At 47.2% G+C, this 40,792-nt stretch carries 41 protein-coding genes, 2 tRNA genes and 1 pseudogene (1 of these 44 running past the window's edge); 25 read left to right on the plus strand and 19 right to left on the minus strand.

The genetic code is table 11. The annotated features are described in order from the left end of the window. From AC2YIT_RS30365 to AC2YIT_RS30380, 4 genes are all read left to right on the plus strand, one after another. Positions 1–78, plus strand: the 3' portion of a protein-coding gene (locus tag AC2YIT_RS30365; protein WP_487281686.1) for a CAP domain-containing protein. The gene continues 594 nt to the left of window position 1, outside the view; only the last 78 of its 672 coding nucleotides appear in the window; its start codon lies off the left edge, out of view; the stop codon is at positions 76–78. Positions 79–143: 65 nt separating this feature from the next. Then, a complete protein-coding gene (locus AC2YIT_RS30370) occupies positions 144–707 on the plus strand; it encodes a Crp/Fnr family transcriptional regulator (protein WP_487281687.1) in 564 nt (187 codons plus the stop codon). A 93-nt stretch (positions 708–800) separates the two neighbouring features. Beyond that, on the plus strand, positions 801–1,559 hold the full coding sequence (locus AC2YIT_RS30375) for a type 1 glutamine amidotransferase domain-containing protein (protein ID WP_487281688.1): 759 nt from the start codon (positions 801–803) through the stop codon (positions 1,557–1,559). Between the two features lie 119 nt (positions 1,560–1,678). Further along, positions 1,679–3,166, plus strand: a complete 1,488-nt coding sequence (locus AC2YIT_RS30380; protein WP_487281689.1) for a sulfatase family protein — start codon at positions 1,679–1,681, stop codon at positions 3,164–3,166. Between the two features lie 24 nt (positions 3,167–3,190). Here the strand turns inward: AC2YIT_RS30380 and AC2YIT_RS30385 are convergent, their stop codons facing one another. Next, complete coding sequence (locus AC2YIT_RS30385; protein WP_487281712.1) at positions 3,191–3,820, minus strand: sulfatase/phosphatase domain-containing protein; 630 nt, start codon at positions 3,818–3,820, stop codon at positions 3,191–3,193. Positions 3,821–3,936: 116 nt separating this feature from the next. After that, positions 3,937–4,632: pseudogene (locus AC2YIT_RS30390) on the minus strand (sulfatase-like hydrolase/transferase); the annotation flags it as partial. 131 nt (positions 4,633–4,763) lie between these two features. On the opposite strand from AC2YIT_RS30390, the gene AC2YIT_RS30395 reads away from it, so the two are divergent. The 5 genes from AC2YIT_RS30395 to AC2YIT_RS30415 are packed head-to-tail and all read left to right on the plus strand — an operon-like array spanning position 4,764 to position 7,140. Next, complete coding sequence (locus AC2YIT_RS30395) at positions 4,764–5,087, plus strand: ArsR/SmtB family transcription factor (RefSeq protein WP_430846229.1); 324 nt, start codon at positions 4,764–4,766, stop codon at positions 5,085–5,087. A gap of 6 nt (positions 5,088–5,093) precedes the next feature. After that, a complete protein-coding gene (locus AC2YIT_RS30400) occupies positions 5,094–5,561 on the plus strand; it encodes an SRPBCC domain-containing protein (protein ID WP_430846231.1) in 468 nt (155 codons plus the stop codon). Positions 5,562–5,567: 6 nt separating this feature from the next. Next, positions 5,568–5,951 carry a DoxX family protein gene (locus AC2YIT_RS30405; RefSeq protein WP_430846233.1) on the plus strand — a complete coding sequence of 128 codons (384 nt, stop codon included), beginning with the start codon at positions 5,568–5,570 and terminating at the stop codon, positions 5,949–5,951. A 12-nt stretch (positions 5,952–5,963) separates the two neighbouring features. Next, positions 5,964–6,536, plus strand: a complete 573-nt coding sequence (locus AC2YIT_RS30410; RefSeq protein WP_487281690.1) for a YdeI/OmpD-associated family protein — start codon at positions 5,964–5,966, stop codon at positions 6,534–6,536. Between the two features lie 37 nt (positions 6,537–6,573). Next, entirely contained in the window at positions 6,574–7,140 is a 567-nt protein-coding gene (locus tag AC2YIT_RS30415) for a DUF4256 domain-containing protein (RefSeq protein ID WP_430846237.1), read from the plus strand. Between the two features lie 52 nt (positions 7,141–7,192). On the opposite strand, the gene AC2YIT_RS30420 is transcribed toward AC2YIT_RS30415, so the two are convergent. Next, positions 7,193–8,182: an aldo/keto reductase gene (locus AC2YIT_RS30420; protein WP_487281691.1), complete on the minus strand. Its 990-nt coding sequence runs from the start codon at positions 8,180–8,182 to the stop codon at positions 7,193–7,195. A gap of 356 nt (positions 8,183–8,538) precedes the next feature. Here AC2YIT_RS30420 and AC2YIT_RS30425 point away from each other — a divergent pair, with 356 nt between their 5' ends. Genes AC2YIT_RS30425 through AC2YIT_RS30435 form a run of 3 tightly spaced genes read left to right on the plus strand, consistent with a single transcriptional unit; the run spans position 8,539 to position 10,846 of the window. After that, positions 8,539–8,871: a hypothetical protein gene (locus AC2YIT_RS30425; protein ID WP_487281692.1), complete on the plus strand. Its 333-nt coding sequence runs from the start codon at positions 8,539–8,541 to the stop codon at positions 8,869–8,871. 3 nt (positions 8,872–8,874) lie between these two features. Continuing rightward, on the plus strand, positions 8,875–9,174 hold the full coding sequence (locus tag AC2YIT_RS30430; protein WP_430846243.1) for a hypothetical protein: 300 nt from the start codon (positions 8,875–8,877) through the stop codon (positions 9,172–9,174). After that, positions 9,164–10,846: a PepSY-associated TM helix domain-containing protein gene (locus AC2YIT_RS30435; protein ID WP_487281693.1), complete on the plus strand. Its 1,683-nt coding sequence runs from the start codon at positions 9,164–9,166 to the stop codon at positions 10,844–10,846. Before AC2YIT_RS30430 ends, AC2YIT_RS30435 begins: the two co-directional genes overlap by 11 nt. Here AC2YIT_RS30435 and AC2YIT_RS30440 read toward each other — a convergent pair. Continuing rightward, on the minus strand, positions 10,836–11,198 hold the full coding sequence (locus tag AC2YIT_RS30440) for a winged helix-turn-helix transcriptional regulator (protein WP_487281694.1): 363 nt from the start codon (positions 11,196–11,198) through the stop codon (positions 10,836–10,838). The two genes, AC2YIT_RS30435 and AC2YIT_RS30440, sit on opposite strands and share 11 nt — an antisense overlap. A 188-nt stretch (positions 11,199–11,386) precedes the next feature. On the opposite strand from AC2YIT_RS30440, the gene AC2YIT_RS30445 reads away from it, so the two are divergent. Together AC2YIT_RS30445 and AC2YIT_RS30450 are read left to right on the plus strand one after the other, a co-directional pair. Further along, positions 11,387–12,778: an MFS transporter gene (locus AC2YIT_RS30445; protein WP_487281695.1), complete on the plus strand. Its 1,392-nt coding sequence runs from the start codon at positions 11,387–11,389 to the stop codon at positions 12,776–12,778. 39 nt (positions 12,779–12,817) lie between these two features. Further along, positions 12,818–13,369: a P-loop NTPase family protein gene (locus tag AC2YIT_RS30450; RefSeq protein ID WP_487281696.1), complete on the plus strand. Its 552-nt coding sequence runs from the start codon at positions 12,818–12,820 to the stop codon at positions 13,367–13,369. A gap of 78 nt (positions 13,370–13,447) precedes the next feature. Here the strand turns inward: AC2YIT_RS30450 and AC2YIT_RS30455 are convergent. Both AC2YIT_RS30455 and AC2YIT_RS30460 read right to left on the minus strand, forming a co-directional pair. Beyond that, positions 13,448–13,520, minus strand: a tRNA-Thr gene (locus AC2YIT_RS30455). 111 nt (positions 13,521–13,631) lie between these two features. Next, positions 13,632–15,536 carry a DUF349 domain-containing protein gene (locus AC2YIT_RS30460; protein ID WP_487281697.1) on the minus strand — a complete coding sequence of 635 codons (1,905 nt, stop codon included), beginning with the start codon at positions 15,534–15,536 and terminating at the stop codon, positions 13,632–13,634. 107 nt (positions 15,537–15,643) lie between these two features. Between AC2YIT_RS30460 and pdxH the strand changes: the two genes are divergently transcribed. Beyond that, positions 15,644–16,282, plus strand: coding sequence for a pyridoxamine 5'-phosphate oxidase (pdxH, locus tag AC2YIT_RS30465; protein WP_487281698.1), 639 nt, complete (start codon positions 15,644–15,646; stop codon positions 16,280–16,282). A 107-nt stretch (positions 16,283–16,389) separates the two neighbouring features. Here pdxH and AC2YIT_RS30470 read toward each other — a convergent pair whose 3' ends face one another. The 6 genes from AC2YIT_RS30470 to AC2YIT_RS30495 all read right to left on the minus strand — a co-directional run bounded on the left by AC2YIT_RS30470 (position 16,390) and on the right by AC2YIT_RS30495 (position 22,057). Further along, entirely contained in the window at positions 16,390–17,676 is a 1,287-nt protein-coding gene (locus AC2YIT_RS30470) for a citrate synthase (protein ID WP_430851338.1), read from the minus strand. Between the two features lie 309 nt (positions 17,677–17,985). Then, positions 17,986–18,441, minus strand: a complete 456-nt coding sequence (locus AC2YIT_RS30475; protein ID WP_430851340.1) for a hypothetical protein — start codon at positions 18,439–18,441, stop codon at positions 17,986–17,988. A gap of 26 nt (positions 18,442–18,467) precedes the next feature. Then, entirely contained in the window at positions 18,468–19,436 is a 969-nt protein-coding gene (gene miaA / locus AC2YIT_RS30480) for a tRNA (adenosine(37)-N6)-dimethylallyltransferase MiaA (RefSeq protein ID WP_430851342.1), read from the minus strand. Next, on the minus strand, positions 19,426–20,355 hold the full coding sequence (locus AC2YIT_RS30485; protein WP_487281699.1) for a PDDEXK family nuclease: 930 nt from the start codon (positions 20,353–20,355) through the stop codon (positions 19,426–19,428). Before AC2YIT_RS30485 ends, miaA begins: the two co-directional genes overlap by 11 nt. Before the next feature lie 86 nt (positions 20,356–20,441). Then, positions 20,442–21,047, minus strand: a complete 606-nt coding sequence (locus AC2YIT_RS30490; protein ID WP_430851346.1) for a hypothetical protein — start codon at positions 21,045–21,047, stop codon at positions 20,442–20,444. Positions 21,048–21,181: 134 nt separating this feature from the next. Further along, positions 21,182–22,057: a methylated-DNA--[protein]-cysteine S-methyltransferase gene (locus AC2YIT_RS30495; RefSeq protein WP_430851348.1), complete on the minus strand. Its 876-nt coding sequence runs from the start codon at positions 22,055–22,057 to the stop codon at positions 21,182–21,184. Between the two features lie 167 nt (positions 22,058–22,224). Here AC2YIT_RS30495 and AC2YIT_RS30500 point away from each other — a divergent pair, with 167 nt between their 5' ends. Beyond that, positions 22,225–22,524, plus strand: a complete 300-nt coding sequence (locus AC2YIT_RS30500) for a hypothetical protein (RefSeq protein ID WP_487281700.1) — start codon at positions 22,225–22,227, stop codon at positions 22,522–22,524. A gap of 249 nt (positions 22,525–22,773) precedes the next feature. Here AC2YIT_RS30500 and AC2YIT_RS30505 read toward each other — a convergent pair whose 3' ends face one another. Then, the gene (locus tag AC2YIT_RS30505) at positions 22,774–23,757 is read right to left on the minus strand and encodes a Gfo/Idh/MocA family protein (RefSeq protein WP_487281701.1); all 984 of its coding nucleotides are present in this window, start codon (positions 23,755–23,757) and stop codon (positions 22,774–22,776) included. Between the two features lie 100 nt (positions 23,758–23,857). Here AC2YIT_RS30505 and AC2YIT_RS30510 point away from each other — a divergent pair, with 100 nt between their 5' ends. From AC2YIT_RS30510 to AC2YIT_RS30525, 4 genes are all read left to right on the plus strand, one after another. Beyond that, positions 23,858–24,079, plus strand: coding sequence for a VF530 family protein (locus AC2YIT_RS30510; protein WP_430851354.1), 222 nt, complete (start codon positions 23,858–23,860; stop codon positions 24,077–24,079). A 46-nt stretch (positions 24,080–24,125) separates the two neighbouring features. Then, positions 24,126–25,001, plus strand: a complete 876-nt coding sequence (locus AC2YIT_RS30515) for a DnaJ C-terminal domain-containing protein (protein ID WP_487281702.1) — start codon at positions 24,126–24,128, stop codon at positions 24,999–25,001. Positions 25,002–25,008: 7 nt separating this feature from the next. Further along, positions 25,009–25,308 carry a chaperone modulator CbpM gene (locus AC2YIT_RS30520; RefSeq protein WP_430851358.1) on the plus strand — a complete coding sequence of 100 codons (300 nt, stop codon included), beginning with the start codon at positions 25,009–25,011 and terminating at the stop codon, positions 25,306–25,308. An 89-nt stretch (positions 25,309–25,397) separates the two neighbouring features. Next, complete coding sequence (locus AC2YIT_RS30525) at positions 25,398–26,633, plus strand: DEAD/DEAH box helicase (RefSeq protein ID WP_487281703.1); 1,236 nt, start codon at positions 25,398–25,400, stop codon at positions 26,631–26,633. A 57-nt stretch (positions 26,634–26,690) separates the two neighbouring features. Here AC2YIT_RS30525 and AC2YIT_RS30530 read toward each other — a convergent pair whose 3' ends face one another. After that, on the minus strand, positions 26,691–27,155 hold the full coding sequence (locus AC2YIT_RS30530; RefSeq protein ID WP_430851362.1) for a CHRD domain-containing protein: 465 nt from the start codon (positions 27,153–27,155) through the stop codon (positions 26,691–26,693). Positions 27,156–27,233: 78 nt separating this feature from the next. After that, a complete protein-coding gene (locus AC2YIT_RS30535) occupies positions 27,234–27,968 on the minus strand; it encodes a hypothetical protein (RefSeq protein WP_430851364.1) in 735 nt (244 codons plus the stop codon). Positions 27,969–28,067: 99 nt separating this feature from the next. Between AC2YIT_RS30535 and AC2YIT_RS30540 the strand changes: the two genes are divergently transcribed. Beyond that, positions 28,068–28,140, plus strand: a tRNA-Lys gene (locus AC2YIT_RS30540). A gap of 226 nt (positions 28,141–28,366) precedes the next feature. Next, positions 28,367–29,662, plus strand: coding sequence for a site-specific integrase (locus AC2YIT_RS30545; RefSeq protein WP_487281704.1), 1,296 nt, complete (start codon positions 28,367–28,369; stop codon positions 29,660–29,662). Positions 29,663–29,834: 172 nt separating this feature from the next. Here AC2YIT_RS30545 and AC2YIT_RS30550 read toward each other — a convergent pair whose 3' ends face one another. The 4 genes from AC2YIT_RS30550 to AC2YIT_RS30565 all read right to left on the minus strand — a co-directional run bounded on the left by AC2YIT_RS30550 (position 29,835) and on the right by AC2YIT_RS30565 (position 33,370). Next, the gene (locus AC2YIT_RS30550) at positions 29,835–30,611 is read right to left on the minus strand and encodes a hypothetical protein (protein WP_487281705.1); all 777 of its coding nucleotides are present in this window, start codon (positions 30,609–30,611) and stop codon (positions 29,835–29,837) included. 709 nt (positions 30,612–31,320) lie between these two features. Continuing rightward, complete coding sequence (locus tag AC2YIT_RS30555) at positions 31,321–31,647, minus strand: helix-turn-helix domain-containing protein (RefSeq protein ID WP_487281706.1); 327 nt, start codon at positions 31,645–31,647, stop codon at positions 31,321–31,323. A 188-nt stretch (positions 31,648–31,835) separates the two neighbouring features. Further along, positions 31,836–32,192: a hypothetical protein gene (locus AC2YIT_RS30560; RefSeq protein ID WP_487281707.1), complete on the minus strand. Its 357-nt coding sequence runs from the start codon at positions 32,190–32,192 to the stop codon at positions 31,836–31,838. Between the two features lie 266 nt (positions 32,193–32,458). After that, entirely contained in the window at positions 32,459–33,370 is a 912-nt protein-coding gene (locus tag AC2YIT_RS30565; protein WP_487281708.1) for a hypothetical protein, read from the minus strand. Between the two features lie 137 nt (positions 33,371–33,507). Between AC2YIT_RS30565 and AC2YIT_RS30570 the strand changes: the two genes are divergently transcribed. The 3 genes from AC2YIT_RS30570 to AC2YIT_RS30580 form a co-directional block, all read left to right on the plus strand. After that, entirely contained in the window at positions 33,508–33,936 is a 429-nt protein-coding gene (locus AC2YIT_RS30570) for a helix-turn-helix domain-containing protein (protein WP_487281709.1), read from the plus strand. An 8-nt stretch (positions 33,937–33,944) separates the two neighbouring features. Further along, positions 33,945–34,403: an energy transducer TonB gene (locus AC2YIT_RS30575; RefSeq protein ID WP_487281710.1), complete on the plus strand. Its 459-nt coding sequence runs from the start codon at positions 33,945–33,947 to the stop codon at positions 34,401–34,403. A gap of 1,280 nt (positions 34,404–35,683) precedes the next feature. Beyond that, the coding region (locus tag AC2YIT_RS30580; RefSeq protein ID WP_487281711.1) for a hypothetical protein at positions 35,684–40,792 on the plus strand (5,109 nt) is incomplete at its 3' end.

Below are 40,792 nucleotides of genomic sequence, written 5' to 3' on the forward strand. Positions count from 1 at the left end.
CGGCTGTCACCCGAACCTTATCTTCACAAAAAAGCTCCTTACGGAAGCCTCGTGCAGAACTTCGGCGGGGAACGCTGAATGATTTAATGTATAAATTCGTAGAATTACCCATTAATGACATTTTACGGATTGATCTGCAAGTAATGTTTGAGGAACTCAAAACCCATTTTGACAAGCTGGTATCGCTCACACCAGAAGAGTTTGCCTACGTCAGTTCGCATTTTACGAGCCGTAAATTCAGGAAACACCAATTCGTTGTCCAGCAAGGCTCGCCGGTAAGTCATGACTTTTTTGTGGTGAAAGGCCTGTTGAAATCCTCGTTTATCAACGAGCAGGGGAAAGAGCATATTCTTCAACTGGCGATGGAAGACTGGTGGATCTCCGACTACCAGGCATACTTCAACCAAACCGACGCCACGCTCGATATTACCTGCGTGGAGGATGTGGAAGTGCTTTGCCTGTCGCTGGCGAACCGGGAAAAGCTTTGCAGCGAACTGCACCGGATCGAGCATTTTTTCATGAAAAAGTCGAATGCCGGCTATGTTGCCCTGCAAAGGCGCATTCTGTCATTTATGAACCAAAGTGCCGCGGAGCGCTATCATGAATTGCTGCAAACGTACCCTTCACTGGCACAGCGCCTGCCCAAAACGCTGCTGGCCTCTTACCTGGGCGTGTCGCGCGAGACGCTCAGCCGGCTGTCTGCCTAGCGTGATCTACATCACACCAAAGTTGTGACTTTCTTCCTATCGCTTCCCGGGTGCGGGCAGCAATTTTGTATTGTCAAAATAATTCAGGAAAACATGGCAAATGCTTTGGTAAAACTCGCTCTCGCGGCTTCTGTGATCAGTTCGAACAGTGACGCGATGGCCCAGACGGGACAAAAAATGGAAAAGAAAATTCTCTTCGTGGTAACGAGCCACGATACAAAAGGCAGTACCGGCGAACCTACCGGATATTATCTCAGCGAAGTGTCCCATCCATGGGAAGTGTTGAGTGATGCGGGATATGAGGTTGATTTTGTGAGCCCGAAAGGCGGTAAGGCACCGGTGGACGGTTTCGATCTGACGGACCCAGTCAACAAGAAATTTTGGGACAATGCGCAGGCCCGCCAAAAGGTGGAGAACACCCTCACCCCCGACGCCGTAAAACCGCAGGATTACCAGGCGATTTTCTACGCCGGAGGCCACGGGGCGATGTGGGATTTAGCCGACGACGCGAAAATCGCGGCCATTGCATCTGAGATTTACGCGCAAAATGGCGTGGTGGCGGCTGTTTGCCATGGCCCGGCGGGGCTGGTCAATATCAAACTCGCCGATGGGAGTTATCTCGTCAATGGCAAAAAAATCAATGCATTCACCAATGAGGAAGAGTTGGCGGTAGGAATGGAGAAGGTAGTGCCTTTCGCATTGGAATCGCGGCTGATTGAACGTGGGGCGAAATTCGAGAAATCGGGCAACTGGCAGACGCATGTCGTGACCGATCACCGGGTGATTACCGGGCAAAACCCCCAGTCGGCGAAAGTAGTGGGGCAGGCGATGCTCGAAGTATTGGGGAAATAAGAGACAGGCATTATTGAGCGAGCCGGTACCCGAAGGCAGGAATGGTTTTGGGTGCCGGCTTTTGTATGTAAATTAGCACTTATCTCTGTTCAAGTTCCCACTGTAACACTAAACCTGCATTGAAAAGCTTTACAAGTATGCGCTGGTTGTGGGCCGTTTTGCTGGCCGCGCCATTCTTCCTTCAATCTCTCCCTGAAAAGCAGCCCGCCCCCAGGCCTGCCGCCAAACCCAATATCCTGTTCATTTTCGCCGACGATCAGCGCGCCGACGCGCTGGGGATAGCCGGCAACAGCGTGGTGAAAACGCCGAATATCGACCAGCTGGCGAAATCGGGAACGCGGTTTGCGAATTGCTACGTCATGGGTGGGCATCACGGGGCAATCTGCGCGCCCAGCCGCGCGATGCTCATGAGCGGGAAGAGTCTTTTCCATGTTTACGATATGCTCGACGGCGTTCATACCATGCCCCAGCATTTCGCGGAAAATGGGTATGAAACTTTCGGCACCGGTAAATGGCATAACGGCGGGCAAACCTTCGAAGCCTCGTTTCAGAAGGGTAAGGCAGTCATGCTGGGCGGTATGAGCGACCATTTCCAGGTGCCTGTGCGGGATTTGAACAATGGCAAGCTCGGCGAGCCGGTAGTGAAAGGATTTTCTACCGACATTTTCACCGAAGCAGCGCTTTCTTATATTGATGAATATGCAAAAGGCGAAAAGACTAAGCCGTTCTTCTGCTACATTGCTTATACCGCGCCGCACGATCCGCGTTCGCCGCGAGAAGATTATATCGGTAAATACCCCGAAAAGGACATTCCATTGCCTGGGAATTTCAAGCCGGTGCACCCATTCGACTACGGTGAGGCGCAGGTTCGTGACGAAAACCTGGCGCCCTGGCCGCGTACGCCGGAAATCATCAAAGCCACATTGTCCGACTACTATGGCCTGATCAGTCACCTCGACGCCCGCGTGGGCGACATTGTCCGGTCATTGAAGGAAAAGGGGCTTTACGATAACACGATCATCGTTTATGCCGCTGATAACGGCCTGGCGGTGGGTAGCCACGGATTGCTCGGCAAGCAAAGCCTGTACGAACACAGCATGAAGGTACCTTTCATTATCACAGGACCAGGTATTCCAAAAAGCCGGGTGTCCGATGCGCTCGTGTACCTCTACGATATTTTTCCGACGCTGGCATCGCTGACAGGCCTACCCGAACCTGAGACGGTCGACGGCAAAAGCCTCTCGGAAGTGGTCAGCGGAAAATCCAAAGGCGTGAGGGAAAGCAGTTTTACGGCTTACCGAAACCTGATCAGGGCGGTGCGTGATGAGGAATGGAAGCTTATCCGCTATCCGAACCGCGATTACACCCAGCTTTTCAACCTCAAAAAAGATCCGCTCGAAACGGAAAACTTATCGGGCAAAGCAGAATACCGTCAGAAGGAGGAAAGTTTGAAAAAACTGCTGATCCAGTGGCAGCAGCAAACCGGGGATACCGTGGCCTACACGGCCAAAACGATTCTGCCGATGCAATACGACCCCACGAAGTACGACCGGACCATGGACAAATTCCAGCCGAAGTACACGCAGGATCGGTATTTTAAGAAGTAGGTTTTGAAGTAAACCCGATTGATCTCAAAACGGCCCCTTCCCATTTACACGGTCGGCGTGATTGGCGGCGCCGGGCATTTCGCCACGTTTGTCCTTTGCGGGGAGTGGTTCGCCGGTTTGGCGGTCGTACCAGTCGGGGGTAAGGTGTTCCGGGACGGTGTCGCCGGTGTCGTTCTGCCATTGGGCCAGCACCTTTTTTAGTGCCTTGATTTGCGAGACATAGGCATTGTTTTCCATCAGGTTCTCCGCTTGTGCCGGGTCTTTGAAATTGTCGAAGAACTCTTCCGACGGTCGCGGTACCTTCAATGCATCTTCCTGCAATGGACTTAGCTTGCCGGATTTCCGCGCGGCTTTCAGTGCTTTGGCCGACGGGCTCTGGTTAGCGTCGATCGGGCCGCCGTTGTCTAGTTTGGGCCTTTTATTGATGATGTATAAAAAATCCTTCGTGCGAACGGCGCGCTCGTAAGCTTCATAGTCGTGCCAGTTGTGTTCGGCGAAAACGTATTTTCTGAACTCCTGGGCCGGATTTTTGAATAATTGTGCGAAGCTTCTGCCCTGAAATGTCGGCCCGGCATCGATACCTGCGAGCGCCAGCAATGTGGGGGCAATATCCACCGCGCTGAGCAGGCTCTGGCAAGTCTGGCCGGTCCCAATTCCGCCCGGCCATTTTGCGAGGAAAGGTGCTTTAAGCCGGCATCCGTCAGTCGCGTTTTGCTTCCGGGAAACGGCCGGCCGTTGTCCGCCGTGAAAATGATGAGGGTATTCTCTGAAAGCCCCTGGGTTGCCAGTTCTTTTTCAAGTTCTCCCACATAGTGGTCCAGCCGGGCTATTTCATTGTAATAGGTCACCAGGTCCTCCCGCGTCTCTCGCGTATCCACGAGCGTAGGCGGCACCTCCACGTCGCGTACGGGATCGTGTTGCGGGCCGTTGGTCGAAGCGGACCAGGGCCGGTGCGCATCGTAGGGTGCCAGCCAGAAGAAGAACGGCTTGTTCCGGGGCCTGGATTTCAGGAGATTAATCCATTGTGCTTCACCGCCTTCGCCATTTTGCGCCTGGTTCACCAGCAAGGTATCGTAAGCGCGGCGCGTGTTGGGGCCCTCGTGCCATTTACCGGCCAACGCCGTGTAATATCCTTTCTGTTTCAGGAGTTCAGGGAAGTATTTCAAATGGGCGGGCAACGGTGAATGCAACTCGGCCGCACCGGTATTGTGGGGGTAACGGCCTGTAAGAATGCTCGCACGGCTGGGACTGCAAGAGCTGGCCGTGAGGAACATATTGGTGAACTTGATCCCTTCAAGCGCGAGCTTGTTGAAGTTCGGCGTCTTCACTTTGCCATTGCCATAGGCGCCGATGTCGTCCCAACTGATATCGTCACCGATGATGAATATGATATTGACCGGCTGTGCTGCCTGCGCGACGATGCCCGTCAAAAGCAATACAATCAGAAGAAGATAGCGGCGTGTCATGTTTCTGCATTAGTTTAAAATGCCCAATACACTTACGAAAAGTCATTTAACTATAAATTTTTCAAAAAAATTCACAAAAAATTTGCGTAGCTAAGTGGCTACATATAAATTCGTAGCCAAATAACTACGCAATGAACCTGAGACGAGATGTTTTTCAAGCCATAGCAGACCCTACGAGAAGGGCGATCCTGCTGCTGTTGGCGTCGCAATCCCTGACGGCGGGGGCGATCGCCTCGAACTTCGATACCGCCAGGCCGACGGTTTCCAAGCATTTGCAGATACTGACCGAATGCGAACTGCTGAAACAGGAGCAGACCGGCCGGGAAATTCACTATCACTTAAATCCCAGCAAAATGAAAGAGATTGCCGACTTCATCGAGCCTTTCCGGCAAATGTGGGATGACCGGTTCAACAAGCTGGAATCCATTATGAAAAACTATCAATCCAAAAAGTAGCAGAACATGGAAATGAAAACGAAAATCAATGCTGAGGACGGCCGGCAGGACCTGGTGATCACCCGGGAGTTTGATCTGCCGCTGGACTTGCTCTTTAAAGCGTACGTGGAGCCGGAAATCGTGGAGCAATGGATGGGTACCAAAGTGGTGAAACTCGAATGCAAACCCCACGGAAGCTGGCAGTATGAAACGTCCGACGCGCAGGGTAATGTGGTATTGAGAACGAATGGGGTCATCCATGAGTTTGTACCGGAGCAAAGGATCACGCGTACATTTCAGATGGAGAATACGCCCTTCCCCGTGCAGCTTGAATTTCTCGTGTTCGAAAAACTTGCCGAAAACACCAGCAAGCTTACGATGCAGATTGTGTATAAATCACCGGCCGACCGCGAGGCCATGCTGAAACTGCCATTTGCGAAAGGTATCAATATGGCGCACAACCGGTTGGAACAAGTTATCAAACAATTAATATAAACTACCATGGAAAAGAGAAACAGAATTATTTACTGGATTTTTACCGCCTGGCTCGCCCTGGGAATGACTTCGACCGGCATTGTACAGCTTATGAAAATGAAGGAAGAAGTAGATATGTTCGCACGCCTGGGCTATCCCGAATACCTGCTGACGATCATCGGTGTCTGGAAAATTTTGGGCGTGGTAGCAGTACTTATTCCTAAATTCCCGCTTCTGAAAGAATGGGCGTACGCAGGGTTCTTCTTTTGCATGTCTGGCGCGATTGTCTCTCACATAGCACTCGGCGACCCGATCGGTGAGGTGGCGCCGCCGCTTTTGCTGCTCGTATTGACCATCATATCGTGGTATTTCCGGCCGGCAAGCAGAAGGTTGGTCCCTGTTCAAATTTAAAAGCACTTTATCATGAATAGCAAAGTCGATGCATATGTAGTCCAGGCAGGACAATGGCGGGAAATAATAGAGGAACTGCGAACCATCGCGATAGACTTCGGGCTGACCGAGGAGTTTAAATGGGGCAAACCTTGCTACTCGTTCGAAGGGACTAACATCGTGGTTATTCAGGGTTTCAAGGCCTATTGCGCATTGCTATTCATGAAAGGTTACCTGCTGAGCGACCCTGAGAACATTCTCATCAAAACGGGCGAAAATACGAAGGTCGGACGGCAGATTCGCTTCGCCACGGCGGAGGATGTTGTCGCCCTGGAACCGGTGCTGAAAGCCTACATCCGCGAAGCGGTGCAAGCCGAGCAATCGGGTGTGAAGGTGAGGATCGATAAATCATTACCTACGCCGCCAGAATTGCAGGAAACCTTCGACGAAATACCCGCATTGAAAAGAGCTTTCGATGCATTGACGCCCGGACGGCAGCGGGCATATATTATCTATTTCACTGCCTCAAAACAATCCCAGACCCGCCAGCTCCGCATCGAGAAAAACATCGAGCGGATCCTGAATGGCAAAGGTTTGAACGACTAGCGTTTTTTAGAGACTTTTAATTAAAAGAAAATACATTATGGCCATTGATAAAAAAGAATTGTCGGCGGAAGGCCGCGACGAACTGTTCAAGACCTTAAAAGCACGTTTTGAAAAACATAAAAACCGCCACGAGGGCATTCAATGGGCCGACGTGGAGGCGAGGTTAAATGCTAAAAGCGAAAAGCTGTGGTCGCTTGACCAAATGGAGCTTACAGGCGGCGAACCGGATGTGATCGGTTTCGACAAAAAGACGGGCGAATACATTTTCTGCGACTGCGCACCCGAAAGCCCCAAAGGTCGCCGGAGCCTTTGCTATGATCGCGACGCGTGGAATTTCAGAAAGGAACACAAGCCGGAAAACACCGCATTGGACATAGCCGCCGAAATAGGTATCGAAATCCTCGATGAAGCCGAATACCGCCATTTGCAGACACTCGGAAAATTCGATCTCAAAACATCGAGCTGGGTCAAAACGCCGGCCGATATCCGTAAACTCGGTGGCGCGGTATTCTGCGACCGCCGGTACGACACGGTTTTCTATTATCACAACGGCGCGGAGTCATATTATGCCGCCAGAGGGTTCCGCGGGACGCTGCGCGTGTAACAATGGTAAGCTGTAAGCGTATGGCCTATACCCACAGCTTACAGCTTATAGCCTAAAGCCCAAACCCCAAAACCAATCCATTGATCGCCTGCAGCTCATCACCCGAAAGTGTGATATTCATTGCCTGCGCGTTGGAAACAGCTTGTTCTACATTGCGCGCGCCTGCGAGCACGACGGTAATGCCCTTTTGAAGCGTGGTCCAACGAAGTACCAGCTGGGTGAGCGTCGCATTCTTTTCTTCGGCAATCGGCGAAAGTTTTTCGAGCAGCGCCTGCACTCTGGCGAGGTCGAACTGGCCGAAATAGCCATTCCGATGGTCGTCGCTTTTCAGGGATTCGTTCCGGAAATATTTGCCCGACAGCAGCCCTCTTTCCATAGGGCTGTAAGCGATGATTCCGATATTATTCTCCACCGTGTAAGGGACCAGCTCGGTCTCGATAGCGCGGTTCAGCATGCTGAAAGCCACCTGGTTGGAGGCCGGTACGAATGTCTTGGATGCATCTTTCAGCAATGGCAGGCCATGGTTGGAGACGCCCGCCGCACGGATCTTTCCTTGCTGAATGAGCATTTCCATTGCCTCCATCGTCTCGTCAATAGGCGTGGTAATGTCCGGCCAGTGCTGCTGCAACAAGTCGATATAGTCGGTATTCAGCCTTTTGAGGCTTTCCTCCACTTCTTTAATGATATTCGCTTTCGAGGAGTATTTGTAAACCGAAAGATTTTGGCCATTGTCCTCCATATCAAAGAAATGCATTCCTTTTCCGTGGTTACTGCCATCCCAGACGAGCCCGAATTTGGTCAGGATCTGTACCTTTGTCCGGTCTTTGCCTTTCAGTGCTTCCGCAATCAGCTGTTCACTCAGTCCGAAACCGTAAAATGGAGCGGTGTCCAGCGAAGTAACCCCATGATCGATTGATGCATGAATGGCTTCAATCGAATCTTTCTTCTCATTTCCGCCCCACATCGTGCCGCCGATCGCAAATGCGCCATAGGTAATTGTTGATAGTTCAAGGTCGGTATTTCCTAATTTTCTGTATTCCATTTTGATCAATATGATATTTATGGCTACAAAATTCCCATGAATTGATGTATTCTCAAAATAACATAGATCATAGGTTTCTATAAGTATGGTGATAGATAATTCCCGACACGGCCGACATACTTTGAATAGACAGCCTGCCCGTTGAAGCTAACTGCTAGTTGCCCACCTGGCTTCCCCGCCATGTAACCTCCCGTCTCTTTTTTTTCAAAATCAAGCGATTTTTACAGCTACTTTCCAGGTTTCAATTTATATTTGTGAAATTTATTTAAACTAATTATAAATAATTGATTCCAAATTTCTCATAACCAGTAGCCTGAGACGCGTTTGTTCCCGAATGCGGTCTTTGAATCAATCCTATGTTCAGTACGATCTGTCTACTCTTTCTCCTCGGGTTCATGTTCTGGATGAACACGTCCATGCGCATTTCCTGGACCGATAAAAACGAGGTAATGGCCTTTATGGCCGCTAATCCAGTGTATAGCCGTTCGGCCGCTGGCGCGTTGTTTCTGATTGCCACTGCGCTTTGCGTCAGTTTACTTGGGGTAGGGAGCGGGTTGTTTGCCGCGGTGGTGATCCTGATGATGGCCGGCTCGGTATCCGTGCTGCTTTTTCCGTTCCGCCTCTTCGGCTCGGCAGGAGTTGCGATACTTTACCTGTGTGCATTGACGCTCGAACTTGCTACCAACTGATTTATGCCTGCCAATAAGAAATATCTGACCAAATCACCCTGGCTGCGGCTGAGCAAAATTCTCGCCGGCAGCGTCGGCGGATATGCCGTTATGATGAGCCTGCATTTGTTTTTTGCGGCTTTCCTGCCCAAAGAAAATGTCATTATCACCGCCTGTTTCACGGGCTATCTCCTTTGGGCGTTCCTGTTGCTTTACGCATTCATCGCTACGAACGTATGGCGTGTGTGGGGACTTTACATTCTCCTGACTCTCGTGTTTGCGCTGCCTTATCTACTGAAATTCAACTTCAACCATGGATCCTAGGAAGTATAACATCTATTTTCACACCCACACGATCAGCGGGATCATCATTGCCGCATTGTTGTACGTCATATTTTTCGCCGGGTCTTTTTCCTTTTTCAAAGACGACATTGCTGCCTGGCAAAAGGGGAGGTCGGAAGTAGGGCAGCGATTTGATCCACCCTACAATCACCTGCTCGATTCGCTTTCGCAGCATTATAACCTCAGGGGGCGTAACTTCAATTTTTACTTGCTTCGCCAGGGACAGGGGACATATGTGGATATGACGGCCTCGCAGGATACGACCATCAGCAAACCCAAGCTGAAACCTAAAAAGGAGGGAGGACGAAGGAGAAAAGGGCGGGGGGGCGACGATGACGCGGCTTATTTTCGCTACCATTTTGCCGATAAGAAAGCGGGTGATTATTCCGACAGCTACGACATGGCTGAATTCCTGTACCGTCTGCATTTCCTGGCGCAGCTGAATCAGGTTGGTATCAATATCGGCACACCGTTTGGTTACCTGGTGGCGGGTATCGTCGCATTTCTTTTCCTGTTTGCGCTGATTACGGGTTTGTTACTGCATTGGGACAAGATCAAATCCAATTTCTTCCTGTTCAGGCCGATGAGCAAATGGAAGACCGTCTGGACTGACATGCATACCGCTCTGGGCGTGATCGGTTTCCCGTTCCAGCTGGTATTTGCGGTGACGGGCGTCGTGCTGATCGTGAACTATGTGTTGCTGGCTCCATTTGCCAACCTGCTTTACAACGGCGACTCCGACAAGTTGTATGAAAGCCTGCAATACAACAAGACCATTAAGGTGGATTATACCTACAAGCCTATGAACGGAACGTTCGACATGGACGCATTTGTAGGGAAATGGCAGAAGGAGTGGAAAGACGCCCAAATCTCGCGCATTTACATCCGCAATTACATGGACGAGAGTATGCAGGTAAGTCTCGAAGCAAAGCCGAACGCGGAGACCAACTTCGCCGGATCGGGATTTGCGACGGTCAACATCGCCAGTGGAAAAGTGCTGGAACAAAAGTCGCCTAATACCGACGGCAACTATATCGACGGCGTCAAGAGCCTGGTGTACCATCTGCATTTTGGGGATTTTGGCGGGAGGCCGCTGCGGATCGTGTTCTTCTTGCTGGGACTGATGGGTTGCGCCGTAATTATTTCGGGTATTATGATCTGGCTCGTGGCACGCGACAAGGTCGCTACTGAACTCCGCAAGCGCCGGTTCAATTTTTGGGCGAGCAACTTCTTCCTGGCGGCTTGTCTGAGCATGCTGCCTGTGACGGCATTTACATTTATCATGGTCAAAATGCTTAACCACGTCGATCAGGCCGTGATTTACCGTACCTATTTTTACAGCTGGCTTGTGCTGGGTATTTACCTGATGGTCCTTCGGAGCCTGCCGCGGATGAACCGTCATACCTTGATCCTTTCGACTGTTCTTTGCCTGGGCGTACCCATCGCGAACGGCATTTCCACAGGCCTTTGGATCTGGAACACCTGGCAGCAGGGCGCTTTCGACATTTTCTTTATCGACGCACTGTTCATCGTCCTCGCCGGCTCGTGCGCATATGCATTCACCCGCGTGAATGCGGAGGCGAAGACTTTCAAGGTGCTGAGTTTGCGCAAAGCGCCCGAGAAAGTGTTAAAAGCAACCGTAGTCAGAGAATAACTGCGTCACCGGGTGACTCCTCACCGGGTGACGCCTCACCGGGTGACGCCTCACCGGGCTGGTTTTGCCGTTGGTAATCCTCGCCCCATGCACAAAGCGAATCCATAATGGGGATGAGGCTTTTGCCGAGCTCCGTCAATTTATACTCCACCCGTGGCGGTGACTCTGCATAAGCTTCGCGCAGCAGAATACCGTCCCGTTCCAATTGTTTCAGCTGTGCCGTAAGCGTCGCCTGCGTAATGTGGGGAAGCTTGCGGCGCAGCACACCGAAACGCATCGGGCACTCTTCCCGGATCCTGTTCAGGAGCATCAGCTTCCATTTCCCGCCAATGATGTCGAGCGCAATATTCATCGGATTATTTTTTTCTGAAAAAGATGCAGAATCTGCATTTGTAACCGGTTGATCTACATTAATAGTATCATTCGCCATACCTGGTATCGTCTTATAAACTACTTGATTACGAGCGTTGGTTGCCTGATTTTTGGCTGCAATGAATGCGGACCGACCATTTCGGAACGCCCTGATCATCCAACAACGCAATGAACATACAAATTTCAAAATGGCTTCTGCTGGCCATTATTTCGTCATCGGTATTCCTGTCGGTGATGGACATTTTCATCGTAAATGTGGCGATCCCACATATTAAAACGGGCATTCAGGGCGCGGATAGCGATATCCAGCTCGTGATTGCACTCTATTTGCTGGGCTACGCGAGTTTTCTGGTGACAGGTGGCCGGGCAGGGGATCACTTTGGTAAAAAGAAGGTCTTTATAGTGGCCATGCTGATGTTTGTGGTAACGTCGGCGGTGTGCGGGTTTGCGCAAACGCCCTGGCAACTGAATGCTGCCCGGTTTTTCCAGGGCGTCAGCGCTGCGTGGATGATCCCGCAGGGCATTACCTACATTCAGGAGCTGTTTCCCGCTGGTCGGGAGCGCGTCAAAGCCCTTGGTATTTACGGGACTATCGCTGGAAGCGCCTCGGTGATCGGCCAGTTTCTGGGAGGTATCCTGCCTGAAACGGACACGTTGCTGGAAGGCTGGCGGCTTATTTTTCTTATTAACTTACCCATAGGCCTGCTGGTGGTACCGATGGCGCTGTTTCTTTTGCCTCCCGACCGGCGTGGGCAGCGTAGCCGGTTCGATTTTTCGGGCGTACTCCTGTTCACGGGAGCGCTCGTGTGCCTGATATACCCGCTCATACGCGGACGCGAACTGAGCTGGCCGTTGTGGTGCATCTTAATGCTCGTCGCAGGAGGTATTTTGCTGGTACTTTTTGCAGGCGACCAAAGACGAAAGCGGCTGAAAGGCCGGTTGCCATTGCTGGACGTGCGGCTATTCGGTTTCCGGGATTTCAACATCGGGATGGCCGTTGTCCTGCTTTATTTCATGGTCCAGGATTCTTATTTCCTGATCAACGTGATGCTGCTTGAAACAGGGCTCGGATTCAGTTCGGCTGAAACAGGAATGTTTTTTGTGTTTCAGGGAGTTGGTTATGTAATCGCATCCCTCATTTCGTTGCGGCTGGTTCCGCTGTTTGGCAAGAAAGTATTGCAAGTCGGCGTGCTGATCATGATTGGTACATTGGTACTGCATATCGTCGTGCTGGATGGCCCGGAGGCCGATCGACAGCTGCTATACCCGATTCTTTTCGTCTATGGCACGGGCTGTGGTTCGGTACTACCTTCGCTGCTGGCTGTCGGATTGAAAAATATACCCGTAGAACTCGCAGGAGCCGCGTCCGGAACCTTTTCCACCTTTCAGCAAACGGCAATTGCGCTGGGAATCGGGGTAATAGGAGGGGTTTTCTTTTCGAGTTTAGGCCCGGTGCCGGATGTGGCGGAATACATTTCGGCATACCGCATTGCTACCGTCACCAATATGGCATTGCTAGTGCTGGTGGGGTTCTTTTTGTGGTTTTTACCTCCGACATAACTTTTTAAATACTTTGCTGCCGATTGTTTATTATTGGTTATGAAGATTCACATCATGGGCGCTTCTTGTGCGGGTTCGACTACGCTGGGAAATGCGCTGTCCGCGAGGTTAAAAATACCCTATTTCGATACCGATGACTTTTTCTGGGAGCGCTCGGCCGTGCCTTATACGGTGCGCAGGGATGCGCCTACGCGAAGCCGGATGCTGCAAGAAGCTATTTCCCGGAACGACAGCTACATTATCGGCGGGTCGCTGATCAGCTGGGGAGATGAATGGCTGTCGATGTTCGACCTCGTAGTTTTTCTTTACGTTCCTAACGAAATCAGAATGCGGCGCCTGGTAGACCGCGAAATCGAGCGGTACGGGGACATTATTTACACCGATCCGGTGCGTAGCCGCCTCTTCCGCGAATTTTACGACTGGGCATCGAAATACGATGACAGGGATTTCACCGGTCGTAATGTGGGGGTCCATGAAGAATGGCTCAGGAAGGTTTCGTGCCGGGTGGTCGAGATGCATGGAGATACTACGGTTGCGGAACGGATTGAGAAGGTGGTGGCCGCAACGAATGAAAGTTCAGTCGGCGAATGATTATCGTCGGAGCTGGCGGATAAGGAACGGTATTAAAGCAAAAAACACTTAGCAAAGTTGCTAAGTGTTTTTGTTAAGAGCCCCCAGTCGGGATCGAACCAACGACCTACTGATTACAAGTCAGTTGCTCTACCAGCTGAGCTATGGAGGCCTTTTTCTTTGTGATACCGTTTGTTATTCCGTTATCATGGTGCAAAAGTAGTCGAGCGGGATATACAATGCAACCTTTTCAAAGTAAATTTTTCAACTTTTTTTTCAGGTTTTAGATAGCCTCCTGAATAATAGTAAGTTGGTGTTTCAGCTCGTCCAACTGGCTTAATGCATTATTGATCTTTCTCTCGAACTCTGCCTTCAAACGATCCGACGTTTTCGATTTCGCGAAGAATTCGATGTTATTCTGCCAAAGCGCAATGTCGTTTTCGAGCTGGGTGATCTTGCGGCGGATGTCGTTTTCCTTGCGGTAAAGGTTGCGGCTGCTTTCGCCGTCGCGTACCAGCTCCACTTCGCTTTCGAGAACGGCTTGTTCTTTCTCCTTGGTCGAGAGCTGGCCGATGGCGCTTACATAGGTATTGATGGCCGCGATATAGCGCTTCTGAATGGCCTGCATGTCCTTTTTGGGTACAAACCCTATCGACGACCATTCCGACTTAAACGCGCTCAGCAAATTGAGCGAAGATTCGTCCTTATCCTTCGCTGCTGCCTCGATGCGTTCAATCAGGTCGGTTTTCAGCTTCAGGTTATTTTCGAATTCTTCTTCCACTTCCCGGTTTTTTGCGCGTTTTTGGTCGAAATACGCGTCGCAAGCCTTTTTGAAGCGGTCATAAATGGTGTCCTTGAATTTCTCCGGAACCTGGCCGATGCTTTTCCACCTCTTTTGCAGCTCGATCACCTTCTGCGTGGTGGCAGGGTTGTCCTCGCCGGTTGACAATACGGCCTCGGCTTCTTCGCAAAGCTGGTTTTTCAGGTCGAGGTTTTGCTCGCGTTTGGCTTCCAGCTGGCGGAAGAATTCGCCTTTGTTATTGAAAAACGTTTTCAGCGCAGCCCAGAACTTCTTGCTCAATTCTTTGCCTTCTTCACGGGGCATAATGCCTTTCAAAGCCACCCACTGGTCCTGGAACGCCATAATGTCCTTTGTTTTGGCATTCCATTCCTTAATGCTCCCCGAATTATAAGTAGTGAACGGAACAATCGCTTCGTAGATTTTCAGCTTTTGTTCATAGTTCTCCTGCATGGATTTCTTCTGCTCAGCAAACTGGCCGCGTTGTGCATCATAAAGCACGTCGAGCGCCTCTTTGAAGCGCTGCCACAGTTTTTCCTGGTCTTCTTTCGGGGCAGGACCGAGGTGTTTATATTCTTCGAAAATATGGTTGGCTTCGTTGAGAATCTCACGCGTCATCGGGCGGCTTTCCAGCGATTTACCAAGTTCTTCCACTTTCTCGCAGAGCTCCGCTTTCAGCTCCGCATTGCGGCGGCGGTCAAGTTCTTTGAGTTCGAAATAGATATTCCGGTTGCTGAAATAGCGGTCGATGAGTGCATTATAGGTTGCCCAGAGCGTACCGTTATGCGGCGATGCGACGTTGCCTGCGGCTTTCCATTCTTCCTGGATTTTCTTGAATTCTTCCCAGCTCGATTTCAGCCCGGTTGCATCCGTTTCGCGCGTACCTTCCTCGTCCACCAGCGCACGCAGGCGACCGAGAAGCGCGGTTTTTACGTTGAAATTCTTCTCTTTTTCCTTCTCCTGGCTTTGATAGAAGGCATTTTTGAGGCCACGGATTTCACGGCTCAGTGAGTCGATTTTCTGCGTGTCCGCGTCGTATTTGTATTCAAATCCGTCTTCGCCGCCTGTTTCTTCAATAAACGTTTTCAGCGCAGCTTCGCGGTCCTTTTGTTTGATCTGATCGAGCACCGTACGAACACCTCTGGCCACAGCCTCTGCTTTTTTCAGCTGAGCCGCGGTAGCGGCTTCTCCGCGGATACCTGCCAGTTCGTTTTCCAACAAGTTAACCAGTTGTTCCTTAGATAATTGGCTGTAATCCACATCAGGCGTCTCTTCCTCGTGCTCCTCCGTCAACTCATTGTTAAGATCAATTTCAAGGGTATCAATCGTTTTGGGTGCCAGGTCGTCCTGCTCTTCGCTTTTGACCCCTTCTTGTTGTTCTTGTGCCATCGTGATGCTTGTTTCGTACGTACGGTCTCTTATAGATTACAAATCTAATAATCTTTCCTCTGAAATGGCTACTTTTGGCATCCCAACATTGAACATATTAGTATCCAATGGATCATAACATTGCAAATATCCGTCACGATTATCAGCTCAAAGGGCTACTGGAAGCCGATCTCGATCCTGATCCGCTGAAACAGTTCAGGTTATGGTTTGACGACGTGCGTGAGGCCGACATTTCAGAAGCGAATGCCATGTTGCTCAGCACTGTATACGAAGGCCGTCCGACGGGCCGGATCGTGCTCCTGAAAGACCTCGACAGCAGGGGCTTTTCGTTCTTCACGAACTACAACAGTAAAAAAGGTCGGGAAATTGAGGCAAACCCGCAGGTTGCGCTGACGTTCTTCTGGAAAGAGCTTGAAAGACAGGTCCGTATCGAAGGGAAAATCGAAAAGACGTCCGAGGCGGAATCGGGTGAATACTTCTCCGTTCGTCCGCGCGGGAGCCAGATCGGCGCCTGGGCTTCGGCACAAAGCGAGGTAATACCAAACCGCGAATTTCTGGAAGAAAAAACAGAGGAATTGAAAGCGCGTTTCGAAGGCCAGCCAGTACCGCGACCTCCGCATTGGGGCGGTTACCGCGTAGTGCCGGACTACATTGAATTCTGGCAGGGGAGACCCAGCCGTTTGCACGACCGGTTAGCTTATACGAAGACGCCAGATGGCTGGAAGATTGAGCGGCTTTCGCCGTAGAAGTTCAGAGTTTAAGTATAGAGTCCAAAAGTGAAAAGTTCAGAGCCGAAGTATAAACCTATACTTTCAACTCTGAATTTTTCACTTTAAGCTTTGAACCCTAAAATTTATTTCCGCTCGCTCATCGGAACGAAATCCCGCTTGGGCGCTCCGGTGTAGATCTGACGCGGACGGCCGATCGGCTCTTTGTTCACCCGCATTTCTTTCCATTGTGCGATCCATCCCGGCAGACGGCCGATGGCGAACATCACCGTGAACATATTGGTAGGGATGCCCAACGCGCGGTAAATGATGCCTGAGTAGAAATCCACGTTCGGGTAAAGTTTGCGTTGTACGAAGTAATCGTCTTCCAAAGCCGCTTTTTCGAGTTTCTGGGCGATTTCGAGAACCGGATCGTTGATGCCGAGTTTGTTGAGCACATCATCCGCTGCCTTTTTGATAATGCGTGCCCGCGGGTCGAAATTTTTGTAAACACGGTGGCCGAAACCGAACAGGCGGAAGCCGCTGCTTTTGTCTTTCGCCATATTAATGTACTTCTGCGTATCACCGCCGTCAGCCTTGATCGCTTCCAGCATTTCGATCACCTCCTGGTTGGCACCGCCGTGAAGTGGCCCCCACAATGCGCTGATACCTGATGAAATGGATGAGAAAATGTTGGCGTGCGAAGATCCCACCAGTCTTACTGTCGAGGTAGAGCAATTTTGTTCGTGGTCGGCGTGGAGGATAAGCAGTTTATTCAATGCTGCGGAAACAACCGGATCCACATTGTATTTCGCTACGGGCAGCGAGAACATCATGTTCAGGAAGTTCGAGCAGTAGTCGAGTTCGTTTTGCGGGTAATTTACCGGGTGCCCCTGCGATTTTTTGTACGACCAGGTTGCGATCGTAGGCAGTTTCGCGAGCAGGCGGATGATGTGCAATTGCGTTTCCGCTTCCGAATTCTGAGCGTTGGCATCCGGGTAGAAGGCACTCATCGCGCTTACGAGCGAAGAGAGTACGCCCATTGGGTGTGCATTTACCGGGAAGCCTTCGAAAATCTTGCGCATATCCTCGTTTACGAGCGTATGCGTGCGGATTTCATGTTCAAATTCAGCGAATTGCTTTTCGGTAGGAAGCTCTCCGTAAATGAGCAGGTATGCTACTTCGAGGAAAGAAGATTTTTCGGCCAGGTCCTCGATCGAGTAACCTCTGTAATTCAGTACGCCTTCTTCACCGTCCAGAAATGTAATGGCGCTTTTGGTCGCACCGGTATTCTTGTAACCTGGGTCAATTGTAATATACCCTGTCTGGTCGCGCAATTTGGAAATATCTATCGCCTTTTCCTGCTCACTTCCTTCAATTATCGGGAACTCGTACTTTTTACCATCAAGGGTCAATTCAGCTATTGGGGACATAGAAATAAGAATAAAATTAAAAGGGTTAATGAACAGGCAGGCCAATCGGTCAATTCAACAAAGTTTTTCGTTAACAGCGATTTACTTACCCAACAAGTTAATTTTGTGTTAAATGGCTGCGGGTTTAACCATTTCCCGGTCCGACACAAGCCGCAATATCCTAAAAAACCGCGTACTTTCTATTATTATCCGTGGTTTATTTGTGAAAATTCAAGACAGAAACAATAATATTTCACAATTTGAAGGATTTATAAGAATATTCTATTGTCTCGGGCCCTCCGGACAACAATTTATGGGCTCGCAGCCCCATTATGGGGCTTCTGGGCCACTTTTTCCTCCTGCTAAGGCATCGTTATGCGGCCCTTTGGCGAGTATCCGTTTAATGAGATACCGCAGGTTCAGCCCCGTCAGGATGACCGGCAACAAATGCGCCCCGTAAATGAACGATTTGCCCGTAATCCGGTAGGAAAATGAAGAAAAAGTCACAAACACATACATAAACCAGAACAGCGCAATGCCCGTAAGGACGAGATAGCTGAATATCGCCGTTTTCTTTTGCGTAAATCTGTAAACCAGCTCACAAACAGCCAGCGATACGCCCACCACGAGCATGACGGTGAGCAGCGCCCTTGGGAAATTGCGGATATAATGATGCTTGTACACCAATACTCCGATTTTCCCAATCAGATTCGGATGCGCGAGGAGGTATGCATCCGTTACACTCAGTACCAGCAGCAACAACAGGCTGCTCCATTTGCGATTCATTGTTTAACGACGTTTTTTAGGTTGGTTTACACTGACATATTACCGGCATTGCCGCTTTTAAATTCCCGATAATGCGTAATGATGAATTGGATTTTTTCACTTTCAGGCCATTCGTCGGGTATCCAGTTGATTTTCAGACCATCCTTTTCCATTTTTCTGAAAAAGGTCATCTGCCGTTTGGCGAACCGATGGATTTCGGTTTCGAGCTTGGAATGCATTTCGTCAAAGGTCATTGCGCCTGTAAGGTACAGGGTTACATATTTGTATTCCAAACCGTAGTAGATTAATGAATCGGGTTCAATTCCTTGATTTAAAAGGTTTTGTACTTCTTCTATTAAACCTTGCTTTAACCGGGTGATGAGCCTTTTACTAACGCGGTCCCGTCGGGTTTCGACCGGCGGGTTCAGGCCGAACAGCTGTGCCGGATAGACAAAGGACGCTGCGCCAAAATCTATGTCTGTTTCAGGATGTTCGTTCAGGTAAGCGGCTATTTCCAGTGCGCGGATGAGCCTTTTGCGCGTAGAAATATCCGCTAATGCATGGTAACGGGAGTCGGAGGCGTGAAACCTTGCGGTTAGTTGTTCGGTGGAAAGTAATTCCAGCTCCGCCCTCAGCACTTCATTCACCGGCACCGTATCGTTGGCGTGCCCTTTTAGTAGGGCATAAATGTAGAATCCGGTCCCGCCGCAAACGATCGGAACGCGCCCGTTGGCGAGTATTTGCTGGTATGAATCGGCGAACTCGTGCTGGAAATCGTTTACATTATATTTCTCGCCGGCATCGCGGATGTTGATCAGATGGTAGGGGACTGGGGTTCCATTCACCACGTATTCTTCGAGGTCCTTACCCGTACCGATATCCATTTGCCGGTATACCTGCCGCGAATCTGCGCTAATAATTTCTCCGCCGATCACGTGCGCGACACGGGTAGCCAAATGTGTTTTGCCCGAGGCCGTTGGGCCCAGAATGATTAATAGCGGGGTTTCAGGACTCATTTTTGTTAATTTTAATGTCCCTCACATATTTGATACTGCCCAAATTATACACTGTCAGATACTCGACCGGCGGTCGCCCGTCAGCTTGATAGGTTTGCTCGCGCGTGCGTACGCGACGCATATGTGTCACGTCCACATAGGCCTTGCGCGGGGGCATATTCCCCCTTTCCTCAAATCCCAGCCGTTTATAGCTCCGGCCGTCGGACCATTCAAGATCGGCGTACGTCATAATATCGTCCGGTGATTTGTCACGGATGAATGCGTTCAACAGCTTGTCCAGCGCGCCTACTACGTTTGTGCCCAATAAACTGGCGAACCGGATTAGTTCATGCGACCGGAATGGTTCATCGTTTTGCTCAAAAATGCGGGCGTTGCTGAAAGTAGCGACAGCAACCAGCAGTTCGTCTGCCGATGCATTGAAAAGGAAACCTTCCGGCAATACACGGTAATATCGTTTCGGTAAAAACAAGCCGTACCGGAATTTCGACATCGTACTGCCATTCAAATGGTTGGTTTCCAGGAACTGGGCCGTGGTGGCATTGTCGATTCTCCGTGCCAACGCCAGGCGCGCAGGGATTTTGGTCGATTGGCCCAGCATGGCCGCCAGCCGTGATTGGACGATACTTTTTCGGGACAGCCAGTAATCTTCCCAAATTACTACTGCCGGGATCCCTACGCTGCGAAAGGCTCCCAGGCATTCTTTCAACTGATTCAGCAAGCTTTCATGCCCCTCTTTTTGCCAGGTAGCGAGGCCTACCGGGATCATTTTCATAACCACTTGATCCCCATTGGTTACTTCCAGAACCGGTAATACAAAATCTGGCTGTTCTCCTGTGCTGCATTGAAACGAAATGGATGTCAGCCAGTTGCAAAGCTGTTCTGGAAATGATGTCGGTTCTGCCAATGGGTTGCTTGTCAATGAGCAGGCAAGTTAATGCCGGATTTGATCACAACAAAAAAACGCGCCGGGATGGCGCGTTTGAGATTTGCGTGCATTGCAGAAAATTACTTGCCGCCCAGCCCGAATATGAGGCCGACATTTACACCACCAAATTTCGAAGTGGATTCGAAATCGATGTTATCCACGCTGCCGGTTTCGGAGCTGTGGTTTTTGTTACCAAATACGAAATGGTAGATACCTTCCACCTGAATGCCGAGGTTTCCGAATGCGAACACCACACCCGCTCTCGGCGCGGTACCGAAGTTGCTGTGTTTGGATGATTCCAGCACCGTTTCCCCATTCCATTTAGCTTTGTACTTCGAGAAATACACGCCGGCATCACCACCAATATAAGGGCGGATCGCGCCGTCGGTGAAAAAAAAGTCGAGCGTACCGGTTACCGGGGTGAGCGTTCCTGTCGTGCTTAGCTTTTGCCCGGCAACGTTATAATCACTGCCGTCGGCGTAGATTTTACCGGCGACACCGACAGCAAATTGCGGTGAAGCAAATACCCGGAGGTTCACGCCACCACCAGCTACTGTCTTGGAATCTTCCACGTTGGATTTGGCGATTCCGCCCTGCAACCCGAGCGAGAACTGCGCAAAGCTGGCCGACGTCGCTGTTACGATCAAAGCAAAAACTGCCAGCATTAGGATCAGTTTCTTTTTCATGTTGATGTTTTGATTTTGGTTAATAGTTTGAAAACTGCTCATCCATAATCAGTCCAACACGGAAAAGTTGCATTGTTTGCAGAGTTATTGGGTTGTAATACAGAATGTTGTAATGATAAATTATCTTTATTGTACTATTTCAATATGGTGTGCTCCTGTGCAAAATATTCCTCATCCTGACGGGCTGCCTCCCAACCAATCAATGCCTTTTTACGTAAGCTGCCCCATCGGTACTCGCCCAGAACGCCTTCTTTACGGATCACGCGGTGACAGGGGATGATGTAGGCAATAGGGTTGTCGCCCACGGCCGAACCTACCGCGCGGACGGCTTTCGGATGGCCGATACGCTCTGCGATCTGCTGGTAGGTGGTCACGGCACCCTGCGGAATGCTTAGCAAAGCTTCCCAAACTTTCAACTGAAAGTTGGTGCCCTGTACGAGCAACGGTAACTTTTCAAGCGACTGTTGCGCAGAGTTGAATATGCGCTGTACGTATCCTGCCGTCAGTTGCTGGTCGGGACGGATGGTGGCGTAGTGCCATTTTCGGGCGAGTTCGATGAGTTGAAAGTCACGTGTGGCCTCGTCCACGAACGCCATGGCGCAAATGCCCCTGTCGGTGGCGGCAATGAAACAATCGCCAAAGGGCGTTTCGTGAAACCCGTAGTTGATTACCAATCCTTTGCCGGCACTTTTATATTCCTGGGGAGTAACGCCCTCGATCGAAATAAAATGGTCGTATACACGGCTCTGGCTTGAAAGCCCGGCCGATTCGGCGAGCTCGACCAGGTTGTTCGATTCCCTGATCCGGTCTTTGAGGTACCCCGCAGTAATGTATTGCAGGAACCGCTTCGGACTCACGCCCGCCCATTCCGAAAACATGCGCTGGAAGTGAAACTGGCTGATACTGACCTCGTCGGCCACCTCATTGAGCGTGGGCTGTTCTTTGGCATTGGCCACGATATATTCGATGGCCTTCGCGATTTTGTCGTAATTATAAGTTTGCTGGTCCATTGGATTTTTTAATTTGTTGATACAAATTTGGCTTGTGTAGCCCGGGTAGCCAACCCGAAACTTGCGCACTATCTGCACCAGTCACTAAGCCGGGCTGGGACCGTTTATGACGCAGCTTTATATTCGCATCCGTTTTAAGCCTCAACAGCAGGACATTCATTATAGCCATGAAATTACTTTTTGCCAGCTTTATTACCATACTGATAACCCACAGCGCTCATTCCCAAAACTTCAAAGCGGAGCTCCGAAAGCTTAACAGCCAAATCGAAGCCGCATATAAAAGCCACAAGCTGACCGCCAACGAGTACGCCAAACTGAAAAAGGAGCGCAATGCAATCGAATTGACGATCGACAAAGCGTTGGCCGACGACATCCTCACACCGGATGAAAAGAACAGGATCCATTCGAAAATCGTCCGCTCGCGGAAACGGCTTTCCAAATACAAGACTAACCGGGAGATCTACTAAAAGCGAAATGGCTCCTGCATTGCGTTGCGGGAGCCATTCGGGAAGGGCGTTCCGGAAAGGTTAGTAATCCTTCTTGCCGTCCTTTTTTGCCTTCTTATCGGCTCTTTTTTCTTTCAGGGATTTGGTTGCCTCTTTTTTGGCGCTCCCTTTGTCCAGGTTTTTTCCTTTGGCCATGACTATTGAATTTGAGTACTAATAATCTTTTAAATAACAGCAATATCCCGTGCATTTGTATTCTGCATCCTAAAATTATTGCTTTTGCGTAATCCGGTCCATGATCAGGTTCGCCCGTGCGCCTGTATCTCCGCTGCTCGGGCTCTTTCCTTCGCCACGCAGTTCTTTCACGATGGATTCGATGAGCGGCTGCTGTACGTGCTGCGGATAAGGAATGTGGAAGACTTCGATACCTTCCGAGGTTTCGACGTGAATGTCAAATTTCTCGAAAAACGAAAAGGTTATGCGGCCCTTGGAGCCGATGATCTGCGTTTCGTCCTCGCGCTGGTCCTTGTCGATGGTGTAGCACCAGCTCCCTTTACCCAACACGCCCGATTCGAATTCAAAATTGGCGACGACAATATCGTCGGCCTCGTACAGGCCCGCCTGGTTGCGTGCGATCCCCGATGCGTGGCGGATAGGCCCGAAAATAAATTCGAGCAGGTCGAACTGGTGCGAAGCCAGGTCGTGGAAATGTCCGCCGCCTGAAATTTCCGGTTTGACGCGCCAGCGAGGCTTTGCATTCGGCCCGACCTCTTCATCGTAGGGTTGCCATTGGAGGCAAATATCAATAAAGCGAATATCTCCGATTACTTTTTTGTCGATCAATTCTTTTACTTTCAGGAAGTAGTCCAGTGCGCGGCGGTAATAGGCCACAAAAACGGGTACGCCGGTACGCTTGCTTTCGGCGTTGATGCGGTCGCATTCGGCGGCGGTGCGGGCCATGGGTTTTTCGATATAAACGGGCTTCCCCGCTTGCATTGCCTTGAAAGCGAGGCTTTCGTGGGCATCGGGCGGCGTGGCGATGTAAATCGCGTTGATATCAGGGTCGTTGATGAGCGCTCCGGCGTTGTCATACCATTTGGGTACGCCGTGGCGTTCGGCATAGTCTTTGGCCAGCGCGCCATCGCGCCGCATAACGGCTACGAGCGAAGAGTTGGGTACCTTATTGAATGCGGGCCCGCTTTTGACTTCGGTCACATTGCCGCAACCGATAATACCCCATTTAATCTGATCCATCGGACAGGATTTAGGTTTTGAACTAATCAACCTGCATAATAATTATTTAAGAACAGAAATCTACTTTAAAAGACACAGCAACATTTTTCAAATGGTACGCATGGAATCACAACCCAATAACCCGCTGCATGGCAAAACGCTCGAAGTGATTTTGAATGAACTCGTTGATTATTACGGTTGGGAGCAAATGGGTTATTATGTCAATATCAATAGCTTTCAAAACGATCCCAGCGTGAAATCAAGTCTCAAATTTTTGAGAAAAACTCCCTGGGCGAGAAAGAAGGTGGAAGATTTGTACATTAAAATGCTGGCACGGAAGTAGGGGACTGTTTTATAAACCATTATTCACTTCAACAGATTGAATATTTATGGCTTTTGTAGATTATTATCAAATACTCGGACTTGACAAAAATGCTGACGATAAGGCCATTAAGAACGCTTACAGGAAACTGGCGAGAAAATACCATCCTGATCTGAACCCGAACGACAAGGAAGCGCAGAAGAAGTTTCAGGAACTAAACGAGGCGAATGAGGTGCTGAGCGACCCGGAAAAGCGTAAAAAGTACGATAAGTACGGTAAGGATTGGCAACATAGCGAGGAATTCGAACGGGCGCGGCAGGCGCGCAGCCAGGCAGGAGGGCAGGAGGGCCAGTGGTATGGCGGTAGCAGTGAAGGTTTCTCCGATTTCTTCGAATCGATGTTCGGTTCCGGTTTCGGCGGCGGCAGGCAGGCTCGTTTCCGTGGACAGGATTACCAGGCCGAAATCCATCTGAGCCTCCGCGACGCCTATGAAACGCACAAGCAAACCCTGACGGTGAATGGCAAAAACATTCGTATTACCGTGCCGGCAGGCGTTGAAAACGGGCAGACCATCAAGATAGCAGGCCATGGCGGACCTGGAAGCAACGGCGGACCTAACGGAGATTTATACATTACTTTTTCGGTAGGAACCGACGAAAAATTCAGAAGATCAGGCAATGATCTGCATTTGAAAGCAGAGCTGGATCTTTACACGGCAGTGCTGGGCGGCGAGCTGGTGGTGGAGACAATGAGCGGGAAAGTGAAGTTGCCCGTGAAACCGGAGACACAGAATGGCAGTGTGGTACGCCTGAAAGGAAAGGGGTTTCCTGTTTACAAACAAGAGGGCCAGTTCGGTGATCTTTACGTAACTTTCGATGTCAAAATCCCGACCAACCTGACCGATCGCCAGAAGGAATTGTTTACAGAATTGTCTAAATCCTGAAAACGATATGGAAAATGATCAATTGATTGCCATCGAGGTGTTCTGCATGAATTATGATGTGGAATACGAGTTTGTAGAGTCATTGCAGGAACACGATCTGATCGAAACCGTGATTGTCGGTAACAACCGTTTTTTGCAGGTCCCGCAGTTGAACCACATCGAACGCATTATCCGCCTTCACCGCGAGCTCGACATCAATCTGGAAGGGATTGAAGCCATTCAGGGACTGCTTAACCGTATCGAACATCTGGACAGGGAAGTTGCTTCGCTTCGAAACCGCTTGCGGTTTTACGAGCCGGGCCTGTAATAACTCATGCATTGCCGGATAACCGGTTATCTTTGCACTCCCATTAAAACGAAGGGCAGGCCGGCGCCGGTCTGCCCCATTATTTGCTTATGAAATTTGAAGATTATCCCATTGCCGCGGAGATCAAGCGGAGCCTGGAAGCGGCCGGGTTCAAAAAACCGACCGATATTCAGTTTAAAGCCATTCCGGCGGTAATGAAAGGGGAGGATGTGCTGGCGATTGCGCAGACGGGTACCGGCAAGACAGCCGCTTTTGCGATCCCGGTGGTGGATAAACTGCATAAACAAAAGGCTTCGAGCCGGTCGGAGGGAATCAAATGCGTGGTCATGGTGCCTACGCGAGAGCTGGCGATTCAGATTGCCGAGGTGTTTGCAAGCATTTCGCGCCATACCAAAGTGAAAACTTTCAGCGTGTTCGGTGGGGTGGAGCAAGGGCCGCAGATCGCGAAGCTGGAAAAGGGCATTGATATTCTCGTTTCGACGCCTGGCCGGATGTTCGATCTCGTGAGCCAGGGCTACATCAAGCTCGACCGCGTGGATACGCTCATTCTCGACGAAGCCGATCATATGCTCGATCTCGGGTTCATTAAGGATATTCAGGACCTGATCCGGCGTTTACCTAAAAGAAGGCAAACGCTTTTTTTCTCGGCTACCATTGATGAAAAGATCAAGAAACTCGCCTATTCACTGGTCAGGAATGCGATCCGGATCCAGATTTCACCTAAAAATCCGGTTGCCAAGAACATCGATCATTCCGTTGCCTTTGTGGCCATGGACGACAAGCGCTTTTTCCTGGAACGCGTGATTCGCCAGAATGCAGATAAAAAGATACTCGTGTTCGTACGCACGAAGGTGCGGGCTGAGCGTGTGTACAAGGCGCTCGAACGTATGGAGATTAAAAGCCTGACCATTCACGGAGACAAAGAGCAAGCCGACCGCCTCACGGCCATGAACGAGTTTAAGAAAGGTAATGTAAAAGTATTGATTGCGACGGATGTGAGTGCGCGTGGAATCGACATCCCGAATGTGGATTACGTGATCAACTACGATTTGCCCGAGCAACCCGAAAATTACGTTCACCGTGTAGGCCGTACCGGTCGCGGGATGCAGAAGGGTATCGCGGTGTCGTTTTGCAGTGAAGAAGAAAAGCCTGTACTCGATCAGATACAGCAATATCTCGACAAGCCCATCGCGGTGGTGAAGTTGACCGCCGAAGATTATGCGGAGACGCTCGAATTCACAGCCGATACCACCGACGACCTTGGAGCGCTGATGCGGGAGATTGAGGAATTCGAATCGAGGCAGAAGAAGAAAGGTAAAAAGTAGGGCATAAAAAAGGCTTTCGGCGATTCCGAAAGCCTTTTTTGTATGGCGAAATGTTGATTACTTTTCGAATTTGTCGACCAGTATCTGTCCGCGGATTTCTCCGTAGTAGTACAGCTCAGTCGGGATATTTACATACATCATACCAGTGATAAGCTGGGTTTGCTGTTCCAGGTTCAGTTTCACCGAGCCTTGCACCTGGTTACCGGCAGGCTTATCAGCAAGTGGGAAAACAATACCGCCAACTTGCCAGGCAGGATTGGCAGCGTGGATGTTCACCGAGGTAGGAGTGATGTTCTGGTAAGTGATGTTGTATTTCAGCTCCATAGTAACCTTGTTGTATTCAAAAACACCAGTTCCCTGCGCGGAAGATGTAGATTTTGGCATCGTGGCGCTACTATTGATGACGGCCGACAGCTTTACAATGTCATCTTTATGAGGCCCCTCTTCTTTACAAGAAGTTACAAAACCTAACATCAAAACTCCTGCGATCAATAGTAAAAAACGTTTCATTGGCTTTTTCATACAGCGTTAATTAAAAAATTTGACTCCTAAATATACATACAAACTCATATGTTGCAAAAATGATACCAACCGGGTCTGTTAAATGTTCCACAGATCGCTTTTACGAATATACACGATCCGATTGTTCCAAATGACCCTGTCCCAATGGTCGACAGACCCAATAATTGTCAGTTTATGGCCTTTCCCAACTTTGTCGACCACACCGGCAGCCGAGGAAGGTTCGTCGCGGAGGAAGGTATTTTCATTCACAATGATGCACGTTTGATAAAGGGAAGGCACATTTAATATTCCCAGCAACGCGAGCAGATAAACGATAATAGAGACTTTGTGAATCTGCAAAATAGGCTCCTTCCTGCGTGTCTTAGTAACCATTATGACAACTATATAGGTGCCCAAAGTTAGGAGCAATATTGGAATGTAATCACCATATTTTCGATAAAATATTATGAAATAGTTGTAATCGTCGAATTCATAGCCACTTAGATTTTGCTCCTTGGCGAGCTTGTCCATTTTTTCAAAAAGATGCCTTGAAGGCTGTACCAGGGCTAATTTGCTGAGAAAAAAAAGGCAATCGGTGTAATTGTTGGTCTTTTCTGCTAAGAAAGCGAGCTTCAAAAGTAATACCTGGCTATTTTTTTCTGTCAGGCTGAAATTTTTTTTGTAGAGCGTTTGCGCCTCCGCATACCTCGCGATAGCGAACAGAGAATCAGCGGTTTTGAGCTCCTTCCGGTTGGCGCAAAAGGCCACATCTGGCACGAAAAAAGCCAGAAACAAAAACGAAAAAAACAGTTTTTTCTTGTAGGGTACTTGCATTATACTTTAAAGAATTCTACTTTTGCATCGCAATTACGGAAAACGCCACGGCTAATCCAAGACTTGCAGAACTTCGAAAGCCCAAAGCAAGTAGAAAATGATTCCGTAGCTCAGCTGGTAGAGCAATACACTTTTAATGTATGGGTCCTGGGTTCGAATCCCAGCGGGATCACAGAAGGCACACGAAAGTGTGCCTTTTTTGTTTAAAATGCATTGATAATCAGCACATTTTGCAAAAAGGCAGGTCAGTCTGAATCATAATGAACCAATCCATTCGGTCACCTATTCGGTCACCTGTTGGATTCGGTAAATTAGGTGACCGAATCAGATGTTTGATTGAGGCGGTTTTGATTTAAGGTTCTCCACGGACACAATTACCAACCTTAAAATGTGCGAGCATGAAGTTCAAACAAAATCTGTCACTGCTTTTCTGGCTATACCGGGGCAAGGCCTCCAAAGACGGAAAAGCACCCATCTATGTCAGGATCACCATCGACGGAACCGACACTGACATTTCCCTTGGCAAAAAGATCCATCCCGACTTCTGGAATGGCGATGCCAAGCAGGTGACCACCACCACCTCGGAAGCCAAGATGATTAACTTGAAAATCGTCCAGGCGCAGGCTGAGATCGAGAAGCATTTCCTGGTGCTGCAATCCCAGTTTAATCACGTGACGCCTGTGATGCTGAAAAATGCCTACCTGGGATTGCCGCTGTCTCATTCCAAATCAAAGCCCGAAAAGGCAGCCGGGCCCAGCCAAACGCTGCTAGCTGCCTTCGATGAATTCATCGCGATTTTCGAAAAGAAAGCCAAGAAAGGAATCCGCTCGGAAGGGACGCTTCGACACTGGCGGTCTACCAAACGGAAGGTAGAGGCGTTCATCCGTTTCCGTTATCAGCGGAAGGACATCGAAATGACGGAGATAGACCAGTGCTTTGCCGAAGAATTTTACGATTATCTAACGCTTCACCTGGATGAGCCGCTTTCCGAGGTCACTGCTAAGAAGCTGGTGAAATGGACGAGACAAATCGTTAAGATGGGCGTTAAGAAGAAAATCATCGCATCCAATCCATTGGAAGGGTTTGTTTGCTCGGGAGGTAATAAAGAGGTACTGCCATTGGAGCTATTTGAGGTCGAGGCCATTCATAAAAAGCAGATTGACATCGACCGGATCAGTGAAGTGCGCGACGCATTCATTTTTCAGTGCTTTACAGGCTTCGCTTACCAGGATATGTATAACCTTTCGCCTGAAAATATCGTGAAAGTCGGCCGAACTGGTGAAAAGTGGCTGATCAAAGATCGAGGAAAGACTGAGGTCACTGAAATGGTGCCCATCCTCCCGGTTGTGCAAGAATTGATTGATAAATACCAGGGCCATCCCTATTGCAAGGTCAATAACCGGCTGATCCCGGTCAACAGCAATTTCCGGTACAATGTCTACCTCAAAGAACTTGCGGTGATCTGCGGGATCAAAAGGCCGCTTAACACCCACCTTGCCCGTCATACGTTTGCCGATATGATGCTTAACAATGGCGTGCCGCTGGAAGACGTCGGCAAAATGCTTGGACACCGGAATATTAGAACGACCCAACGCTACGCCCGAGTCCGGAAGCAGCGAATTAGTGACCATATGGCCCTCGTTAAGCAAAAACTCTTTACTAACTCAGGGAAATTGAAGGCCATATCAATTTAAAAAGCAAAGCCGCTGAGCGTATCACCAGCGGCTTTGCTTTTCTTGTTCTTAACCTTGCCGGTCTGGGGGCCGGCCAATTACGTTTTACAGCGCATCCAGAACCACGAGCATATCACGGAGCGCCTTGCAAGGCAGAATGATCTTATGTGACAAGTGCACTCTACCGTTCCAACTAGTATGTAAATTGTATTTTCCCGGGGGCAAGGGCGCAAAGTAATAGATTGTTAACCTTTGTTTCCTGGGTCAATAATCTTCCCTGCTCATCGTATGATTTCTCGATCATGGCAAGCAACTCTCTTGATCCTGTCAGGTACTCGCCAATTTGCCTGCGGTTGCCAGAGAATTTGTGCTCAAAAGTCCTATTCACTTTGTCAGCAGCGTCATACCATGTTTCATGGTTCAAAACCCCATTTTTATAGCGGTATTCGACGCGATAGATTAAATTTCCTGCCGCATCTAACCATCGTTGACCACTCTTTTTCCCATCTTTGAATTCATTCAATGTGGACCTGGTCAGCGTTTTGGTAGCAGACGAATATGGAAAGCTGTATTGCCTTTCAACTTTCAACAAACCAGCATCATATTCAAACTCGGTTTGGCTGTAACGGTGCCAGTCCTTTTGATCGGCATTTTTGGCATAATCCGTTTTTGAGGCTAACAATCCCGAAGAAGTATAGAGATATTCGCTGTATTGATATGGGACCATCGTCCCATCAGCAGTAAGCACGAAATTATCTATACGGGTGAGCTTGTCATGATCGTCATAGGTGAATTTTTCTTCGCTGGACAGCCTCTTACAGTCCGAGTCGGCGCAATAACTCTTTCTGATAGCAGGGGCGTCATCGATGTATGATGCTAACGCAGGTTCAATACCAAACGTCGACTCGTTTTTTGAATCGCAGCCGAACCAAACAGAGGCAAAAAGAAGGAGAAGTAGATTTCTTTTCACAGTTTATACAGTTATGTTTTATCCGATGACACTTCTTGGCAGTATTTGGTTGTGACTGGTGACCTGCCAGAAAAAACAAGAATGTACATGGGTCAGGTAGTTCAGCAAGAATCATTCCCTGAAAATCAGGGAATGATTGGAAAATTTTACTCAACGTTAAACCAGCTATCCGGTTTAGCTGAGACAATTTTAGGAATTATCAGACTATGGCTTAGCTATTGGTGGGTAGATTGTATAGATTTTCGACAAACCCCCAGGTTTTACATGACGAATGATTTGGGAAAACATAAAGCCCAAGTCTTCTTTCGGCGTGAAGCTCGCGGTATCTCTGTATAGAAACTCCAAACGCAGGAATTAGCTGCCATAGTTTCATGGAGTTGATTCCCTGATTCCATCTTTGGTACAATTGAAACTTCAACGGTGTCCAACTCGATCGTAACATCGGGTTCTGGCGTTCCTACAAGTACATTTCCAGCTTTCTCTGCTTGTGCCACCCGCTATACCGATCTATTCCAAATCCATTGCCATGCCAGACGCTTCCAGTCTTGAATGACTTTCCCACTCAGGGAGCGCCAATAGCGCCCTGAGTAATGGAGGTAGAATTCAATGGCCGCCTCTTTAGTCTTGTTACATTGAAGAAAATAAATTTCCACGTGTTCCTGTTCGGGTGGAATATCACGCCCTCGCCCAGAGTTTTGATACCCGCTGTTCATGCATTTACAGGCAGGCTTGGCATTTTGGCTTTGTGAATCATGGCTTCGATGTCATTTTTATCGTAGTAAATAACTCCGCCCAATCTGACAAATGCGAGCTGGCGATTAGCTCTAAGGGCCAGCAACTTGCCCGCCGAAATATTAAGTATTTTTCTAACTTCGGAGGATTTGAGCCATTTCTTTACAACATCAGGCGACGACACTCTTATCCTGTTAATTGCGGCCAAAAGCTCATCGCGAACACCATTAAGGTCTGCAAGCGTAACTAATTGATCCTGCGGCAAACTGCCTTTCTCCTCACTCATTCTCCTGAATCTTTCCATTGTTTTTCTATTTTAGCATTGCGAAGAAAACAAAGCTAAAATCTGCACAGGGCGAATCCTAGACCCTTTCGATTTTCAAATGGGTAAAACATCTTTCGCTCGGGTACGTATCAGAATTGGGCAAAGCTCGGACGTTGGGGGCTTTAAGAGTGTAGACTATCAGCTTTTGTAGCATTAAGCTATCCTTATCACGCCACGTCTGTTATCGCATTCAATTTAGGAGCGTACCGACCAATAATCGCCTTCATTCTTGCGAGACGCTTGAAATTTTCAGGGTCGGAATTAACGCCGTGAACCTCCGCAAATAGCTCTTCGAGTATCTTAATCTTTGCAGGGTCGGGTTGAATCTGCTTCATCTCCCGTCTACGCTCTCTTGAAGTATAGGCTATTAATTCGTTCAGCAATGAGTTGGTGGTTTCTGTTAATACATACCAGTCCAGAGGATTTTCCGGAGCGGCAAAGTCAAGCGTCCTGCTTTCGACCAATTGCCACTCTGGGTCGTCGGTGCGCAATGAAGCCGCTTTACCATTTCCCTGATTGGTCATTTTTTAGCACATGACATTCGTATTCGATTACCTTAATGAAGTCTTTTAGAAATATTCACAGATAGTTAAGCGAGCGGAGAATGGCCAGTCGAGTGCCGATTTAGCTACGATTCGTTGGCAGCAATCGCTTGTTGCTGCAAAACCTCAGACCGAAAGTATCCCGCGTAATTTTAAAAGAATATAGGTAGGACAGAGCTTGCAACAATCCACCAAGATGAAACAGAATCACCGCCCTACCAAAGCCCCAAGATACTTTCTTTCAGTCGTTACACCAACGCTGCTTCATTTTTTCGAAGATCAAAAGCCGTTTCTGCTAGCCTGCCAAGTAGCTGGTATAGGGTAAGCAAGTCAATGTAAACTCCCCATTCCTGAGCAGACTGGCTACTTAGGGAGTAAAGGCAAATCCGGTTAAGTTCCTGCTTCCATTTCTTTAGGCTCTTGTACTCAAAAAATTCTGTCAAGAATTGGGCTGTACTGGTAGGTAGTTCAATTTCTCCTTCCGGTCTGACGCCAGCTTTGCAAGTGACTTCGGCGGATGGTTTCAATTTGGTTAGCCGTTTTTCCTTTTCACCGCTCAGAATCAGGTAGGCAGCATTGATGATCGATTCAACCTTTTCTAGAAAGTACAGCACATCGGCAGGACAGCCCTTCTCGTAATATTTTTCTTGACAGCACACCTGCAAAATATCGTACAATCTCGCCTTAAAGCTTGTTAGGTCGTACGCGTCAAAAAAGGAAGCAAGAATCGCGTACGGGTCATCGAATCCATCACGATGCCAGATCGAAAGGCGTTTAAGGCGCTTATTCAGCTTCTTAGGTAGGCTTCCTCGATTGGTCTTTGATGACTCCGATTTCCGGGAAAGTTCAGTAGGCTCAGTATGCCCACCTTCTCCTGCTTTTGCTTTTGACAAAGATCGATGCTGATCCAACACGAACGATGCTTCAAGGTACACCACTAGATTCTCAAAAAAGTAGATCTGCTCTCCAGGGCTGGCATCTACATGCTGGCCTTCGGCCGATATCGATGCTGAGAGCATCTGCCACAGAAAGAACCGGCAATCAGCAATCGTATAATTTCTCCAAAATTCCCGCAATATTTTCTCCGGGCGCTCGGTCTCCTGACTTGATATCCAGACCGGTTTCAGATCCTTGATATCTTCCGACATATATCTCATCATCACCCCTGTTTAAGTGGAACAAATGCTGAAAGTCGTGGCTAATGCACTTCTAAAAAAATCCAAAACTTGGTTTCTTAGCCCTAAAACAGCTATTTTAGGCTTTTGATCAAAACCAGAGACACCTTATCTTTTGGAAAATGAACACTTCGCCAGACATGACAAAACAAATTCACCACGGCCGGAACATCCGACGTTTTAGGGAAATGCTGGGTATTAAGCAAGAGGGATTAGCGTTTCAGCTTGGCGATGACTGGTCACAGAAGCGCGTTTCGTTACTTGAACAGAAGGAAGTCGTTGAACAAGAAATCTTAGACCAGGTTGCCCAAATACTCAGGGTTCCGGCAGACGCAATCAAAAACTTTAGCGAAGAAGCGGCAATAAACATTATTGCCAGTACCTTGAACGATAATGCAGGGTCGATAAATAACAACTGCACCATCAACTTTAATCCTATTGAAAAGTGGGTCGAGGCTCTGGATGAAAACAAAAAGCTTTATGAACGTTTACTTGCTTCCGAACAAGAAAAAGTCGAGCTACTCAGGCGATTGCTTGGCGATTCAAAATGATTTCAGTCGTGCATTTTTCTACTGATGAGTCCAAAGCAAAATGTGAAATCAAAATGCTTTGGGTTTTATTTTGTGTCTTCATATGCCTTGCACTGCCACCTAGAACCGGCATTTGTGAAGACGTATTATGTAAAGGTAAGTATGATCCTCAGGCCAAGGAACTGGTGTATCCAGCGCCAGAAGTTAATGCAACTTTTCCTGGCGGCATTTCCCAGTTCTATATCTACATCAATAAGGAGCTTAATATCACGGCAGAAGAGTTTGGAAACCTTGGCTTAATAACGATTACTTTTACAATTACGTCCGCTGGCAAAGCTATTGTTCACCACATAAGAGCCAATGGTTCTACTAGTTCGCAATTCACTCGGAAAGTCCGTAATGCATTTGCAAAAATGCCTCGTTGGACACCCGCCAAATGCGCCGGGCGAAACGTAGCAAGTAGCTATAGACTGCCAATTTACAATTGACTAGCCATTCCACTTCTCGCGCCTATTCTGAGGTTATTGTTACGGGAACGAATTTTAGCAGACTTTAAATTTTTTCTTACAACCCCTCCGTAGTTGTGAAAGGGGCTTGTAAGAAAAAATTTATTGACTTTTATGAATGATAAATGTTATGGTTCGAGGCGAAATCTGGTGTGCAATTTGGTCGCCCTTAAACTAACCTATGCCGAGAAGGTCGCTTTTGAGGTAAAATCATCCAAATCAGGCAGAAAGGGGTTAGGAAAGGATCAAAAAGAGCATTTTTGCTCCCAATTGGGCTTAAAGGCTTAGTTGGAACTATTTTTTTCTTTTGTTGCCGAATCTGGACCATTAGTGACCTTTTAAGGCGTAGACCTGCTTGTCGGGCATGACAATCTAGCTGTTTCAGACGTGCCAGATTTAGGTGATACCACCTGTCTTTCCGTGGTAGGCCAGATGTACAAATGTATCACGCGGATATCACCGCGCGCTTTATTTGAATCTGGCTCTGCGAGGCTGGGCTCACTCGAAACTCGTTACGCGCCTTGAGACCCTTAATACTAGGTATATATATATACCTAAACCGATATGAACCGGGGTGGGAAAGCATGCTAAGAGAAATCTATAAACGGTGGTACCGGCTTTCAGTACTAAAAGACCCATTGTTGTTTTGCCAATTAGTTTACGGTTTTCATCTAAGCCCATCTGTTCTGATATTATGCTTTAACAAAAGCGAATTTGCACCCAACATCTTTACAAACTTTCCCCCATTTGGAATACGTAGGAGAAAGACATAATCGGGAGCCAGTCCCAGCATGAAGGAAGTCATGAAGTTTTTCGCAATAGTCAATCGTACAAACATACTTTGACAATCATCATAGTAAGGCGCAAAATAACGGAGACAAATCAGCAGCCTCCAGTCCCAATAAATTAACCCTCTTTCCCTAGCATCAATGTTAAAAAAAACAATAGTTGTCAATGAACATGCTAATTACGAAACAATTAATCAGTTCCGCAAGATAATCAAGGAATGCAGAAAAGCCCCATCTTCAAAGATAACAATACACTTCACGCACATAGGGCCTTCAAATTCGAAAGATACTGGCGAGTTAGATCAATTGATATTAGATTATGGAGCTCTTTTATTAATAGACACACATGACTCAACAATAGAATTCCTATTCGATAACGGAATACCTAGTAGTAGAGTATTTAGCGTACGTGCCCAACTAACTCAAATACTTCATTTCCATCCCTCGCTCCACTCACGGCTCAAGCTCAGTGCAATGTTATTAGAAAAAGAGAGTGGGGAATTGAAACAAATAACTTACAATCTGACGAAAGGGGCTACGCACTCGATGCGTTTCATACCGTTAATACTCATTCAAAGCAAGGCTGATATTCAAAAATATCTCGTTAACAAATATACATCAGGAAAGGATGACAATCTTTGGAGCCAGTATCACGATAGTCTAAAATCCCACATCGATAAACGCACAAAAGAAAGCGACTTTAAATACGACGAAGACGGTACGCATCACTTGCATGAACTTAGTTTCTTTGAAACATGCCTTTTAAACATATTGCTTTCTGATGAGATATACCTGGACCGGCGAGTGCGCCAGTCATTCAAACAAAATGTAATCTCCGGAGACTTAGCGACGATAGAGAAGCATCGAAAATTTGTTGCTGACGTATCACGTAGTATTCGAGAACTTGCCACCAATATTTTAGAGCACAGTTCAACAGGAAGCGGCGTTATCAGCTGCCGCATTTATGATCGAGATCGCCTCAAAAAACTCAAGGGAAGGCTAGAGAACGAATACATAGCTCAACGAACGGAGAAAAATTTCATTGACCTCAACGTATTAGACCTTGGCGAAAAATCAATCCGACAAACCTATACGTCAAATCTTGCTAAGCTGAAGGCAACACACGGCAGAAAGCATCCATTTAAAGCCGAAGAAATTGACATAATAAGAGACGAATACAAATTTGAAGATTTCTTTCATGTTGACATAGATAAAATCAAAAATCTCACACATCAGCAAAACAAAATAATAAGTAGGTACGGCTTGCACTACTTTACCCACATAATTAGAGACGCCTATATGGGATACATACAGGTATCCTCGAACGAAGAATCGTGCACACTATTTAAAGGAAATGTTAAAAGAGAAGACTTGCAAGAGTATCCCCCCGCTAACAATTTTGGCACAAACTATCACTGTATAATTCCTATCAATGTCGCGCGTGCCCTGTCGCGTTCAGAGTTAAAAATTTGGAAAAATACAGATAACGATGCCACCAATCTTGACTTCTTTAAAGAATTAGACTACGTCCGGATAATAAACAATACATCACAAAATATCGATCAAAAAAATAAAAATTTAATTTATTACGAAATTCCAAGCTCAACAGATCGAGAAACAAAATTAAAATATGACCGGATTTTTCAAATATACGACCAAGTCGAAAGGATTTCGAAAAACAGACCCGGTGAAATTCTACTTTTAAACGGAAATTTCATCGAAACTGAGGGTGAAAGTCAATGGATAAGGCTGTTGTCTGGGGTAAGTCTGCTATTCAAAGATGTAATTGTCTATAACGTTAATGCAAGTATCGTTAGGGATATAATATCTCAGCGTCGAGCGATTAACCAAAGTAAATCTTTTTCATTCTGGACTTGGGAAAGCAGAGTATTGTTCTATTCATACAAGTATTCAGATATAGATCCTTCAATTATTAGATATGGAGCAACGTTATTAACAGGAAGTTCTGAGTTTGTATTTGACCATATAAATAAAAATATTTGGCGGCATCACTACTCATATCGTAAGGAGTTTTTAAAGGCTACAAAGAGAGAAAGTAACGGGGAGACAGAAGCAATTTATCAAGACTCACAACTATTCAAAAGAAAAAAACTTCTATACTTTGAATTAGTAATAAAAAACATTGATAAACATGGAGCACCGATTTCACTATTCGAACAATCGGTACAATTCTCACTAAATAAAGAATTCAATACGGGAGATTATCACAATTCGAATAATCGGGGATATAAGATATCTGATACTCATTTTCGGTTGGGGTCAAAAATTCATATCAAAGATTTTTACTATGCAAAGAGGTTGTTTCATAATAGCTTTTTTACAACCCCTTTATCCTATATAATTTCAAAATATATTCACACAAATCTAGAAGAAAAATCCAAGTTACTACTTCCACTTCCGCCGGGAGGCTTACATGACTATTCTATAACATTAGTTGGATATGAGGATTATTCAACATTCCTAACAAGCACAATTACAAACTTTCTTGCTTCATACTTGGGAAGTAGTAAATTCATTTTTAACCATAATACTATCAAAGATGGAAAGCTCTCAAAAGGGTTTACATCTACCCACACGAATATACTCTTCATTGTACCTATTGCATCGAGCTTCTCGACGTCACGAAAAATGTCGAATCAAATTGCCGAGATTATGCAAGCACCTGGCCCTGACAGGAATTCAGTCAAATATTCATTTTTTGATTTGCATTTGAACGTGATAATTGTTGGCCACAAATCTCCGTCAGCCACATTTGAGGACATTGCCCGAGATGGTAGTGACAGAATCGGGACGCTTCTGTTCGGAGGGGAGTACCGAACATTTCGTGATCGATTATTGAAAGAGACCTATAACTGGCATGCCATCGACGTTAAAGAAAAGATCGTGGTGATAAAGACAGTGAGTGAGAAACCTGAGACAATCTATCAAAAGTATTTAATACCAGTTTACACAGAATGGAGCGACTCAGACAATTGCACTTTATGTAATCCAGAAGAGATAACGAATGAAAAGTGCCTTATCGAGACTGGTAAGTCCTCTATCACGCCAAGTTTAATCTTTGGATACCCTAAAACCAAGTCTCGAAACATTTTTTCGACAGAACATATAAACCTATCCGGCGCATTACTCTATGGAAACATAAAAAAAGGTAGTAACAATTATCGATACTTTATCGATTCCTCAACTGTGGTAGACCTTAATATCAATTTGCTTAAAACTTGGCTTGCAAGTTTGAAACATAAAGTATTCAACCCAAGGTCGGTCCAGTATAAGAAGGTGGTAATTCTTACACCAGCAAGCGGCCTAAAGTCAAAGTTTATCGATCTTGTAAATGAATATATATTTGAGTATGCCGCAAACTGCCTCACAATTTCATTAGGTGAAGATTATTTAGAAAACTCAGCTTCGCTGTATTCTGATGGACTTCATCAAGCCGATCTCGTAGTATATGTCGACGATGTATTGTCGAGTATAAACTCGTTTTTGGAAACAAACTATATCACGGAATATATTAGAAGCAAAATAACATCCGGAAGAGGAATCGACTATTGCGTATGCTTACTTAACAGAATGACCTACGATTCAGAAGACAATCTGCTGCTCCGCCTTGGGCATACTCCGAATACTGAAAATAGATTATTATACTTCTATAAATTGAACAATACAGCTGTAAAAGAGCCAACTAGCAAGTTTCCGCTTCTAGATGAACGTAGCAGATACCATAGTCTTGCTAACGGTGCGTCACTTGATTCAATTAAGGAACTGTTCTTAATGAAGGCAAATAAGCTTCGGCTTGTTGATATAGAGAACAGTATCAAAGATAGGGCGCAAAGCCCAGAAGGCTTTGCTGGTAAAAAATTACATCAACTTCTAGTTCTGAATATCTTGCAAAAACTATTTGAGATATCAGGTATTTCAAAATCGAACGATGGAGCACCTATAGATCACTATAAGCTCAATCTAGCAGACTTTTTTGACGAGAATATTAGTACTCTTGAAAATATTGAGAGTTTCGTAAAATTTAATCTCAAGCAAGACACTCTAAATGAAAAATTAGCCAAGCGTTATGGTGGAAATATCAGATCCATTATATTAAAAACTATATGCTCTTCACCGCTAATATATTACAAGGAAATACGAATTCCCGCTTTCAGGTGGATAATTCATGAACTTGAGATAGCTAGGAAAGAAATGGAAATTCTAAATGATTTTAATCTATCAACATTCTTTATACATACCCGTAGCCAGTTATTTTCAAAATTCCAAAATCTCAAATTTCTTCTGAAAAGATCTGTGCAACTAAAAAGTAACTATATATTCCATCCCCAATTCCTGGCTGCATTAAAGAACTTCATTGAACTTATACATCGAAATGAGATGCGTCTCAATCCAATTGCACAGCGAGAGAATTTAAAGGTAGCAAAGAGGTTGTCTGCCTTGTATCGAGAAAAGGAGTCTGCGCCTTGGAGGTCAGATATCCTCGAATATGCAGATGAGCTATCTTCGATTACACACAATAATTTTAAACTTGGCAGTGTCCTGCCTAGCGACAACTTTCGTTCGGACAAAGCAAGTAAACATAGTTATGTTACTACTCTATTCGATGAGAGCCAGACAGAGGCCAGAATCAATGAAATACTAGATACGGGTGTCTATTCGCATATTTCATCTAAGCGCTTTATCTACCAGATAATTTCCCTTGTCAAGGAACTTGTTAGCGATCATGAAACTAAAGCTATTAAGCTTGAGGCGAATATAGGCACCGAGGATTTATCCATCTGGGGCTCGAGAAGGCACGATAATCGAAATGGCAATTTCAATCAATTTTTAAGACTACTCAGAATTGAAAATACCGCAATAATCGAAAGCTTCTGGGAGTACGTTAAATCCAAAGAAACAAGCGGAGCTACACGTCAGATATTAATACGCAAGATCGAGGATTTTAACCGAAAGTATCAAGGCGATCCCAAGTATCGAATGATAGTGGAGAATATGGTACCGAAAGCTACCAAATCCCTTGAACACTTCTTGCTACTTCGTTGCAATCTCTTTAATTGGGGGATCGCTACTAATCATAGTGAGCGTACGGGCGATAGCAACCTAAAATCCAAAATCAAGCAGATGCTTGGCTATATTGCTGGCATTGCTGGTGAGGAAACTATTTCAGTCCATTTCATTGTAAATCACCTGAACTTGGCGGATCCTTCGAATGATCAACTATATTCCTTCGAGCCATATCGCGGCGCAATTGTTGATTCGCAGTCGATTATCCTCGACACAACACAAAGTCTAGAAACCTCCCTGACTCAAAAGATGTTTGGTTCACCAATTGAAGGAAAAGTAGATCGCGCCCTTTCGAACCTGGAAATCTACAAGAGAAATGAAGAGATTCATTTTAGACAAGGGTTAGTAGATAGTAGCGAAGTTGGCCAATATTCTGAAGTCAAGGATTTGCAGTATCGCGAGAAATTCTCGCTACTTGTAATTCGGATATCTGATTCTATGGATGATTCTAGCCTGTATACGCAAGCAGTGTTGACTATCGTTTCAAATTTAGATGAT

Source organism: Dyadobacter sp. SRI_021 (assembly GCF_057586235.1).

Coding starts and splice junctions, on each gene's coding strand:
- AC2YIT_RS30370 (WP_487281687.1), top strand. CDS start 144: ATGTTTGAGGAACTCAAAACCCATTTTGACAAGCTGGTATCGCTCACA.
- AC2YIT_RS30375 (WP_487281688.1), top strand. CDS start 801: ATGGCAAATGCTTTGGTAAAACTCGCTCTCGCGGCTTCTGTGATCAGT.
- AC2YIT_RS30395 (WP_430846229.1), top strand. CDS start 4,764: ATGAACCTGAGACGAGATGTTTTTCAAGCCATAGCAGACCCTACGAGA.
- AC2YIT_RS30400 (WP_430846231.1), top strand. CDS start 5,094: ATGGAAATGAAAACGAAAATCAATGCTGAGGACGGCCGGCAGGACCTG.
- AC2YIT_RS30405 (WP_430846233.1), top strand. CDS start 5,568: ATGGAAAAGAGAAACAGAATTATTTACTGGATTTTTACCGCCTGGCTC.
- AC2YIT_RS30410 (WP_487281690.1), top strand. CDS start 5,964: ATGAATAGCAAAGTCGATGCATATGTAGTCCAGGCAGGACAATGGCGG.
- AC2YIT_RS30415 (WP_430846237.1), top strand. CDS start 6,574: ATGGCCATTGATAAAAAAGAATTGTCGGCGGAAGGCCGCGACGAACTG.
- AC2YIT_RS30420 (WP_487281691.1), bottom strand. CDS start 8,182: ATGGAATACAGAAAATTAGGAAATACCGACCTTGAACTATCAACAATT.
- AC2YIT_RS30425 (WP_487281692.1), top strand. CDS start 8,539: ATGTTCAGTACGATCTGTCTACTCTTTCTCCTCGGGTTCATGTTCTGG.
- AC2YIT_RS30430 (WP_430846243.1), top strand. CDS start 8,875: ATGCCTGCCAATAAGAAATATCTGACCAAATCACCCTGGCTGCGGCTG.
- AC2YIT_RS30435 (WP_487281693.1), top strand. CDS start 9,164: ATGGATCCTAGGAAGTATAACATCTATTTTCACACCCACACGATCAGC.
- AC2YIT_RS30440 (WP_487281694.1), bottom strand. CDS start 11,198: ATGAATATTGCGCTCGACATCATTGGCGGGAAATGGAAGCTGATGCTC.
- AC2YIT_RS30445 (WP_487281695.1), top strand. CDS start 11,387: ATGAACATACAAATTTCAAAATGGCTTCTGCTGGCCATTATTTCGTCA.
- AC2YIT_RS30450 (WP_487281696.1), top strand. CDS start 12,818: ATGAAGATTCACATCATGGGCGCTTCTTGTGCGGGTTCGACTACGCTG.
- AC2YIT_RS30460 (WP_487281697.1), bottom strand. CDS start 15,536: ATGGCACAAGAACAACAAGAAGGGGTCAAAAGCGAAGAGCAGGACGAC.
- pdxH (WP_487281698.1), top strand. CDS start 15,644: ATGGATCATAACATTGCAAATATCCGTCACGATTATCAGCTCAAAGGG.
- AC2YIT_RS30470 (WP_430851338.1), bottom strand. CDS start 17,676: ATGTCCCCAATAGCTGAATTGACCCTTGATGGTAAAAAGTACGAGTTC.
- AC2YIT_RS30475 (WP_430851340.1), bottom strand. CDS start 18,441: ATGAATCGCAAATGGAGCAGCCTGTTGTTGCTGCTGGTACTGAGTGTA.
- miaA (WP_430851342.1), bottom strand. CDS start 19,436: ATGAGTCCTGAAACCCCGCTATTAATCATTCTGGGCCCAACGGCCTCG.
- AC2YIT_RS30490 (WP_430851346.1), bottom strand. CDS start 21,047: ATGAAAAAGAAACTGATCCTAATGCTGGCAGTTTTTGCTTTGATCGTA.
- AC2YIT_RS30495 (WP_430851348.1), bottom strand. CDS start 22,057: ATGGACCAGCAAACTTATAATTACGACAAAATCGCGAAGGCCATCGAA.
- AC2YIT_RS30500 (WP_487281700.1), top strand. CDS start 22,225: ATGAAATTACTTTTTGCCAGCTTTATTACCATACTGATAACCCACAGC.
- AC2YIT_RS30505 (WP_487281701.1), bottom strand. CDS start 23,757: ATGGATCAGATTAAATGGGGTATTATCGGTTGCGGCAATGTGACCGAA.
- AC2YIT_RS30510 (WP_430851354.1), top strand. CDS start 23,858: ATGGAATCACAACCCAATAACCCGCTGCATGGCAAAACGCTCGAAGTG.
- AC2YIT_RS30515 (WP_487281702.1), top strand. CDS start 24,126: ATGGCTTTTGTAGATTATTATCAAATACTCGGACTTGACAAAAATGCT.
- AC2YIT_RS30520 (WP_430851358.1), top strand. CDS start 25,009: ATGGAAAATGATCAATTGATTGCCATCGAGGTGTTCTGCATGAATTAT.
- AC2YIT_RS30525 (WP_487281703.1), top strand. CDS start 25,398: ATGAAATTTGAAGATTATCCCATTGCCGCGGAGATCAAGCGGAGCCTG.
- AC2YIT_RS30530 (WP_430851362.1), bottom strand. CDS start 27,155: ATGAAAAAGCCAATGAAACGTTTTTTACTATTGATCGCAGGAGTTTTG.
- AC2YIT_RS30535 (WP_430851364.1), bottom strand. CDS start 27,968: ATGCAAGTACCCTACAAGAAAAAACTGTTTTTTTCGTTTTTGTTTCTG.
- AC2YIT_RS30545 (WP_487281704.1), top strand. CDS start 28,367: ATGAAGTTCAAACAAAATCTGTCACTGCTTTTCTGGCTATACCGGGGC.
- AC2YIT_RS30555 (WP_487281706.1), bottom strand. CDS start 31,647: ATGGAAAGATTCAGGAGAATGAGTGAGGAGAAAGGCAGTTTGCCGCAG.
- AC2YIT_RS30560 (WP_487281707.1), bottom strand. CDS start 32,192: ATGACCAATCAGGGAAATGGTAAAGCGGCTTCATTGCGCACCGACGAC.
- AC2YIT_RS30565 (WP_487281708.1), bottom strand. CDS start 33,370: ATGATGAGATATATGTCGGAAGATATCAAGGATCTGAAACCGGTCTGG.
- AC2YIT_RS30570 (WP_487281709.1), top strand. CDS start 33,508: ATGAACACTTCGCCAGACATGACAAAACAAATTCACCACGGCCGGAAC.